Origin of the sequence: Acidaminobacter hydrogenoformans DSM 2784 (assembly GCF_900103005.1) — a bacterium.
GTDB lineage: Bacteria > Bacillota > Clostridia > Peptostreptococcales > Acidaminobacteraceae > Acidaminobacter > Acidaminobacter hydrogenoformans.
In genome coordinates, this window is record NZ_FMWL01000003.1 from 173,015 (window position 1) to 228,949 (window position 55,935).

The window sequence follows — 55,935 nt, forward strand, 5'->3', positions numbered from 1 at the left end:
CGACATTAGCCGCGGGACTCATGACTTCAAAAAGTAACGACCTTAAAGCCGGTAGAACGCTTTAAGGTCGTTTGCTTTTTTTGAAGATGTGTCTTGAAGATGCATTTGCGAATTGCAGTCTTTAAGAATTTAATTTTTTATCACGCAATCTGTTTCAGCGCAGAGGCCAGCGTTGGATAAAAATGATCTGCCCCAATTTTTTCTATAACGCCTGCTTTCTCAAGCACGGATCTGGGCTGCTCATTGATGCCAACAATGTAGAGCTCCACATGATGGCGATTGCACATTTGTTTGAAGGATCTGAAGGCAAACAGCGCTGTCGCGTCCATAGCCGGCACCTTGTCCATTATTAAAAGGACCGCTTTCGCGTGGTCATCCAAAGCCCCCAGGTTATCTATAAACTTATCTGCGGCGCCAAAGAAGAACGGCCCGCTGATTTCATAGGCAATGACACCCTTTGGCAGCACAAGACCCTGACGAATGCCCATGCCAGCGCCTTCTCCTCCCTGAGATGGCTGGTCCCCCTCTTCTCCGGCATCCAGAACGACATAGCTGACATCCGCCACGTCACTCATACGTTTCATAAAGAGAAAGGCTGCCATGACCATGCCAACTTCAATGGCCAGCACCAGATCAAAGATCACCGTGATGAAGAAGGTGGTCAAGAGGACCAGCATATCGCTTTTTGGCGCGTGGAAGTATTCTGCGAACTCTCTCCAGTTGCTCATATTGTATGCCACAATGATCAAGATTGCCGCAAGGGCGGATAGTGGTATCATTTTAGCCAGCGGCATGAACAGAAGCATAATCAGAAGGAGGACCACGGCATGGATCATGCCCGCAACAGGCGTCGATCCGCCGTTCTTGATATTCGCCACAGTTCTCGCGATTGCGCCAGTCGCCGGAATGCCTCCAAACAAGCCGGAAGCTATGTTGGCGACGCCTTGAGCGACGAGCTCCATGTTGGAACGGTGCTTGGACCCTATGATCCCGTCTGCGACGACGGCGGAGAGCAAGGATTCAATGGATCCCAGGATCGCGATCGTAAACGCCGGTCCTATAAGCAGCCTGAGGTCCGCCAGCGTGACCGTAGGAATTTGAGGCCTTGGGATCGCTGAGGAGAGCTCCCCAAATTGTGAGCCAATCGTCGCTACGTCCATCCCCGTCAACTTAACCACTGCAGTAGCTGCGATCAAGGCAATGAGGCTGCCCGGAATTTTTCGGCTGACCTTTGGCCAAAAAATCAGGATGCCCAGGGACAAGACCCCAATCAGCACGCTGCCCCAGCTCATAGTATCTATATGTTCAGCGTAGACGCTAACTTTCTCGAGAAACTCCGCAGGATTGTGCTCTAACTGAAGCCCAAGAAAATCCTTGATCTGCGAAGTGAAAATTGTCACTGCGATGCCTGTCGTAAAGCCTGTCGTTATTGGATAAGGTATAAATTTGATAATACTGCCCAGCTTGAACAGACCCATGGCCATCATGATAAAGCCCGCCATAATCGTTGCGATAATCAGGCCATTCATGCCAAATTCCATTACAATGCCATAAACTATGACCATAAACGCGCCCGTTGGCCCACCAATCTGAACCCGGCTTCCGCCAAGGAAGGAGATCAGGAAACCCGCAATGATCGCCGTGAATAGTCCCTGTTCCGGGGTGACCCCTGAGGCGATCCCCAGAGCTATGGAGAGCGGCAGGGCAATGATGGCGACAATGATCCCGGCTGCCAGGTCTTTGAAGAACATTTCTTTTGTGTAGCCTTTCAAAGTTGTGAATAACTTAGGTGTAAACGCGGACATTTAAGGCACCTTCTTCTTTTATAATAGCGGGACGGCCGTACCGGCAGAGGTCTGACCCCGGCCTTACAAAAGCCTCCTGCACCCGCCTGTATTGCCGGCAAATGAAAATGCGGCTGAAACGCTCAAGTGAGCTTTCAACCGCATTCCTTTAAGCCGCTGAAAAGCCGCTTTCTCACTATTTTGACGAAAAGCCAAATGATTTTTGCGTCATGAATTCTATATCTTGTATACATATAATTGCTTTTTAAAAATTATGTTTTAAAAACTATTATAAGACCACGTCTTATCTTCAGCTATGCTTTTGGCCCGCCAAACCTGACTGGTTTACCAACAGGCAGCACCTGACGCTTGAACTGATGGTTGATTACATTGGCAGCAACACCATAAAACGAAATCAAAGATATAATAATTTCAGAATAAGCCGCAAGGGTGTGCATGCCATGCTCTGCGATGCCAAGGGTACTGAAGCCAAGTCCAATGAAAAGCAGGTCAATAAAGATAAAGTCTAACAAAAGAACCTTATTCGTCTGTGTTGCGCCAATTGTCATGATGACAGAAAAAATCAGATAACCGAAGAACGCGAAGCCAAGCTGATGCGGATCAACAGCGCCTTTCAGTGTCTCTCCAAATACGCCGAGGTTAATCAACCAGCTGGAAGCAACAGCAAGCCAGAAGAATCCATAAGCGCAGAATGCCGTGCCGCCAAAGAGGTTTTCTTTCTTGTAGTCAAAAACACCCGCCATCAACTGCGCGAACGCACCGAGAAAGATTGCCCAAGGAATGACGTAAGATAATCCTGTTGTCACACCCAATTTCTGAGTAGACGCTACCAAAGTTACCATGGCCAGACCAAAAAGACCTAATGCACTTGGATCTGCAACCTTAACCACTACTGACTGTACTTCTTGTTTGCTCACTCATTTCCGTTTCATACGGTACCCGACCGAATGAAGACGTTCCCTCCTTCGTCCTTTAAACTTTGGCAGAAAAATACGCTTCTCAGATTCAAGAAGCGCTAAGATTTCTGCTTTCCTATCATCTCACAATGTTTAAGAAATAACAAGTAAAAACTTTTTATATAATCTCGTAAATTTTGAATAGTTTTGCACACCCTTTCGTGTGCAATTTCCAAATATTTTGGTTACAAATAATAATATTATGTTTCAACTTCCTATATTTGTCGTAAGAATAAAACAAATACATTTTGGAGGTGTAGTTATGGCATCACTCAGCACCATTGAAGGCGTTGGAGAAGCTTTTGAAAAGAAGTTAAAGGAAGCAGGCGTCAGCTCAACCTCAGCACTGATGGAAAAAGGTGCTACAAAGAAAGGTCGTGCCGCACTCGCAGCAGAATGTGATATTTCCGAAAAGCTCATTCTAAAGTGGATCAATCACGTGGATCTCATGCGGATCAAGGGTATTGGCGGCGAGTACGCAGAGCTCCTTGAAGCAGCAGGCGTTGACACCGTCCCTGAGCTCGCTCATAGAAAGCCTGATAATCTCCTCGCTAAAATGACCGAGGTCAACGAAGCCAAGAATTTGGTCAGAAAGCTCCCGGTGCTCAAGCAGGTTGAGGACTGGGTGGATCAAGCGAAGGCGCTTCCAAAAGTCGTTTCTCACTGATTGGCGACCTCAAAACTGATAATTTATACAGAAAAGGCAGGAAAGCTTCTTCAAGTGAAGTCTTCCCTGTCTTTTTTTGCATGGGCAGGTTATCTGCTGCCGCTGCTGAGGGCGGCTTTGCGTGAAAAAGACCATCGGCAAATGCCCTGAAGCTTTTGGAAACAAAGCTCTACAGAATTTGCCGATGGTCATGTAATTCACCCTATCTTCACCGCCGCCAAAGGCACGGATCATCCAATCCAGGACACTTTGCCCGGCTCCCTTGGGGCAGCCTTGGGCTCCTGGCCCAAAGTGTATCCCAAAGCGACGGCGTACAGGGGCATGTGTCCTTCCGGCAGCTGCAGGGCTGCCTTCAGCGCCTCCCCTTGCCCGGACTCAAAAGCAGGCCGGAAAGAAGCGATATAGCAGGACCCAAGACCCAGGGCAGTCGCCGCCAGGCTGGCATAAACAGCGGCGTTGGCGCAATCCGCAAGGGCGTGCTTCGCTTCAGGTGCCGAAATAAAGATCACCGCAGGGGCGTGGTAAAAATTGCTGAAGCCGGGTTTTTCCGCGTTGGCTTTCAGGGCGTCATCTCCGGAAGCTAATGCAATCTCGCGATTGACATCACTGATTTGCTGCAGGAGCAACGCATCCGTCACGACACTGAAATGCCACGGCTGTCTGCCACGGCTGGACGGCGCGTACGCAACGGTTTCCATGATGCGCTCAAGGACGCTTTGCGGCACCGGATCCGGCTTAAAGCTTCTAACAGAGCGTCGGTTCATCAGAATCTGAAAGGCGTAATTCATACAATTCCTCCTTATTTCCCTTCAAAACAACAACAAGGTACGTCACTATTCGCTCTTTATTAATACCCGGAGGATAGCGTCCTCAACCACACCGCAAAATCGCAGTGCTGAAAATTCCGTTACCGGTCTATTCAATCTCATCCAAATTGTACGGCGTTTCCTGATAGACGAAGTAATTCAGCCAATTCGAGAAGAACAGGTGTGCATGGCTCCTCCAGCGTACCACCGGGGGCTTGGAAGGATCATCCCCCGGAAAATAATGTGCGGGCGGCTTGATGTCCATCCCCTTGTCCGCGTCCCTGAAATATTCCAGCGCCAAGGTCTCAGGGTCGTATTCCAAATGCCCCGTAGCGTAGATCTCTCTCCCGTTTTTGGAGACAATCAGGCCAATGCCGGATTCCTCAGATACAGCCACAATTTCAAGGTCTTCAACGCGTTTTACATCCGCTTCGCTCACGGTGGTGTGCCTGGACTGAGGGATATAAAACACGTCGTCAAAGCCCCGCATCAGCTTGCAGTTCTGTACCACTGCCTTATGCTCAAAGACACCAAAACATTTTTCAGGAAGCGGAAGCTTTGGAATGCCATAATGCTGGTACAGCGCAGCCTGAGCCCCCCAGCAAATGTGGAGTGTGGCAAAGCCGTGATGGCGGCTCCAGTCCAGAATTTTCGCAAGCTCAGGCCAATAGTTCACCTCTTCGAAAGCGAGGTTTTCAACCGGGGCGCCTGTGATAATCAAGCCGTCAAACTTTTGATGCTCAATCTCGGAAAACGACACATAGAATCTATCCAGATACTCTGAGGAAGTGTTGCGGTATTCGTGGGTGTCCAGGCGAACCAGGACGACTTCAGTCTGGATTGGCGAATTGCCCAAAACTCTGAGAAGCTGAGTTTCCGTAGTCTCCCGGGTCGGCATCAGGTTCAGGATCGCGATTCTCAGGGGGCGAATGTCCTGGTGGGTCGCACGGAACTCTGTCATGGTGAATATATTTTCGGCCGCAAGCGTACTCGCAGCAGGTAAATCATTTGGAATGATGACTGGCATATGATCGACTCCTTAAATTCTTTACGGCAGTTTCTATTCGGCGCTTTTTACAGCTGCTTTGAGCGCCTGATCCAGATCTTCAATCAAATCCTCGGCGTTCTCTATACCAATGGAAATTCTGAACAGATCCGGCGTGACACCAGCTGCCTTTTGAGATTCAGGGTCGAGCTGCGCATGGGTTGTGCTGGCTGGATGGATAATCAGCGACTTGGCGTCTGCGACGTTTGCAAGCAGTGAGAACAGCTTCAGGCTTTCAATGAAGGTGACGCCCGCATCCAGGCCACCCTTGATAGCGAATGTGAAGATCGAGCCACAGCCCCTTGGAAAATACTTTTTCGCCAGTTCATGATAGGGACTGCTCTCCAGATCCGGGTGGCTGACCCAGCTCACCAATGGATGCTTTTCAAGGAAATTGGCAATCTTCCTGGCATTTTCAACATGGCGCTCCACGCGTAAAGAGAGCGTCTCCAAGCCCTGAATCAGCATGAAAGCGTTAAAAGGACTGATGCAAGCTCCTGTATCACGAAGCAGCTGCACTCTGGCTTTTACAATAAATGCTGCAGCGCCCACGTCCTGAGCATAGCGAATCCCGTTGTAGCTTGGATCCGGCTCTGTCATGCCCGGAAACTTTCCGGAAGCTGCCCAGTCGAATTTCCCTGAGTCCACAATAAGTCCGCCAATCGTCGTCCCATGACCCCCAATAAATTTCGTCGCCGAATGAACAATGATGTCTGCCCCATGATCAAATGGCCTGAAAAGATAAGGTGTCGCAAAGGTGTTGTCCACAATCAGCGGCAAACCGTGCTCGTGGGCGATCTTGGCAACCGCTTCGAAGTCGATCAGATTGATCCCGGGATTACCGATGGACTCAATATAAATCGCTTTGGTCTTCTCGTTGATCGCCGCCCTGAAATTTTCCGGGTTATCAGGCTGCACAAACCGCGTTACTATGCCGTATTTTGGGAAGGTCAGCTTGAAAAGGTTATAGGTGCCGCCGTAGAGCGTCGCCGCTGAAACGATCTCATCCCCTGACTGGGCTATGTTCATGATGGCATAGGTCACCGCCGCGGAGCCTGAAGCGACAGCGAGGGCACCTACGCCGCCCTCAAGGGCAGCGATCCGCTTTTCGAGGACATCTGTCGTTGGGTTCATAATGCGCGTATAGATGTTGCCTGGTTCCTTCAAAGCAAAGAGATCTGCTGCGTGATTCACGTCCCTGAAGACGTAAGAGGATGTCTGGTAAATAGGTACGGCCCGGGCGCCCGTCGTTGGGTCCGGTTCCTGTCCTGCGTGGATCTGAAGGGTTTCGAATCTGTAAGCTGTGTCTGACATGTGCACTACTCCTCTTTTTGTTTTTTCCAAATAAAAAGACCCCTTTGATGAAAGAGGTCGATAATTTAAAAGTCGGTTCCTCACTCATCTGTCAGCGCGCATAATCCGCGCTGCAGGAATTAGCACCATACATGTCTGCTGGTTGCCGGGCTTCACAGGGCCTGTCCCTCCGCCGCTCTTGATAAGAGTGTCTCGCTATTTGGTTGAAATGAATCTTAGCACATCAGGTCGCTCAGCGTCAACCGCTTTTCTATAATTTTCAGTTAATTTGAATTTTGTTTATTTTGTTTTCGAAAATATCCCGAAAATATTTCGAAATTCCCTCGAACTTCTCTCGATATGCCTTGGCGCCGTTATAACTCCGCCGCCTTTTCGTAGATCCCAAACTTCTCTTCTGCACTCAGCATACGGTCGACCACCGCCGTGATGATGAAAATGCCCACCAGGCTGGCGACCAAGCGCGTCAAAGCGAATTTAGCGCCAAGAGAGGTGACTTCAAAGAGCACCATTGGGATCTTGGTTGTCGACCAGGCACCCAAAAAGATCATTACATTCTTAAAGCTGGCCCCCTTTTTCATCAGGACCGCCGCAACCGGGAACGCGCCATACAATGGCCCTGCCGCCGCGGAACCAATCAGGATCCCAAGGAACACACCCCTGATGCCCGAGCCGGGCCCCATGTGGCGAATCAGCATTTCCCTTGGCACCCAGACATCCAAAAGGCCTAAAAGGAGGAATATTGGCGGAATAATGGTCAGCATCTCAATAAGACTCTTTCCGGTAATGACCGCCGCGACTTCACCCTGAGCCGGATTGATGAGGTTCAGTGTTATGAGCAGCGCTGCAGTCACAAGAAAGAATCTGTATCTTTTAAGCAAGGGCTCCTGCTTTTTCGAACCAGGACCCTGCTTCATTTTTTGTTCCATGCCCTGCGCCCCCTGCTGATCAGGCGTCTGGTTCTGCTTGTTTTTCATTTGATCTTCCATCTAAAATTCACCCATGACCTTTCCTATGACGACCGCCACCAGAAATGAAAAGACAAAGGCAGACATGTTCCGGATTAAAGCCGCTTTTTTGCTGAAATATTTGCTTTCAATCGAGAACGTCATGACCCCTACCATCATCAGCGATGAAATGAAAGCCGCGATCTGCATGTAGCCGGCACCGCGCTCCAGGAGCATTGCTGCTGTTGGGAACGCAATAAAGCCCGGAATCAGCGTGATGCCGCCCACCAGCGCTGCGGCCATGACGCCCAGCCATCCGGAATCTCCACCTATAAGCCGGCTGATGACGTCAGGATTCAGAATTGCCAGCATAACGCCCACCAAAGTTATAACCCCCAGGATCTGGGGCAAAATGTTGTCAAAGGATTTCATGGCTTTTTTGAGCGCCATTTTGGTTTTCTTTTTGTCTTTCTGCCAGGACAGCGCCAAAAGGCCTATCGAGGTCAAATATAGCAACCAGGTTTGCATGGGATTACCTGCCTTTCTTATTTTTGGGCTTTCCGCCGGAGGATTTCAGAAGATGGCTGACCTTTGCCTTTGCCGCTTTCCTTCTGGCGACAGAGAACCCAAAGGTGCCTATGGACTTTCCGCCCAGACCGTAATAAGTCCCGTGGAGATAAGTGATGGGACTACCCTTCTCCATGTGGATCTTGCCGTCTTTGTCCATCAGGCTGGAGTCCACCTTGTTGCTCAGCACTTCGACCAGAAAGAGGTCATGGGTCCCCAGCGGCGTCACGCTGCGCACCACGCACTCCAGCGCTATGGGACAAGCCTTGATCGACGGTACGCTGACCGCTGTACCCGGCTCAAGCTCAAAGCCGCAGTGGGCAATTTTGTCGACCTGAGACGCGCTGCGACACCCGCAGAAGTCCACGTCCTGCACCATGTCCCGGGTTGGCAGGTTGACCACGCACTCCGGGTGCAGCGTCAGGTTCTCGTGGGAAACCCGTTCCTTTCGCACCGCTATGGACAGCATGGGCGGTTTGGTGCACGCCACGCCAATCCAGCCCACGGTAAACACATTAGGAACCCCGTCTTTGCCGATGGTCGTCACAAGCGCCACCGGTACCGGTCCAAAGAGGATGCTCCCCTTTAAAACTTCTTTTTGCATAACGTGCCTCCCGAAATCTATACTTTCGTAACATTACGTTACATTTTGCCGCGTCACAATAATATACCATTTTTTTCACTGCAGTTGTTAGCCTATTTCAAAAATTGCCTCATTTTTGCGCCTGGGATTGTCGCCTGGCAACGGTTGAATCCATTTACAAAGGTGTATAATGGAAATAGCAAATTGGAATAGGAGGCATGGTGGTTTTGATGAATGAAAAGGTGTTTTTGGAAGCGACCATCGGCAATCTTCATGAGGCTATGAAGCGGGGAGAGCTGACTTGTGCGGACCTGGTCCAAAGGTACCTCGCGCGGATTGAGCGCTATGACCAGCAACTGAATGCGGTCATTCGGGTGAACCCATATGCGCTTGAACAGGCCCGGGCACTGGACGAAGCGTTTGGTCGCTCCGGTTTGACAGGGCCTCTCCATGGGATTCCCGTGTTGCTTAAGGATAATGTGGACACGAGCTTCATGCCAACCACAGCAGGGTCGTCAGCACTGGCACAGGTAACCCCTGACGAAGACGGATGGATCGTGAAGCGGCTGCAGGCGGCAGGTGCTGTGATCCTCGCCAAGATGAACCTTCATGAATTTGCGGTGTGGGGGGAGACGGTGAGCTCGGTGCTGGGACAGACCCTGAACCCTTACGACTTGACGCGGACGCCCGGGGGCTCCAGCGGCGGCACGGGCGCAGGGATTGCAGCGGACTTCGGCGTCATTGGGATAGGGACAGATACAGTAAATTCGGTGCGTTCTCCGGCCAGCGCATGCTGCCTGGTGGGGCTCAGGCCGACCCTGGGCCTGATCAGCCGCAGCGGTATCGTGCCCTATTCGCTGACTCAGGACACCGCAGGGCCTATAACCCGGACGGTTGAGGACGCTGTGAAAACCCTGGATGCCTTGGTGGGCTACGATCCGCTGGATCCCCTGACGGCCTGGTCAGTTGGGCATTTGCCGGAGACCTATACCGCATTTCTAAAGCCAGACGGGCTGACGGGTAAGAACATAGGGGTTTTGAGAAGCTTCTTTGGCAAGGATGCGGTGCACGAACCGGTGAATCGTGTCATGGCTCAGGCGCTGAAGGCCCTCGAAGCCGGCGGGGCGCAGCTTGTAGACCTCACTGATGGTCTTGCCGCGCAGCTGGACTCCGGGCGTCTGATCTCAGAGGTCAGTGTTCACCTTTATGATTTGAAGCGGGATCTGGGGGGCTACCTTGAAAGCCTTGGCGACAAGGTACCGTACCACTGCCTTGAGGCACTGCTGGCCAGCGGACTGTATCACCCTGGCATTGAGGAAAATTTGAAGACGGCCGCCAGCCTTGATACGGACAGCGAGGCCTATCAACAGCGGCTGTTGCTTCAAAAGCAGCTGCGGGAGGATCTGATGGTCCTCATGGCTGAGCGGGGACTGGACCTGTTGGTCTTTCCTCACCAGAAACGACTTGTTGTGCCTGTGGGCGGTTCCCAGGTGGACCGCAACGGCGTACTTGGTGCTGTGACGGGCTTCCCTTCCATTGTGGTGCCCGCGGGCTTTTCAGAGCCCACTGAGACGGCGCCCATTGGCGTTCCGGTTGGCATGGAGCTCCTGGGGCGGCCATGGTGCGAAAGCGTCTTGATTGAGGCCTCGTACGCCTTTGAACAGGAGACAAGGATCAGAAAACCCCCGGTACTATAAACCATTGTTTGGTTGGGGACAGGGGCGCATGGTTGGGGACAGGCACGCGTGGCGCGTGCCTGTCCCCAACCGCGCGCCCCTGTCCCCCACTGAATGAATGTTGGAAATGAAAAGACCATTGGTAAAAAACGCCCTTTGGCTTCACTGGAAATTGAAGCTCAGGGAGAATTTTGCCGATGGTCTTTTTTCATCATGAAGTTTAAGCTGCTTCAGTCCACATCTTCCACAATAGCATCCAGCGAGGTTTCGAGCAGCGTCAGATCTTCGAGGTACTTTTTAGCAAGCTTCAACGTGTTGGCAAAATAAAGGCCGTCGCACAAACGCTCATCCAGGACGTAGCCAATATCACAGACCGCTTTCTCGACCACTGAGCCGTTCTCTGCCACTGGCATTTTCTTAACTTTGCCTAAAGCGACGAAAACGCCCGTGGTACCAAAATCATAGAGATGATGATAGATGTAGTCGAGCTTGATCGACTTTAGATAGGTGAAGAACAGACTCGTGTGAAAGGGGCTGGCCTTTATGATCCCTGCAGGCATATGGTTGTGGCGGTCGAGCCATTTTACGGTTCTAACCGCGGCTTTTACAAAAGGCCCAGGCAGTGACATAAACTTGGCCGCCAGCTGGTCTGTCTCATTTTGCGTATTTTCTCCAATATTTTCATGGATCACCGCATCCACAGTTTGAGCGACTTCAAAGATGGATTCTTTGCCGGTGAACATAAATTTAATGGTGGTCTCTTCCCCGTCATCATGAAGCGAGCGCTTGATGGCCATGGAAATGGCTATATGATTCCTGGCATAGTAGCGGCCGTTCATGACGAACCGGTTGATCTGGGGGCGCTGTGCCAGCACTCTGACAAATACCGCAATAAAAACGTGCATGTAATTCATCTTAATGCCGCTTTCGCGCTTGGCATGTATGTAGGCATCAATATGATCCACAATCACAGTTTGATGATGATGAATCAAGGCGTCACTTCTGCGCTCCATGATGTAAGGCATAATTTTTACGAAAGGGCTGAGATTTTTGATGTGGCGGCCATCGGAACGCGGCATGGCGATTCCTCCTTGAAAGCATGATCAGCATAGAGTCCAAAAGCAGCTGTCGTCAATAATGTTTAGAATGGTTTTATTCGACAGTTGTGGCGATAATTCCTTTAGGAAGCGCAAATAAATAGTATCATACCATTGAATAGAAATAGTCGAACATTGACTTGATCAAAATGGGCGTTTGGTTGGGGACTGTCCCCAACCAAACGCCCATTTTTCATTGTTTATTATTAAATATTTTACTTTTTTCAATATTTATATATTGTTATTCGATAAATCTCTGCTACAATAAAACTATAAAACCCCAGTGAGGTGACTTTCATGAAACGTTATTCAACCCTATATCTCAGGATCGCCGTCATCCTGATTGGCCTGCCTGTCCTTGCCATCTGCGTGTTCTGGCTGCCAAATGCAGTGGACTATCTGCACGTGCCGGTGACCCTTGGTGTCTACGCGTCCGCAGCTCTATTCTTTACCATTCTGTATAAAGCCATGAAGCTGCTGAGCTACATTGAAAAGAACAAAGCCTTCTCAGAACTATCCGTAAACGTCCTGAAACACATCAAGCTCTGCGCTTTTGCTATCAGCGTCATCTATGTGGCGCTGATCCCTTTGATTGTGCCCATAGCGGACGCGGACGACGCACCTGGGCTCATGGGGCTGCCGCTGATCTTTATCTTTGCCTCTTCCGTTGTCGGCGTTTTCGCGGCGGTGCTCCAGAGGCTGCTGCAGGACGCCATTGCCCTCAAAGAAGAAATTGACTTGACCGTGTGAGGTGGAGAATATGGCTATTATTGTTAATATTGACGTCATGCTGGCAAAGCGAAAGATGAGTGTGACCGAGCTGACGGAAAAAGTCGGCATCACCATGGCCAACCTTTCCATTCTGAAGAACGGCAAGGCAAAGGCCATCCGTTTTTCCACGCTGGAGGCCATCTGCAGGGCGCTGGACTGCCAGCCCGGGGATATTCTTGAGTACAGTGCGGGGGCTGCCGATGGTGGGGAGACGTAACCATCGGCAAAAGCCCTGGATTTGGGCCAAGAGAGGAGGCGCGCCATGAAAATCAAACTGATTCAACCCGCCATGCTGCCAAGGCCCATGGACACCCAGCTGAAGACGAGAATGGCGCCTTCCCTGGCCCTCCTGACCCTGGCGGCGCTGACACCCGCGACCCACGAGGTCATCATTGAAAACGAAAATGTCGAAGCCATCAATTTCAGCGACGCCGTGGACTTGGTGGCAATCACCGTCACCGTGGATGTCATGGACAGAGCTGTTGAAATTTCAAAGTTCTTCCGGGCCCAAGGCACAAAAGTCATCGCCGGCGGAATTCACATTACGGCAGATCCAGCGGGCGCCCTCGAGCACTTCGACGCCATCTGCGTGGGCATGGCGGAGCGGGTCTGGCCCCGGATGCTGAAGGACTCTGAAAACAATACGCTGCGCAGTATCTACCGGGACATGGACCACATGACCGGCAGTGAAATCGCGCCGCCAAGCTATGGCAGCATTGATGCCGGCAAATACCTCTATACCAACATTATCAGCGCCAGCCGGGGCTGCCCATTCAAATGCGATTTCTGCTACAACAGCTGCGAAAATGCTCAGAAGGTCTTTATCACCAGGCCTGTCGAGGATGTCCTGGAAAGTATCCGCGCCCTGAGGACCAGGCATGTCATGTTCATTGACGACAACTTTATTGGCGACCCGGACTGGACGAAACGATTTCTCGAAGCCATTAAACCCCTGAAGCTCAAGTGGAGCGCGGCGGTCTCCTCCAATATTGTAGACATGGCGGCGCTGCTGGATTTAATGAAGGAAACGGGCTGCCAAAGTCTTTTCATTGGCTTCGAGAGTCTCAACAGCGCCTCTATCAACAGTGTCCACAAAACCCAGAACTGCGTCTCAAAATACGACCGTTTGGTGAGGGCCCTTCACGACCGTGGTATCATGGTCAACGCCAGCTTTGTCTTTGGCCTGGATGAAGATGACCCTGCGGTTTTTGACAACACCTTGAAATGGATCGTGGACAACAAAATTGAAACCGTCACGTCCCACATCCTGACGCCTTATCCCGGTACTAAGCTCTACGAAAGATTTTTGAACGAAGGCCGGATTACGGACTTCAATTTGTCCCGCTACAATACGGCCCATGTGGTCTTCAGGCCAAGGGGCATGACGGCGGAGGCGCTGTACGGCGGGTATCTCAGCCTTTACGAGGAGATCTACAGCTTCAGGAATATCTTTAAGCGGCTGCCGAGGCACAAAAGACAATGGATTGCCTATTTGGCGTTCAACTTGTTTTACAGGAAGTTTGGCAAACTGACGGAGCGCGTGTGCCTGGGTGTGTCTTTTAATACCATCGGCAAATTCTTCAGGCGGTTGGCTTATTTAGTCAGATGAGTCAGGCGGGTGCCCAAATGGGTGCCAGGGCTGCTTACAAATCTCTGGTTCAGCTGTCTGAAACGCCTTCAGTTGCAGCGTCCATCCCGGCCTCCGCTTCTGCGTCCGGTGCAGCCGCTGCCGCTATGCTGCCCGTGGACAGAAAATCTGCCAGCAGCAGGTCCACCATGCGGCCGTAGCTCTTGACGCCGTCCTGCTGCCTATTTGTTTTCAAATAAGTATCGTTGATCTGATCCGCGGTATCGTTAACTTTGCCTTGGTAAGGCTTCCAAAAAGCACTATAGGCGGCCAGGTCCCTTTTCAGGTCTTCCGAATAGCGGGCGCGCAGCTCAAAATACAGCTCCGGCGCCTCCCGGTACAGGGCGTTGGTGGTGTGGATCAGCGCGAGCACCGTCCCCGAATACTGAAAATCCAGGTCGGGATGGCTCATGCAGGCAAGATAGGCGGCGTAATTCGCCTCATCCTCTCGGGCAATCCCCATTTGGTGGGCTTTTTCGTGCATGGCAATGGCAGGCAGCAGAAGATCCGGCACCCGGACGTTGATATTGGCTTCACCGGTAAACGGCATGAAGACGCCGGTGATGCCAGTGTAGAGCATAGCCTCGGAAAGGACAACCGCTTTGGGCGGCCCCCAGATGCCCTGGAAAATTGGGTTGAGCGCCTCAATAGCTTGATAGCCAATGGCTGTTCTGGAAAACATGTCTGCGGTATTCACCGGGAGCCTCATGACGCCATTTGGGTCTGTTGCCTGATAGACTCTCAGCTGATTGGCCTGGTCTATGAGAAGCTCAGACAGCGCATAGAGCTCTTCTATGGCGTAAGGCCTGACGTCATAGCCAAGTGTGGCTGCAAGGGGCTGGCGGCTGTAGTTGAGGCCCCAGGCCAGCATGAAGAGGACATAGAGCATGGCGGTGTAAGCCAGGATCTGGTACACCAGCTTAATAGCGCCACCCCGGAAAAGTTTTATTATGAGCATGATGAGCAGGACAGGGATCGCGAGCAAATGCGTCAGGAACAGCAGCTCAGCAAGCGAAAATGGCAGGACGCCGCTTGCGCTGCTGATGAGCTGCATCCAGGATTTCTGGATTGAACCTGCATAGTAAGCCTCCAGCATTTCAGGATGGCGCTCCAGCCAGTGGCCAAGGCCATAGAAAGCTGGTGCCAGAGCAATCCACAGTGCGCTCTTTGGCAGCTTCTTTATACGAAAAAGGACGTCTCCCATTTGGTTTCATCTCCTTGAAACCATTGTAAGAGACGTCCTTTTCCGCGTCAAGGAAATAGAAGTCAGGAGGCTGCCGGATCATTCATAACGCCCATGAAGAGCGGCGTGCCCGTGTCCGTATCCAGGATCACATAGACAAACGGACGGTCGAAGCGAAGGGCTTCGTCAACCATAGGCATGGAGGTCAGAGAAACCTCAACTGAAGTCACCGCAGCTGCTTCTGTGCCCTTTTCATCCGCGCGGATGAAGGTTTTGTGCTGCACCGCGCTGATGAACAAGTCCTTGGCCCGGCTTGGCTGCATCAGTGAAAAATCAGCTTCGCCCGGCATGAAAGCCTTACCCATGCCCAGCTGCTCGAGTTCGTCGACCAGACTGTCCTCGTAGCGGGCTTCAAACTTAGGGAATGCCAGGTCAATGGCTTTAGAAGTCCCTGTCCCCAGCAGAGCGTTGAATTTTTCTGCGTCCATGGACTGGATCCAGGCCTCCGGTGTCATGCCCGCCTCTGGAAGCACCGCCAGCATGGCCATTCGCGGATTGACGTATGGCATCAGAATACCTTTGCTCAGGCCATCCTGAACGACGTCAAGCGTCATAAGCTTATGCATGAAGTCCACCTCTTTGCTGCCGGCTGGCGTCTCGAAAGGTTCAGGATACGTATTTTCAGCGGAAAACTGCGTCTCCCAGTCTGCCTTGAAATAGATCGCGTTGATGAGATACATGACCACGGCTGGATCAATTTCTTCGACAATTTTGTCTATAGTCTCCCTGGTGGCTTCGCTCACCCAGCCGTTAATGGCCTCGACGGCTTGTGGCGAATTGAAGTCAAGACTTCGAACCGCGGCGCCAAAATAATCCGCATTCTTCTGAAGGAACTCCGGATCTGCCTCAAAGCCTTCCCTGAGCCATACGCTGTTGGCTATGCTGAGGGTAAACGCGTCGCTGTCTGCGCTGACGTGCTTCAGATAGGTGCCAGCGAAGGTATTGATGTCTTCCGGCGTCAGATCAGATGCGGAGAGCGTCTCGAGCATGGCGTCACGCGTCTCGCCATCCGCGCCGTTCAAGGTCATGGCGAGAGCCAGGTAGACGGAGACCGGCGACAGCATTTTGTTGCTTTGATCTTGAGGCGCGGCCTTCATGAGCTTCCATGTAAAATCGTTCAGACTCTTCAGGATGGCTTGATCCAGTTCCTGGTTCGTAGACTCTCCGGCGGACGCGCTTGGCGCAACGCCTTCCATCAGGTCCTGTGCTGGCGGCGCGCAGCCCGTCGCAAGCAGTGCAGTGATCAAGAGCAGCGCGGTCAGTTGTAATAATTTAGAGATCAGCGGCTTAAACATGAGATGTCCCCTCCTTTTGTGACAGTCTCTGTGGGTTTGTTTTACTCATACCCATTAGACGTCACGCCAGTGAAAAGAGTTCCGTTGGTCACGTTCAGCCATCATCCGTGCCAGCCTACAAAATCTCATTCACCATCTGCATCATCTCATCACCGCTGCTGACAGATTTCGCGCTGAGCTGGTAAGCCCTCTGGGTCATCAACAGCTGGGTCATTTCCTCCAGCAAATTGACATTGGAGCGTTCAAGACTTGAGGCTTTCACCGCGCCAAAAGCACCCGGCTGCTCCAGGTTGGTATAAAGCGCGCCTTCGTCAAGTGGCCTGAAGCTGCTCTCTCCCGCGCTTATCAGTCCCTGAGCGTGGTTTGACGCGTCATAGAGGATCAGCTGTCCCAAAGTTCTGGTTTTACCCGTCGACGGATCCATTTCCATCAGTTCACCAGTGCCTGACAGTGTCAACTGTTCAAGCTTCAAAGTCTCAGGCGTCAGTGAAGCCCCCGGCTTCAGCGCGAGCTCTGCAATTCTTCCAGACGCGTCCACCAGCCGTCCGTCCTCCTGTAAGCTGAAGCCACCCTGTCGCGTCAGGAACAGCTCTCCCGCTTCATCTCGCACACCAAAAAAACCGGTGCCTTCTATCGCGAAATCAAAAAAGTCAGGCGATGCTGTGAGCATCCCCTGTTTCAGATCTGTAAAATCCCGCAGGGCACGCACGCCGCCGCCACCCCTCAGCCGGTCTTCCGGGACCTCTGCCACCGCGACAGAATCTGACTGCATGGCCATACGCACCTCAGCGGAGAACGAGACTTGAGACCGCTTATAGCCGGCCGTCTCCACGTTCGCAAGATTGCCTGAGATCCTGTTCAGGCGGCTTTGCTGGGACAGCATGCCGCTTCTTCCTATTTCCAGCGTCTTATTCAAGCTGCGTATTCCCCTTTCTTCCTTCAAGCACAGTTCACGGTTCACGATTCACTTGGCATGCTGCATGCGGCGTGCTTCACGCCTTTAGCCACGCCTACACTTTTCCAATTTCGTTAACCGCCCGGTTCAAGGTTTCGTCCAGCGTGCTCAAAACCCTCTGCTGCGTCTGCAGCAGCCGCCCTGTCGACATCATGTCAATCATGGTTGACGTACTGTTGACATTTGAGCTTTCCATCATCCCCTGCCTCAAGCGCGTACCCTCCAGCTCAATAAGGCCGTCCGGCGCAATTCTGACATAGCCCCCGTCCAGAAGTTCAAGTCCGGCCCCAAGACCCGCCTCAGCGCCGCCTAAAGCACCATAAACCGGCAAATGTCCCAGCACCGTGCCATCCTCACCAAACAGTTCTCCGGAGGCGCTGAACGTCAAAGCTTCACCTGGCAAGGACCTGACAGCTTTAAGATCCCCCTCAGAGGCGCTGGCCATCAGTCGAAAGCCGGACGGATCCACCCACTCCCCTGCCTGATTTTGATGAAGCGCGCCATTTCTTGAATAAACAATCCCCTGAGGGGATTCAAAGGCTAAAAACCCCGGTCCCTCAAGGGCAAGATCCATGTCCCTGCCAGTCTCAACCAGCATTCCCTGTGTCCAGTCCGTCTCCGTGCCCGCGACGCGAACGCCCATGGGCATGCTGCCCAGAATCACCGCCCCTGCCCCATTTCCAGAGGCATGGTTGACAAACACCTCAGAAAAAGCCGCTTCGGACACCAGCGCCTGTGACTTATAACCCGCCGTCTCCACGTTGGCCAGGTTATTGGCGTGGGCTTCTTGCTTTTTTTGCTGAACCAGCATGCTCATGGATGTCTGATATACGGATCGAATCACGCCAAAGTCCCCCTATCTCATTAATACCGCGCCCAGGATCATGCCCAGTCCAAACGTCAGGACCGGAAGTCCGGGGATCAGCTTGATTTTCTTGATAAGTTCAGCAGTAATTGGACTTCCCCCTTATGCATGTTCATTTTTTTCGCAATGGCTTCCACCGCCGTACCACGCTCTGACAGCTTAACAATTTGGTCCAGCTGAGTCAGATATTGATCTGACACGGGCTTATCACGCTCTCTGCTGCCGCTGCCAGCGCCAGTCCCAGCTACACCGCCAGCCGCACCGTTTGCCCCACTGCCCACTGCCGCCATCACTGCGTCCAGCTTTTCTTCCATTCCCGCCATACGCCGTTCCAGACGCCTGAGCATAATGCTTTCCAGCGTCTCCGGCGTCTCGTTCCCGCAGACGTTCTCAACCGGCACCGCACCAGCACTATCAGCCGCTTTCCCCTGCGCCGCCATCCTCCAGGCGCCAAGGGCTGCAATACCTATCCCGCTGCCAAAAATCCACCAAAACATAGTCTACCTCCAACCGTCTAAAGCCGCTCTGAGAGCCATCAAAGCCCGCGTGTGCAGCTGCGAAACCCTCGGCACCGACACTTCCAAAACAGCCGCGATTTCTTTGAAAGCCAAGCCTTCGACATAGTAAAGCTGCAGGAGCAGCTGATCCCGTTCTTCCAGTGCAGTCAGCGCGGACTTCAGCGCTCCGCTGAGCGCCTCTTTCATGACGGCTTCTTCCGGGCCATCAGTATCCTCTGACACCAGCCGTTCCTGAAGGCTGGAGCTTGACGCGTCATCAAACAAAATTTCTTCCAGGGATGCCGATGGTAACGCCGCCATCGTCTGAAAAATCCCTCTCTGTTCTTTCTGCGTCATCTCAAGATGGTCAAACAGCTCATCATCAGTGACCGACCGCATGAGCTGCTGCTCCAGCGCCGCCTTCTCACGGTAAAAGAGGGACAGGGCCGCCAGCTTTTCTTTGGACAAATGGCCGGCTTTCCTAAGGGTATCCGTAATAGTGCCCCTGATCCGGATCCCGGCATAATAATCAAAAGGTACGCCCAACTGGGGCTGAAAGCGGTCAATGGCGTCCATAAGGCCAATAACGCCTACCTGAATCAAATCTTCCCGCTCAAAGGCCGTGCCTTTGTAATGCATTTTGCTCACCGTTCTATGTACAAGGGGCAGATGGCTTAAAATCAGCTGCTGTCGCTGTAAATCATTCATGGCTTCCAATTTTCTGCGCGCTCCCCTTTCCTCATAGTTCCAGCTTGCGATTCTGTCTGAGTCTTTCAAATACAAATCGGGCAATTTTATCTTCCAGCCGGACCGGCAGTGCTTCAAACTGAATGCCATAACAGTAGGCCTGTCCGCCTGGTGGTTCGCTTGCTGCATGATGCTTAACGGTCCCTGCAACATTTAGTGTCTCGTCACCCAAACGGAAGCTGAGTAAAATCGACTGTCCTTTCGTCAGTTTGGAAGATGTGACGAGCTTCAGGCCGCCGGCACTGAGGTCAGAGAGGTAGCCCTCGACCATCGGCAAGCCCTTGACGAAATCCTTGCTGCTGAGCCTGGACTGTTTCAAAACTTCTTGAAAGCGCACCGGAAGACTGACGACAATCCGCACATTCTGCCTGCGCTGAAGCTCGCCGAGAAGGCCAAGAACCTCGAGGCTGTACAGAGGCACTTCATCCGAAAAGCACCGGCCCACCGCCACCCGCAGGGCGTAGATGCGTTCCCCCCCATAAATCAGCACCTCCTGTGGCACTGCAACCTCCAGCAAACGCTCTTTGCCGTTTTGAACCGGCACACTGACGCGAAATCTCACCGGTTCAACTGACAGGCTTTCTACATCAAAGCCTTCAGCATCAAGGCCGCAAAGATCCTGAACCATGCTGCTGGCGACCGAGTGATCCGGCAGTATGAATTCAACCTTCTGATTGAGTTTAAGCCTAAGTTTCCTTTTTCCTTTCAACGCGCCCACCTTCTCAATTCCCAAAAATTCTGACAAACCGGTGGACTACGTCGCTCAGGCTTCCATAGGATGCCGGCGCCGAGCCGCTCGTCATCCGCTCGCCAATATCACGGAGGTTCCGGGCTGCAAAAGCATTGGGGTAAGCCAGCATGACAGGCACCTGCTGATTGACAGCCGCCCTCACCTTCGCATCCGAAACGACGTAGCCCAGAAGCTCCAGCTCAATGTTCAGAAAAGCCCCTATGACTTTGTTCAGATGGTCATAGGTCTCCTGGGCTTCCCTGCGTCCACTGACCTGATTGACGATCAACTGGATCCGCGGCTTGATTTCATGGACCGCAAGGATCTTGACGAGACTGTAAGCGTCCACCATGGCTGTTGGCTCAGGGACAGTCACCAGCAGCACCTCATTGGCCACCGAGATAAAAGACAGCAATTTGGCGTCAATGCCGGCGCCAGCGTCTATAAAGACGTAGTCGTAGCGTCCGGAGCCAATTAAAAGGCTGACAAATTCCTTGAGCTCGTCTTCCCCGTGAGCCCCAAGACCCATAAATCCGCTGCCCCCCGGCAATATTTCCAGACCCGGCCGGTAGGTCACGAGAATCTCCTCGAGCCGCCTTCGATCATCAAAATAGTCCATCATAGTATTTCTGCTGATGACCCCAGCTAAAATATCCAAATTGGCCATACCAAGATCCCCATCAATCAGCAGCACCCGTTTACCGGTCTGGTGGAGGGCAATCCCCAAATTCAGGGTAATATTGGACTTTCCAACGCCGCCCTTGCCGCTGACCACCGCGTACACGCACACTCTCGGCGCCTGCTTCATCAGTCTCTCCTTGAGCTCATGGGCCTGATCCTTCATACATAATCACGCTCCTCATGGAGGTAGGACAGGATGGCACCCGCACTGGCCCGCAGCAGATCATCCGGGACATTTTGGCCTGTGGTGACATAGGCAAGAGGTTCTTCAAGGCGCCGGACATAGGAGAACAGCCTGGACTGGCTGTCCATTTCGTCCAGCTTTGTCAGGATGGTCCGGTCAATGCCTAAAGCCCGGTAGGCCTCCAGGGTCTTTTCAAAGATTTCAAGCTCCAGGGTCGCTGGCAGAACCACCACCTTGCAGAGGTCTTCAATTTCATTCAAATAGCGCCGGATATCCTCAATCTGCGCCTGGTTCCGGTAGCTTGTGCCCAAGGTGTCGATCAGAACCAAATCGCAGCTCTTTTTGAGCTTTTGGTAAGCCGGCTTCATTTCCGCTGGGGTCATGACCGTCATCATGGGCAGATCCATAATGTCCGCGTATTTCTTCAGCTGCTCCACCGCGCCAATCCTGTAAGTATCCATAGTGATCAGACCAACGCGTCTCAGCTCGTTCAGCTTGGCCTGGGCCGCAATTTTTGCTATGGTCGTCGTCTTGCCTACGCCCGTGGATCCTAAAAACGCGACTGCGGTGCACGCCGTCAGACCGGAATAATCAATAGTCTCCAAGATTTCCCGGATGAAGTGGTTAACCATCAGTTCCTTCAGCTTGGAATCCGTCATTTGGTCCAATCGGTTGACGACGCAGTAGCGCCTGTAATGCTCTATGGTTTCGAGTTCTTTGACCAGACCGGCGTCCATTCCCGGATCTGTCCCTGCACCCATTCCAGCTTCCCGCTGCAGCGCGAGCTTTTGAGGCAGAACACTTTCCTGGCCGCCACCTGTCATGCTTTGCACTTCTTTCAGCGACATTTGATCCTGCTTCTGTCCCTGACGCTGAAGCAGCTGCCGCCTCTGCGCTTCTCGCTGTGGGGGTCTGTTTTCCACCGCCATGGTCACTTCCAGTCGCTTGGGGACAAAAAAGCCTTTGATGCCCCTTTGCCTGACCAGCTTCTGCGTCAGAAGAATGGCGTCCTCCCCAAGGGAGGCCTTGCCTTTCTCAAAAGCTTCCGCCATATCCTGTACAATGTATTTTTCAATAATCATGCTGATCCACCATCCCTACGGCCACTAATTCCACTCTGTGATGAATCTCACCCAGAGACAGGACAGGCACCTTTGGCAGGCTGCCTGAGATAAGATTTTTAAGCGCTGCGCGAATTCTTGGCGATGTTAAAATGACCACCTGATCCGCAGACAGACTCCCCAGCTCCAGCTGTGCCTGAAGATCCCCTATGAGCTGATTTGAAACCTCAGGGGCCAGGGCTGGAAAAGAGCCTTGTAGCGATTTTTGGATATGGCTGTGAATCAGATCCTCCAGACGTTGACTCAGGGTGATCACATGCAGTTTGCCGTCAGAGGCCAGCCATTTTCCAACGATGGCCCGGCTTTGCCCGTGGCGCACATATTCTGTCAAAACCTCGGTGTCCTTGGTCATAGAGCCGTAGTCCGCCAAAGTTTCGAGCACCGTTCCAAGGTCGTTGATCGCCACGCCTTCTCTGAGCAGACTTTGAAGGACCTTTTGCACCTCCCCCAGGGTCATGACTGCCGGAATCAGCTCATCAATGACGACGCTGTACTGCTCCCTGACCTCTTCCAGCAGCTTTTGGACTTCCTGACGGCCTATGAGCTCGTCGGCATGGGTCATGACCGTTTCTTTCAAATGCGTGACCATCACCGTAGTGGGATCCACGACGGTGTAGCCGTGGAGCTCGGCGCTGGTCTTCTCAGAGGCTTCAATCCACAGAGCTTTGATGCCAAAGGTAGGCTCCACCGTCTCAATGCCATCCACCATAAACGTGCCATTCCCTGGATCCATCACCATAAAGCGATTGGGGTAGATCTCCCCTTCGGCAATGACACTTCCTCTGAGGAGGATCTGATAGGCACTTGAATGCAGCATCAAGTTATCCCGGATGCGTATAGGCGCCACCACAAAGCCCATTTCCGCCGCGCACTGCCTGCGCACCATCAGTATGCGTTCAAGGAGGTCGCCGCCCTCAGTCGTGGTATCCACCAGAGGCAGCAGGCCATAGCCTATTTCAATGGCCAGCAGGTCTTTTTGCTTCGCTGTCACCTGCGTATCCATAGCCGGCTGTGACGGGGTCTGTGAAGCTGCCGCCGCCTCTGAGGCCAGTGCTGCCGCAGTCCCATCGTCACTTTTCATCAGCTGCCAGCCTGTGAGCGCGCTGAGACCTGCCATGATAAAAAACGGCAATGTTGGAAACGCAGGGACCAAGCCAAAGGCAAACAGGACTGCCGCTGCCACCAGCAGGACTTTGGACTTCGAAAAGAGCTGACGGCCGAGGTCGTCACCCAGCCCGTCTATGCTGGCAGACCGGGTGACCAGGATGCCCGCCGCCACGGACACCAGCACTGCCGGTACCTGAGAGACGAGACCGTCCCCTATGGTCAGCCGCCCGAAACGGTCTATGGCTTCTCCAAAGGGCAGTCCCTTCTGTCCGACAAAGATCGCCACACCACCCACCAAATTGATCAGCGTGATAATGATGCCGGCCATGGCGTCCCCTTTGACAAACTTGGAAGAACCGTCCATAGCCCCGTAAAAGTCCGCTTCTCTCTGGAGGTTGAGCCGCCGTTTTCTGGCTTCCTCTTCCTGGATCATGCCGGCGTTCAGGTCCGCGTCAATGGCCATCTGATTGCCTGGCATAGCATCCAGGGTAAACCTGGCGCCTACTTCCGCGACTCGGGTAGCACCGCTGGTGATGACCACCAGCTGGATGATGATGATAATGACAAAGACCACCGCGCCCACAATATAGCTGTCACCGGTGACAAAGCCCGCGAAGGCCTGTATGACCTGTCCCGCGTCACCTTGACCCAGGATCAGCTTGGTGCTTGAGAGGTTGAGGCCAAGCCTGAACAGCGTCAGTAAGAGCAGCAGGGTGGGAAACGCTGAAAACTCCAGAACATCTTTCGTAAATAGGGTCAGCAGAAGCACGGTTACGGAAAGTGAAATGTTGATGACCAGCAGAAAGTCCAGCACCCCCGGCGGTACCGGGAGCAGAATGATACTGATGATCCCCACGACGGCAAAGGCCAGCAGCACATCCATGTGCCGTCCAAGTCGTCCGCCCAGGCGCTGCGTCAATGCTTCCATAGTCTCTCACCTCACTTGCGTTTATTTTTATCTCTGTCGCTATCCTTGTAGACCATGGCCAGGATCTCCGCCATTGCCTGATAAAGCACCGCGGGTACCTCCTGACCTATGTCGATCTGCTTGTACATCTGCCGGGCCAGGGGTTTATTTTCAATCAGCGGGATGTCATGGCTTCGCGCGATTTCCTTGATCTTTTCCGCCACAAGATCCAGACCCTTGGCTATGACCACCGGCGCCTTGTCACGCGTTTCGTCGTAGCGGACGGCAATGGCAAAATGCGTTGGGTTCGTGATGATGACCGTCGCCTCCGGCACCTGCTGCATCATGCGCTGCTGGGCCAGCTGTTTTTGCTTTTGCCGTCTGAAGGACTTGAACAGCGGATCGCCCTCCATGGATTTATTTTCTTCCTTGGTTTCCTGTTTGGTCATTCTCATGGACTTTCGGAAGTCATAGCGCTGATAAATATAATCCGCAAGTCCCAGAATCAACATGAGAATGGCCACATTGACCAGAAGCTTTCCCAATAGGGACTGAAACAGCGCGAACAGCTTTCCCGTCTCCATGGCCGAGGCTCTGAGTATGGTTTTCAGCTGCCCCGTCAAGGTGCTCCACATAACCCAGCCTACCAACGCAAGCTTGGCCAGGTTCTTGATGAGTCCTACAAAGGTCTTTTGTGAAAACATATTTTTGAGGCCCTGTATGGGATTAAGCCGCTTAAAATCTGCCTTTAATGGCTCAAAGGTCATCAAAAGCCTGGACTGAAAAAGCCCTGTGGCAAGCCCCACCGCCATCATAGTCAGCGCGATGGGCGCTGCCATAAGCGCCCCTTCTGCCAAATAGGACTTCAGGAGCGTGCCCGCAGCGGGACCGACCAGGTCAGGGTGCAGGCGGAATTCAAAAGCATTTCTGAAGAGGGACAGGGACTGCCTGTAAAGCAGCGTCAGGAACACCATGAGCAGTATGGCCACCACACCAAGGGAAATGGCGGCGTTCAGGTCCTGACTTTTGACGATTTGCCCTTTCCTGCGGGCATCCTCAAGCTTTTTTTGGGTCGGGGCCTCGGTTTTGCTGTCTTTGTCCGCGGCCTCTGACATGAGCATCAGGTTTGGAAGCCCGGGATTGAAGCCACCGGTGAAAGCGGGCTGCCACGTGACCATCGGCAGCCTCACCTGGAAAGAGGGGGGACTATGAAACTGTTTAAGGCACCAAATCCAGTCGTACAAGGTCATGCTCCTTTAATCTGAGATAAGGACCGCCTGAACCAGAGCCTGTGCCTCAGTCCTTTATGAAATCCGCTGAATCCACAGCTCAAGATAAACGCTCATGTCGCCAATCACCTTGAACAAGCTGCTCATCAGCACCGGCAGCCCCATCATGGAAAACACGAGGCCAATCAGCGTCTTCAGGGGCATCCCCAGCATCAGGACGTTGAGGGACGGAATCGTCCGGGACACCAGGCCCATGACCAGGTCCGTCATCAGCAGCACCAGCAGGACCGGCACCGCGATCTGAAAGGCAATCGCGAAGAACACCGAGAACGTCTTCAAAAGCCAGCCTGTGCCGATGGTCACTGAAAACCCCACCCCCAGCGGCAACACTTCAAAGGATTTGTAAAAGGCCCCCAAAATAAGGTGATGGGCATCCGTCACGAAGATCAGCACCAGCGCTGTCATGGAATAAAGCCGCCCCATGATGGCCTGAGTGATGCCGGACATAGGATTGTAGACCGCGCTTATGGAAAAGCCAATCTGAAAGTCGACCAGCTGGCCGGCCATCAGAACGGCTGAATAGACAATTTGAACGACGAAGCCCATGGTCAGGCCCATGAGGATTTCTCTAAGGACGTACAGCAAATAAAGGTCATCCGTAAGAGGGGGCAGCACCACGCCTGTAAAGGAAAACGCGTAAATACTCAGACTCAGGATCACCGTCAGCAGCACTTTAAGCGCCATAGGAACGCCCCGGCTTGAAAAAAGCGGGGCCGCCGCCACAAAGCCGCCGGTCCTCAACAGGATCAGCAGCAGGATCTGGAGGTCCGGAAACAGCATCATTTGACCTCCGCGACAATAGCCAGGATCCACTGTGTAAAGCTGACGAGGGTGCTGAGCATGAAGCTCCCAAAGACGACGAGGCTTAAGAAGACCGCCGCCAGCTTTGGCACAAAGCTGAGGGTCTGCTCCTGGATTTGGGTGGTGGCCTGCAGGACGCTGATGACAAGGCCTACCACCAGGGAGACGGTGAGTACCGGCAGAGAGACCTTAAGGATGGTCATCAGCGCGGTGTTAAAAACGTCGAGTACAAGGGCTTCATTCATGGCCGCCTCCTATAGGAATCCTTCGACAATGGACGTCACCACCAGATGCCAGCCATCCACCATCACAAACAAAAGGAGCTTGAATGGCAGCGAGATCATCACCGGCGGGAGCATGAACATGCCCATGGACATCAGAATACTGGAGACGACCATATCGATCACAATAAATGGTATAAAGAGCAGAAATCCAATCTGGAAGGCAACTCTCAGCTCGCTGATGACAAAAGCCGGTGTGACGGTGGTCAGAGGCACGGCTTCAGGGGACTCGGGCTCAGCGCCGGATAGCCGAATGAAGAGCGCCAGATCCTTTTCCCTGGTATGCTCAAGCATAAAGCGCTTCAGGGGTGCCGCGGCGTTGTCAAGCGCCTCTGCTTGAGTGATTTCACCCGCAGTCAGGGGCTTCAGCGCCTGCTCGTTGATCTCCGTGTAGACGGGGGCCATGATGAAAAACGTCAGAAAGAGCGCCAGGCCTATGATGATCTGATTGGGTGGTGCCTGCTGGGTGCCCAGGGCGCTCCTGAGAAAGGAGAGCACCACGACAATGCGCGTGAACGCACTGGTGAGGATCAGAAAGGAGGGTGCAAGGCTGAGCAGGGTCAGCATCAGCATCAGACCCAGCACACCGGTTGGACCGCTGCCCCCCTCTATGCGAAGGGCATTTCCCAGATCCACTTCCAGGGAGGAGGCAAAGCCAGCTTGCAGCGAGGCGATTGATGCGAGGAGGACCAGGGCCGTCAGAGCCGGCCTTTTGAGCTTCAAAAGACGTCTCATGCACTGCGCCCCAGTTTGGCGGCAGCGGCTGTCAGGATCCCTTTAAACTTGTCTGAGTCCAGGGCCTTAAGCTCCGGGATCTTGACTTCTTCCGGGTCAAGGGTTCGGATCAGCGTCATGCTGTGCTCCGTACCCGCCATGAGGTGAAAAGCCTGACCTGCTTTCACTATGTATAGGAACTGGTTCTTGTGGAGTACTTTTTTTTCCAGGACTTCTATATTGCTGCCTTTCCCTGACCGCTCAGAAACGGAAGCGGTCATTCTCAGGCTCAGGTAGGCGAGCAGCACCACCACCGGCAGCGCCAGGATCAATTTGGCCACGCTGGCCCAAAACGTCAAATCCGACATGATTTATTCCCTCACATTACTTTTTCTTTTGTTGGGGCATTACTGAATCAGAAAGTCCGAAAAGTAGAGGCTGTACACTATATCCCGGCCAAAGATCAAATTGATCCGGTCCAGCAGGTCCAGACGCAGGACTTCCAATCTGTCAGCGCCCGCGAGGTCATTTTTCGACAGGCCTCTGAGATGCTGTATCACGATATCCCGGATCTGGGGCATGCTCTGCTCTATAACTTCCCTGTCCCCGCTGTCCATGTAGGACAGCACAATGGAGGTCTTGAGATAATGCATGGCTCTGTCATCCTTCAGATTGACCAGAAAGCTGTCCAGGGGTAAGGTCAGCTCGACCTGTGGCTTTTCAAGGAAGCTCTGAAGGCCAAAAGGCAGGGCGCCAGTGTTCCTGTAATAGACCCCCAGTGCAGCGGCGCCTGCGGCCAAAATAACGATCAGCAAAATGAGCATGAATTTTTGGAGCCAACTGAACCGCTTTTTTGTGGGTGCGGTGTCCATCGGCAGCTCCTGGGCTTTAAGTCGTGCCTCCATAAGTCTGGTTCCCTCCCGTCTCCTGTTCAAGAATAATCAGCAGATTGACTCTGCGGTTGAGCGCCCTGTTTTCCGGCGTGTCGTTGGGTGCCAGGGGCTGAAACTCAGCAAAGCCCGCGGCTTTCAGGCGCTGGGGCGCTATGCCCCGCTGCTGGATAAAATAGCGGGCCACCTGTACAGCCCGGTCCACGGACAGTTCCCAGTTCGTAGGATATTTGCTGGTACGGATAGGCTGATTGTCCGTATGGCCCTGAACCTCAATATCCTTGTCAATGGTGTCGAGCAGAAGGGACATGGTGTCGAGGAGGGTCTGACCCTCCGACTTGATGACTGCGCTGCCGGACTCAAAGAGGACCGCTTCGCTGATGTTGACCAGCACCCCCTTGGCACTGTAGGTCACCTCAATCTCCGCATTCAGCCCGTGGTCTTCAATGAAATTGACTATGGTCTTGTACATCTCAATGATTTCGGCGTTGAAGTCCGGCTGCGGGGCGGGATTGGGGATGGGCTGAGGGACAACCGGATCAAAGGGCATACTGTCAGCCCCTGAAGGCGTTTCGCTGAAGATCATGGTGGAGGGATTTCCCGAGAGCACAGATTGCAGTGAGGCGGCCGCCTGCCTGAACTTGGCCTCACTGACGGTGGAGATGGAGTAGAGGAGGATGAAAAAGGTCAGCAGCAAGGTCATGAGGTCTGAAAAGGTGACAATCCATCCCCCGGAACCTTTTGGGCTGTCTTCGGTGTTTTGTGTTCGCCGTCTGCCCATCCCAGCTACGCCGCCTCCGTCTGGAGCTTCATCTGGGCGTAGGCTTTTCGCTCTTTGGGATTGAGATAGGTCAATATGATTTCTTCAAGGACCCTTGGATTGGTGCCTGCCTGAATTTCAAGGACACCTACGACAATCATTTCCCTGCGGTAAATTTCTGTCCTCGTCTTGATTTTTAGATTGGTGGCAATTGGGATCAGCACCAGATTCGCGAAGAAAGCGCCGTAAAAGGTTGTAATAAGGGCTACGGCCATGCCTGAGCCTATGGCGGAGGCGTCCTCAAGCTTTGCCAGCATGACAATGAGGCCAATCAGGGTGCCAATCATGCCAAAGGCCGGCGCGAGCTCCCCCCAGGTTTGAAAGATATCCTGGGCGACCTTGTGGCGGTCCTGGGTGGTCTCGATTTCGATTTCCATAACATTTCGTATCACTTCAGGTTCCATCCCGTCGATCACCATTCGAACGCAGCGGACAATAAATTCATCTTCTATGTCCTCGAGCTGGTCTTCCAGGGCCAAAAGTCCATCCTTTCGCGCCCTTCTGGACAGCTCCGTAAAAAGCTCCACAAGGTTCAGGAGATTGGCTTCTGAGTCCTCCGTGATCTTTCTGAGCGCCGCCGGAATGGTTTTTAAATCCTCCAGGGGATAGCTGATCGACAGCGCGCAGAGTGAGCCGACCAGGGTAATGATCAGCGAGGAGAGACTCCAGAAGCTCATCAAATTACCGGACATGGCAATGGAGATCAGGACCAGGGTAAATCCCGCGAACATGGCGACCAGCGGAAACAGGTTTTTCTTCATGGCGCTTGCTCCCCTCTGATAACTCTGAATATGGCACCTATGGATTTTTGATAGTCCCGGATCTTCTCGACGACCACGTCTGGGGTTTCGCTGACGCGCAGCTTGTTGCCGTCTGTAAGCGTAATCATGGTGTCCGGAATCTGATCAATTCTATAGATGAGGATTTCATTCAAATAGAAGGCGTCCCCTTTCAGGGAGGTCAGCTGGATCATTAGGAATCACTACCTTTTCAGATTGAGGAGCTCCTGCAGCATTTCGTCAGACGTGGTGATGGTTCTTGAGTTCGCCTGATAGGAGCGGCTCGTGATGATCATTTCAGTAAATTCGTTTGCCAGGTCCACGTTGGACATTTCAAGATAGCCTTTTCGGATGATGCCGAACCCGTCGATCCCTGAGGTGCCAAAGGCTGCTTCGCCAGAGTTTTGGGACGCGGCGTAGGTGTTGCCGCCCATTTTCTCGAGGCCACCGGGATTGACGAATCTTGCGACGGCAACTTGTCCAATTTCAAGGTCTTCCCCCGCTTCGCTGTAGCGGGCTTTGATCTTGCCAGTACCGTCTATGGTAAAGGAGACGAGCTCGCCTTGCGGATCCAGTTTGTCAGGAATGATGATGGCGGAAAACTTCTCGGCATCCGCTATAGAGCTTAGACCACCGGTGTCATGGACAGCTTCTGCCGGATCCCCTTCCAGGGTAATACTGCTGATGCCCATGACGCTGAGCCCGCCGCCCATGGTCAAGGTTCCGTTGCTGTCTCTCTGGAACGATCCATCTCTGGTGTACTTGTACTCGAACGCGCCGTCTGGTTTTGGATTATCAGAGACTATGAAAAAACCGCTGCCTTCAAGGGCGAAGTCCAAGTCTCGTCCGGTAGGCTGGAGGGCTCCATTGCTCATAATGGTGGAGATTTTTCCCACGCTGACTCCAAGGCCCACCTGCTTGGCATTAATGCCGCCAAGACCGTCCTCAATAGGCGCCTGAGCCGTGCTCAGGGTTTCGCTGAGCAGGTCCTGAAACTGCGCGGCGCTGGATTTAAACGCGGTTGTACCAACGTTGGCTATGTTGTTGCCTATGACGTCCATTTTTGTCTGATAGCTTCTCATCCCGCTGACGCCGGAATACATGGATCTTAACATGGCTATGACCTCCTGTTTTTTGTGATCGCCGTAAATACGCTATTTGCTTTGGGCTTCGCCGCTTCCAACGCTGAGCAAAGCGGGATACATGTAAGTTTGACCGTCAACGACATAATTGATGCCTTTACTGCTGATTTCAACGCGGTCGACGATCCCCCTGACTTCACCTGCCTCCATGGTATCAAGGACAACTTCTTTGCCAATCACCTCCAGGGCGTTTTGCGCTGAATTGAGATTGTAGAGCGCGTTGATCTGGTCTGAGAGGTTTTCAAGCTTTTCAATCATGGCGAACTGGGACATTTGCGCAATGTATTCACTGTTGTCGCCGCCCGCCATGGGATCCTGATACTTGAGCTGTGCTGCGAGGATGTTGAAAAAGTCATTTTTGCCTACAAAGCTGTTGGATTCTGTGATGCCCTGGGACTTCAGCTGCGCGGAGGTGCCTGCTGCATTTTTGAAGATATTGAAGTTGCTGATTTCCATTAGATCCCTGCCTTTACTCATTTGACCTGCCATATGAATGGGGTGACATGGTTGCATCCGAACGCCATAGCTTGGCTTATGCCATGCCTTGACCTGGGTGGCTGAGGTTTTCCCATTGCTACAAAACAGGGTTTAAGCCAACAAATCGAGCCTCTTGTGTGCAGCCTGCTCAACAGAGGTCTGCGCACTATACGTCTGGTTCGTTTCTGCCTCTGTCACAGGATAAGCGCTTTGGCGCTCCTCGCTTCCCTGATCTGCATGATTCGAAAACCCGCTGTTTTCACCATGATAATGCATTTCAAACGTACCGGTGGAAATCTGTTTGCTGTCGAGTGTCGACAGAAACTGTGGAAGATGCTTTTGGAACAGCTCATGGGCGAGCTCTGTTTCAACGCTTATGGCCCCCGTCAAAACACCATTCTTTAAGCTCAATTCTATTTCCAGCGACCCAAGATGTTCAGGATTCAGCATAAGCCTCAGGGATTTCGTTTCCCCGGCCTTCATGAGCTGCGCTTGCTGAGCTATAAGCTCAGGAAATTCTGGTATGCGCGCTGTTCTTATAGGCGCTTGAGGTGCCACCTCATTTTCGCTTAGCGGACCTGACAGGTGGGACACAATGGCCGCAGCTTCAGTCTGGGAGGCCTTGATTTCGGAAGCAAAGTCTGTCTGAACCGTCTCTTTTGCTGCCAAACTATGAAGAAAGGGCTCTGCTTGGTGCTGCGCTTCGAACGCGGGCTGCGAATTCAGTGTCATTTCCCCAAGCTGAGTTCTTACTGGATCTGAAGCTACGCTGCTTAGACCTTTTCCATTTTGTACGGGTGTTTCCGTCTCCAGAGGCTTCTGCCCCTTCGCTTCCAAAGGCTTCAGACGGCTGGTTGCGTCTGCTATGGGGCTTGCTTCGAGGCTATGAGGTGCCGCTGCGTCATTTTGAAATTTCTTAAGAGTTTCAATTTCCAATTTGCTGTGGCCCGTGACTGATGATGGATTGGCTTTTTCAGCAAGCAGACTTTCTGCCTGGTAATTTTTTTCTGCTTCTTTCCCCGTTTTCATGGCCTGCAGAAAATCTGTGCCTGCAGTTTCTCCTTCAGATGTAAGCGTTCCAGCTTCGGAAGTACGTCCCAACATTAAGTCCGTGGCAGTCTGTGATCCAAGTGTCAGTGCGGAGGTTGTCGAGGGGATCGCTGCGGACATCTGTGCGGATCCAGGTATTTGTGCTGTCGTTGTCACACTGCCCTGAAAGTAACCTTCTTTTACCTGTCTATGTAATGCTGCTGCGCTCTGCTGAGCGGTCTTATCGCCTGAGCCCGCAATACCCAAAGCCCCCGCATGGATGACATCACTAAGGGCTGCACCGGAGCCTGAATTCCTGTCCTCCAGGGCGTCGCTTAAACCTGAATCGTTTTCCTGCGGATTTGCCAAGCACTGTTTAAGAACCCCTGAAAATATCATGGACTCTTGTCCGGTAGCTTCAATGGACTTATGCGCACTGGATTTCCACTGCTTTTCAGTTTGATGCGTAGTTGACCCGCGTGGTACGGCTGCTGTGTTCAAGGGCTGCCCCCCTCCTTGTCCTATAGTGACTGGCGCCGCCTGAAAAACTGATTGACCGCCATTTCATCCAGCAGCTGCTGCGCGAGCCTGTCCTGAGCTTTATTAAAGACCTTTTCCTCCCTGTCCTTGTGGTTTTCGAGGACTTGAACTTCACGCCTGGCTTCCAGCCAGCGCTGTTTGGTTTTTTCAAGCTCAGCTTTCGCCCGCTCCTCCAGCTTAACCTGCTGCCTGATGCGTTCTCTCAAATAGTCTGAGTGGGCAGCTGCCATTCTAATCGTTTCAAGTTGCATGACACCCTTCTGGTCTGACTTCTCAAGGTGACTTTCATAGCACTGCTGACGGGATTCACGTTCTGACCTGACCTGCTGCACTTGATCATTCGCCGCGGATAACGCCATTTGCAGCTTTTCATATTCCTCATTCTTATGGTTCAATACTTTTCCAAGGCTGTGCTGATACGCTTTCATACTTTAGTCTATGTCCCCCTTACCGCGGGTCATACCCGCTAGTGTGTCTGACATAATGCTTCAATTCTTGAGCGCGTTTCATTATAGCTGCTGATTTCATCGATTTCCTGCCTAAGGAACTCATCCAGGGACGGCTTCAGGGCAATGGCGCGGTCGACAATGGGACTGCTGCCCGTTTTATAAGCGCCAATTTGAATCAGATCCTCGGACTCCCTGTAAGCGCCCATTAGCTGTCTGAGGGAGGAAATCTGTCTGACTTGATGCTTTTCCAGGAGGTCGTTAAACAATCGGCTGACGCTTTGAGGGATGTCTATTGCCGGATAATGGCTCTGGGCCGCCAGCTCACGGCTGAGGACAATATGGCCGTCCAGGATGCCGCGAACGGCGTCTGCAATAGGCTCGTTCATGTCATCCCCCTCCACGAGGACCGTATAAAAGGCGGTGATGCTGCCAAGCGGTGCGGTACCACTGCGTTCGAGCAGTTTGGGCAAAAGCGCGAACACAGACGGCGTGTAGCCCTTGGTCGCCGGTGCTTCGCCCGCTGCCAGGGAAACCTCCCTCTGAGCCATGGCAAAACGTGTCACAGAGTCCATCATCAGCATGACCTTTTTCCCCTGGTCCCTGAAATACTCCGCGACAGCTGTCGCTAAAAACGCGCCTTTCAACCGAACCAAGGGTGGCTGGTCTGAGGTCGCGCAGATGACCACGGACTTTTTTAGACCCTCCGGCCCGAGATCTTTGTCCAGGAAGGCTTTCACCTCTCTGCCCCGCTCGCCAATCAAGGCTATGACGTTGATATCCGCGTCACTGTAACGGCTGATCATCCCAAGAAGTGTACTTTTACCAACGCCGCTGCCCGCGAAGACGCCCAAGCGCTGGCCCTGACCGCAGGTCAGAAAAGCGTCTATAGCCCTGACCCCCGTGTGCATGATTTCCTTGATGGGGGGACGCGTCAGCGGATTGGGCGGGCTTCTGTAAAGCTGCACTTCATGGTCGAAGCGACCCTCTGGCGCGGTTTCTGAGAGTGGATTCCCAAGACCGTCCAATATTTGCCCCAGCATCTCACTGCTGACCTTTACACTTAACGCCTTTCCAGTAGGTACGACCGGGCAGCCCGTCATAATCCCGTCCAGATCCCCAAGAGGCATCAAGATGACGCAGTCCCCCTGAAAGCCGACGACTTCCGCAGTAATTTCCCCGCCGGCAGGCAGTAGAATTTTACAGATTTCGCCGACGAAAGCATAAAGACTTTTTACGCGAACCGTCAGCCCAACCACTTGATCCACTTTGCCTGAATATCTGTAGGGGCTTGAGCTTTCGACAATTTCGTGCAGTCTGTCAAAGTGAATCATAGGTTGCTCAGCTCCTGCTGCCTGTAATAGACCCCAAGCATATCCCCCAGCAAGGCTTCAATGTGACGTCCCGGATCAAATTCCACCCTTCTGGAATCCGTTTCGCACTGAAGGATCCCACTGCTCAGAGCTGCGTCCTCCACCATCACCAGCCGGCTGTCCGGACACGCGTCCTGGAAGTAATCCCTCGCCCCTGACAAAGTTTGAAAATCCTGAGGGTTCATTCTGACAACGATTTTTGCTGAGAGCGAAAGCTCATGCAGCATTTCTTTAAGGGGGCCCATCATCTGCTCCGGTGTCATGTGAGACTTTATAAATACCGAGGCCACTTGAACCGAGAGTTTGAGCAGATGCCCTTCATAATCCCTGGTCAAGGCTTCCAGTTTATTCACGGCGGCGGCAAGCAGATCCCCCATCTGACGGTCTGCCAGGTCAAGGGCTTTGTTTTTTTCGATGGCTGCCTGCTCCAGGCCTCTTGAATAGCCTTCACTGTAGCCTGCCTCATAGCCTTCGCTCAGAGCCTGCTCTTTTGCAAGACATGCCTCATCTATAATTTTCCTGGCTTCCAGTCTCGCTCGCTCCAGGATCATAGCTTCTCTGAGTTTTAGCGCCTTGGCGCTCTCAGAAGCTGATGCCGCTACTGACTCCGTCTGTGGCTTGTCAGCAAATGTCTGACGCGTTTCTACGGCGACCCAGTCCATCCTGGCAACTTGGTTCTGCTTGATGATGTTAGAGTATGATTGCATCCTCCTCAGACCTCCCCAAGATAATTTCGCCTGCTTCCTCAAGGCGTCTTATATGACCAACTATGCGCTTTTGAGCATCTTCAACCGCGGAAAGTCTGACAGGCCCCAGAAACTCAATGTCATCCTTCAGCGTCTCAGCAGCACGCTTTGAAATATTGGTGAAAATCATGGCAGATACCTTCGCAGACGCGCCTTTCAGTGCCAGGGTAAGATCTTCCGTGCTGATCTCCCTGAGGACGCGCTGGATCGCCGCCCGGTCGAGGGCCACAATGTCTTCAAAGACAAAGAGGCTGGATCTGACCTGCTCTGCAAGATCCGGATTTTCCTGATCCAGATCATCCAAAATTTTCTTCTCAGTCCCGCGGTCTACAGCATTTAGGATTTCAACCAGGGACCTGACACCGCCTATGGCTTCCAGGGAATTGTCTATGACGCTTTCCAACTTGCTTTCGAGGACTTTTTCGATTCTCTGAACCACGGAAGGTGACGTGCTGTGTATGGTGGCAATGCGCTGCGCAACGTCACTTCTGACCTGCTCAGGCATCTCCGCGAGCACCTGGGCGGATTTGTCCGGCTGAAGATAGCAAAGCACCAACGCAATGGTTTGAGGGTGTTCATTCATGAGCAGCAGTGACAGCTGATGAGGCTCCGCTTTTCTCGCCAGGGCGAAGGGCTGCTCCGTCTGGGAAAGCAGGCTCAGCGTGTCAATGATGCTCTTAGCCTTTTGGGATCCCAAGGCTTTGTTCAGGAGGTTTCTGGCATAATCCAGTCCGCCGTCCAGGACATATTTCCTCGAAGTCACCAGCTCCATGAATTCCTGGGTCACCCGTTCGCTGACCGCCGGCTCCACGTAATCCAAATTGGCAATCTCAAGGCTTATTTTTTGGATCGTGCTTTCTGGCAAATAACGAATCACCGAGGAGGAAACGTCCTGTCCAAGACTCATCAGCAAAATTGCCGCTTTTTTTATACCATTCTGGCTATCTTTATAGACCTTTGCCAACGCTTCCACCTCTTGATTCTTTATACTTACAGCTCTATTGTTCTTTGATCCAGGCTCTTATTAAATCCGCGATTTCCTGAGGATGCTCAGAAGCGTATTTTTTTAGTGAAGAATCTTTTTTGTCAACCGTACCAAATAAGTCGTCGAGGGTTGGCTCCTGCGGTGCAGCGCCTTCATCCGTAACGTTCAGCAGGCTGCCTTTGCCCAGTACATTTGCCGGTCCACCTTCAAAGGCTGGTGTCATCACCGACTGCCCACCTTGTCGTGTTTTCCTCATAAGCATGGCCAGCAGCAGAACCCCTGCGGCAAGACCGAGTACCCACTTCACCAATGTCATGAGCAGCGCTTTATCCATCCCCATAATCTTGCCGGCAGCTTCCTCAAGACGCCTCGCTTCTTCAAGCTCCTCGGCGAGCGCAGTTTCGTAGCTGCGGTCAAAAGTCATGCCTTCAATGTTGATCTGATCTCCCCGCTGCGGGTCGATCCCCGCTGCCGCTGAAACCATGTCCTGAATGGAAGCCTTCATCTCAGGACTCAGCTTCCCGTCATAGACCACGGAGACGTTCAGCCGGCTAAGCACGCCCACGGCTTTTATCGATGCAATTTCCGTCCTGTCCACCTCATATTCCGTGTAGGCGTCATAAGTTTGAATAGCCCCGGTGTCGTCCTGCATGATCAGATTTTGCGTGTTGTTGTCAATGGGCCCTTCAGAAATAAAGGCTTTGATCCCTTCTCCACTGAAGCTTTCCTGCCGGTTTTTCACCACGGGGGCCTCCCCGTAGATCACTTTGCTGATCTGCTCCTGGTCAAAGTTGACCTCCGCGAGTACCGTGACGATGACTTTTTCACGCCCCAGCGCCTTTTCGAGAAGCTCCGTCAGATTGCCAGCTATTTTGGATTCTATGCGGTCAATGATCTCGCTTTGCTCCGCAGAGGCATTCAGCGCCCCGGCTTCCTCACCTTCTTGAAAGGGTGCGCTTAACAGATTCGCGTTTGTGTCCAGCACCGTGACATTTTCTTTTGGAAGGTTTTTTACAGCGCCGCTGACCAGGGACAAAATTCCCTCGACCTGTGGCACAGTCAAGCTTTTTCCGGGGGCGAGCTCAAGCACTACAGTTGCCGATGATTGCTCTACCTCCTTCTCAAACAAGGTGCTCTCCGCCAGATTTAAATGCACTCTTGCGTACTTGACCTCCTCCAGTGCCCGGATGGTTCTCTCAAGCTCGCCCTGAGTGGCGCGTTGAAACATGATCTTTCTATCCTGATCCGTCACCATCAGGCCCTGATTGTCAAAGAGCTCAAAGCCAATGGTATTGTCCGGGAGGCTGCCATTCATGGCCAGTTTGAGCCGGAGGTCACTGACGACTTCTTCATCCACAAGTATTGTGGCGCCGCCATCCTCAAGCTTATATTTCACCGTACCAAGACGATCCATTTCTTCAACAATAGCCGCCGCGCTGTTGAGCTCCAGCCCGCTGAAGAGAACGACATAGTTGACCTTGCCCAGAATCAGTACATAGAGGGCAAAAAACAAAACCAGAGTTATGGCGACACCCGCCATCAGTCGCCGGGAGGTAAGACTCATCTTATTCAGCTTTTCTATGGCCGTATTCCAGGCTGCTTTCAACTTTGACATTGTCGTTTCTCCTCTTTAGATCTGCATTGACATCATTTCTTTGTAGGCTTCGACGACTTTATTTCTGACCTGCATCGTCATCTCAAGCATCAGCTTGGCTTCCTGAGTCGCGATCAACACCTCGTGGAGCTCGACACTGCCGCCGCTGACCAGCTGCTGTGTCATCAAATCTGCTTTGCCTTGAGACTCAGCCACTTTTTCAAGCTGACTGCTCAGCATCTCCCCAAAGGATGGCGCACCAGCGGCTGCCTGAGTTTGCTGTGTGAGCTCGTTTAAGGGCATCAGTTGCGTCATAACGGGATTAAGTTTCAAATGGCTTCGCTCCTCACAAACTTAATTTTTAGCCAACTGTTATCTTCCAATTTCCAGTGTTTTCACCAGGATTGCTTTACTGGTGTTGAGCGCGGTCAAATTTGCCTCATAAGCCCGTCTTGAAACCATCATGTCGATCATTTCCGTCATGAGGTTGACATTGGGCATTTGTACGTAGCCATTTTCATCTGCATCCGGATGCTCCGGCCGGTAGACCAGTGGCGTCTCCTCTTCAGAATCCACCACCGCGACGGCTTTAATTCCGGCACTGACGCGCTGAGGCTGACCCTTCTTATCCAGTTCGGTTTTCAGCTGTTCCTGAAAAACCGCGATTTTTCTTATGTAAGGACCACCCTCTTCTGTCCTGGTGGTTTCGGCATTCGCTATGTTGGTTGATATTGTGTCCATTCGAAAACGCTCTGCGGTCAAACCGCTGGTGTGGATGTTAAGTGCGCTGAACATGCCCATAGTCAACGTCTCCCTTCGTGGATGACATAGCTCATAGTCTGATACTTCTGATTGAGCTGCTGAATCAAGCCTTGATATAAAATTTGATTGGCTGCCATCAGGCTCATCTCCTGATCCAGGTCGACATTGTTGCCGTCATTGTTCATCCGGCTGTCCTGGTCCTTAACCGTCCTTGGCTCAATCTGCTGAATTTTTTTAATGCTCTCGCTACGGTCAATAGCTTTTCCGGCACTTTCTATTGCTTTTTTCAGCTCACCTTCAAAAGACACACGGTTGGCTTTGTAATTTTTGGTATTGAGGTTGGCGAGATTGGAAGCTATGGCCTCCTGCCTCTTTTGGGTACCTTCAATAGCTTTGGTGAGCAGATGATACGTCATATCGTTTTGAATCAAAGTCTTCACCACCTTTACGGATTAAGAGTGTGAATAAAAATTAAGAAGTTGTCAGGTTTACATAAGTATATTTCTTTTTATTAACATATATGGTATTTTTTTCTTTTGTAGGGTACAGAAAAAACTTCCCTACTGGCACACGGCTGCCATATAGACAGTTTTGTCTACTTAGGCCCGTTCTTTTGCGTCCCAGGCTTTCGCCTGGTTTGCCTTTTTCTGAAAAGTTTTCGGGAAGGAATGCCAGTCTAACGCTGATTTTGAAGTATTTTCTGCTGAGTTTGGCCTATGCCGTGGCTGCGATCACTATGCAATCCGTGCGTTGGTTCAGACATTCGAGTTAGATTTTAAACATGATTAAACGCGTATAAACATTTATATTTTAAACCTTGAGAAAACACATAACATTGACATCATAGCACAGGAAAAGTAACAAATAAACAACAAAATTCAAAAAAAACCAAAAAATTCGACAGAATGATTACATTTGTCAAATAATGATTGAGAGATTTTATTTCTTGTTGATCAAGCCTTTGTGTCCAGACTCGAAAACACGTCTTCCCTGCCTGATAAGACGTGACCGGTAAAGGCTTTTGCTTTCCTGACGTCTCTCATGCTTTTACTCAGGCTTTCCATTGAGCTTTTGAGGGCGACTTGATAATCATTATGCTTTGCACTGATTTTTTCCAGCTGATCCCGAATATGATCCCTCAGATCCCGCAGGTCTGAACTGTCATTTATTTCCTCTGCATGCCAGGAAAATTTCACAGTATCGTCCAAAGTCTCCACTTGATCCTTCCACTTCTCAATAGTGACTGCAAGTTCAGGGTCCCCCGGTTCATATTCGGCGTAACTGTCTTTCCACGCTTCGAGAAGTCTGAGGCGAGCTGTCAGATAAGCCTGAATGCCTTCACGTCCCATTGTTTCACTCCCTTTTCTGCAGTTCTTCACTGCTGCAACTCACAGCTGATGCCAGCTTTCTCTGAGTTCTTCGAGATACTGCTGCACACCTGCAACCTGATCTTTATCTTTTTTGATGTTGGCTTGTACCAGGGACCAATGAAAGTACTCGTATAGCTTGTACAAATCCTGGGCAATGTCGCCGCCTGCTTCGAAATTCAGCGTCACCATTAATTCCTCAATGATCAGCTGCCCCTTGAGGATCTTCTGATGCGCCGTCTGGAGATCTTTGATCTCAAGCGCGCGCTGTGCGCTCATCAGATTTTGTATTGCACCGTCATAGAGCATAAGGATTAATTTTTTTTGTGGCGCCGTGCTGACTTGTGCCCCGCCATAAGCTTGGCTGGCCTGTCTGAGGGCTGCATTATAGGTGCTCATGCTTTTAACCTCCTTTTATTCCTGATTTTGCATGCCGCCCAGCTGCGCCGCCAGCCAGTTTGACTGGGTTTCAGCCTTTTGCATGGCGACATCCAGCTTTGAAAACATGTTAATATAATACGCTTCACGCTTTGTCATTTTATCTTCAAAATCAGTGATTCTTCGGTTCAAATCCTTGAGCGTTCGCTCGAGGCTTGAGCTTTTTACCTGGATCATACCGTTTGACTTATCTGTCAATCCCTCAATGAGACCTTCCAGCCGTCCTGACATGCCCGTCTGCAGTTCGTCTCCGGCAAGAAGCTTCTGCACCTCATTTGGAGTTTCTTTGAGTGCGGTTTTCAGCTTTTCAGCATCCAGCATCAAAGTTCCCTCTTTATCAATGGTCGTTATCCCTATTTCGGAGAGATTCTTAAAAATAGAAGCACTTTCGGGCAGATCTGATGTCAGCCCCTGTCTCAAGCTGTTTTGGAATCTGACGAGACTGCTTTCACCGTAAAGCTTGCCCTGACTTCCTGGCACCTCTCTTGTCCCTGCCGCTGTTTGCGCTTTCAAAAACGACATGGTGCTGTTATATTGATCCACGAATTCCTGAAAGGCTTTGATTGTTTTTTCTGAGTCCTCTGAGACAGTGATGACGACGGGTGCAGCTATATCCGTTTCTTGCTTCAACTGAAGACTCATCCCCAGGACGGCGTCGCTGACCGTATTGCTGTCCCTTGTCATTTCAATGCCATTGACTGAGAATATTGAGCCTTGTCCGAGGACTTCCTCCACAGTATTCAAACCAAGCGCTTCCAGCACAGCGGGCTGTTCGCTGCTTACGGTCATGGGATCAGCCCCATAGCTGCTGGATTTCAACACCATTCTTCCGTCCACCACCGTTGCTGTCACACCGGTGTTTGTGCTCTCCAAATTGATATTGCGGACAACCGTTCTCAAAGACTGTGATGCTTCTATTGTGATCTGGGCCGTTTTATCTCCAGCGCCAAGTGTCAAATTCCCAGTAAGGTTAAGTGCCGTATCAAAATCCGTTTGCGCCACTTTCGATCCAGTCATTTTTGTCTGAGTCGCCAGTTGCTTCACCAGTACCTCGTACTGCCCTGAAACTGCGTCTCTGGTTCCGCTGGCACTGACGATTGCCTCTTCTGAGGACGCGGTTGTCTTTGAATAAAGCGTCTCCGTTTTGGACAAGGCTTTAATTTTATCCAGAAGGTTCTTGAGTCGTGTAGCTACATCCTTCCAGGCGCCCTGTCTGGCTTCAAGATCCGTCTTCTTTTCCGCGAAAGTTATGAGGGGCCGCTTTTCGACGGCCATAAGCTTGTCAATAACCCCCTGATCCATTCCGGAATAGGAGCCTATAAAATTTATGCCTGCCATAAGTCACCGCCTTAAGCTTTAAATTTTTTGATCGACGCACAGTCCAACCAGCTCTTGCAGATTGGATATTATTTCAACCAGCTTCTCTGAAGGAATTTCGCGAATCACTTGATTCGTCTCATCCTCGATCAGCTTGACTATGATCTCACCGGATTTTTCATGAATTTTGAATTCAAAATGCGTGGCGCTGCCCTGCATCATGTCGTTGGCATCCCTCAGCACCTTTTCCATCAAGGCCTTTGCATTTTCCTTTGCCTCACTTTGACCCAAAGCGCCTTGCTTCTGATCTTCCGGCCATTTACCAAAATGCTGATCTATTCTGTCTTTAAGCTGTTCCAGTGGGATCCTCTGACCTTGCTTCTCAATAACTCTCAAGGACGGATTGGCATGATGGATCCGTTCGATTTTATAATCCAAGGGGCATGGCCTCCAATCTAAGGATTTCTGACCTTAAGTAATGCTTTCGCGGCCAGCGCGGCTGACTGATTTTCCTCCCGGACGGCCTCCAGGATCTCTTTTCTGTAAATTTTTACATCCTCGGGTGCATTTATTCCGAGCTTGACCTTGCCGTCCTCCGCTTCAAGGATTACAATTTCTATTTTGCCGTCAATGATCAGGGATTCTTCTTTTTTTCTAGCCAAGACCAACACTGGCGGCCACCCCCTCTCCCTTCAGAGGCACCCGCGTAGACCATTCAGGGCTGGTCAGAACAACCTGCGCGGCTTGTCTGCGCTTCAGACTGACGGCCACCGGTGCTGCAAGGTTCATGGTTGAAGCATCAAGGGGATCGCGTACAGTCACTATAGCCAGAACTTCGGCTTCTTCAGGGGAAGTAATTCCAATTTTTTCACAGACATCATCCGGCAGCTCCACTTCAAAGCCCTGAATCCAGAACCAGGGGCTCGTCACAATGAAACCCACGGCTTCATTCTCTTCGCAGATCATGCTGTAAAATGGCATGTCTTCAACCGGCTGCAGCTTATAATGCCTGCAGTCTTCAAACCCCGGCAGCCCTTCAGGAAAATAGAGTTCTCCCGGCAGCTCTGTTTGATTTATCAGTTCATCTGGCACTAATGTCATAAGGTCGTTCCTCCCGCTTCAACTTAGAGGTAATCGAGCAGCGTTGGCTGCAGTATTTTCGCGCCTGTTGAGAGAGATGCTTTATAGGCATTTTCCATCATGGCAAATTGCATGACTTTTTCCGCGAAGTCTATGTCCTCCGCCTTGGACAGGAGCTCAGTGAGGTTCAGGGCTTCTGAATCGTTCAGCGACAACATGGCTTCCAGACGGTTGGATGTCGCGCCATTTTTGGCGCGAATAGACAACACCGCTTCAATGTTCTCATCCAGCTGTTTAAGGATCTCTCCGCCAATGGCTTTTCGCTCTTCTGAAGTGCCATCCGAAAGGCCTGTTTTGAATTTTTCGAGCACATCAGACAGGCTGATCCGGGGGTCGTCAGACGCTTCAAAGATCTCATGGCCCGTTGTGTTGATCTGAATTTCCACGCCGGGGAGCACCTCGTGATGAATTCTTTCACTGTTTCCATTGTAAGTGATCCGGCCAGTGCTTTCGTTCGCCGCTAAGGGTGAATTCATGGTGTCCGTTCCACCAAATAAAAATCTGCCATCATATTTTGAATTTCCAATTTGCGCAAGGCTTTCGATCAGCTGGCCCACCTCAGTATCATAGGCCTTATACTCCGCCTCGCTGTTGGTGCCGTTGGCCGCAGCTATTGCCAGCTCCCTCAGCCTGTTTAGTGAAGCCCCTATTTCATTCAGCGCGCCGTCCGTGGTTTCCACCCAGCCGGACGCGTCCTCAATATTTCTCTTATACTGGGCGTTGCGCGCCACTTCGGTTTCGAGGGAGAGCGCCCGGGACACCATCACCGGATTGTCCGAAGGCCTTGAGAATGCCTTGCCCGTAGCGAGCTGATTCTGGGTTTTGTGCATTTGATTCAGGTTTCGGCGCAGATGAATCAGAAAATCTTCTCCCATCATCCTGTTTGTCACTCTCATGAACGTTCCTCCATTATCTGACCATGTTGATCAGGGTGTCGAGCATATTGGTCAAGGTTGTCATCACCCGAGCATTGGCCTGGTAGCCGTTTTGGAACTTCACCAGGGCACTGATTTCTTCGTCTATGGAAACCCCCATGACCGACTCCCGCCGCTGGTGGAGCTGATTAAGCAGCGAGGTTTCGTTCTCCGCCATAGTTCGGCTGTAAGCTGCATCGACCCCCAGTCCCGCGACGGTGGCGCGGTAGCGGGCATCTGAAGTGTCACCCGTCGCCGTCTCAAACCGCATGGTGTCCGGGTTAAAGTCAGACGCTTTGAGGCTGACATCCCGAAGGCTTGCAATTGCCAGCGCGCGGGAACCGTCACCATCGGGCCCAGTCCCAGCCTGAAGCTTGCCGGCGGCAATCAGCTCCGGGGCCCCTTTCAGGGTTGAATTCACCTGAATGGACGCGGCGGTGATGATTTCGTCTCCTTTACGACTGGTAAAGAAATCTGTGCCCGTTCCGCCATTGCTGTGCACGGTGTTGATCAAGGCGGCCATTCCGGAGGCCAGTGCATCTATTTTCTCTGTGTATTGGTCGAGCTCGGACAGCATGGACTGCAGTCCGGAGACTTTGCCTTCGCCGGCCTTTACAACAGTGAAGTCTGTCAGCGCTTCAGGTAGCGCGGCCTTTGAAGCCACGACCGTTCCGGGTCTCCAGGCACTCAGGTCACCGGCCTCCGCTTGAGGAACTTCAATAAACTGTATGTTATTTGAATCGCCGCTCTGGGCAATGCCAATTCTTTTCATGGTTATGACGCCGGTCTCACTGTCCGTGACATCTTCAACAGATTGTACGACGCTGAAGCGCGGGGCCGGGGATTGCTCCAGCATGGGCTGACTGTCTATGGTGATTTGAATGCCGCCATCGGCAAAATCCTCGGTGGAAAAGGTGAGATAGGACGATAGCTGATCCAGCAGCAAATCCCGCTGATCCAGCAAATCGTTTGGCACCATCTCGCGGTTCACGGCGGACTGAATCTGGGTGTCCACGGCGGACAGCTGCTCCAGCTTAGCGTTGATTTCAAAGGTGCTCTGGTTGACCTGAAAGAGGGTCTCGGCCTTCAGGCTGTCAAGCTGGGATGCCGTGTGGTTGAAGCGATCCGCCATGGTCGTGGACTGTTCCAGGACAATAGTCCTCGCCGTCACGCTCTCCGGTGTCTTGCTGAGCTCCTGCCAGGCGTTCCACATTTCCTGCATGGCGTCGCTGATGCCGGTGTCCGAGGGCTCGTTGAAAATAATTTCCAGCTGGTCATAGACATCGTTTTGGGCTTCAAAGCTGTTCAGGCGGGCGTTTTCCGTGCGTACCTGACGGTCCGTAAAGACATCCCGGATGCGGGTGACGCCATCTATCCGCACGCCGGTGCTGATTTCGCCAATCCCCGCCAAGTGCTGAGGCGTGTTGGTCACGAGGTTGACGCGTTTCCTGGAGTAGCCCTCTGTCTGGGCGTTCGAAATGTTGTTGGAGGTGGTGTTGACAGCGGACTGCATGGCCTGAAGGCCGCTGTTGGCTATATTCATGGTTCCGAAAATTCCAGACATGGCTGTACCTCATTTCAGAATGATCTTTGTTCTTTGGGGGATCCTTTGGTTCAGATGATGTCATGAAAGGTTATACGGATTGGTCGAGCCAGCCTGTCTTTGCACTTTGGCCATACTGAACTTCCCCGCTCCTCGCGTAGAGGCTGGTGCTCTGTGATGATTTTTGAGGCTTCAGCGCTTCTTTCAGGGCCCCAAGGTAGACCAGGGTTTGCCGGGCGAGCAGCGTGTTGGTCTCCTGGAGAGCTCTGATCTCTTGAACGGCGTCACGTATCCGCGTCTTCGCTTTCTCTTCCTGGGGAGGTTCAGACTTGTATTTTTCAAGAAGCCCGTTTAGAATCATGGTGGCTTCGGCTTTGGATCTGGCAATGGACTCCAGGGCTTCGCCGTTTTGTGTCATTAAAGCCCGCTGCTCCGTTTCCATGAGAGATTTCATGTCGTCGAGACAGTCAAGGAGGCTGTTCGTTAAAGGCTTCATGGCTTTTCTTTCCTTTCCTGAATGAGGCGCTCTGTCAAAGCCTCGGCCAGCTTGTCGACATTTGGTTTATAAGTACCTTGCTTCAACTGAGCCTTTATTTCCAAAGCTCTCTGGGAGATTTCCGCCTCGTCTGTGCCGTCTTTCATCAAGCTGGACAAAGCTTTAGCCGCGCCGGAAAGCTCCAGCTCATCCCGCTTTGGGGCAGTGCCTGCTGGCTTTGTCTCACGAGGCTTCACCTCTTGCTGCTGGTAGGTTTTCAGCGCGGATCGCTGCAGACTGGATGATTGTATTTTCACGATGATCCCTCCTCGGTTCGTCGTTCACTATTTTTCTCTATAGGTGACCTATCGTCTCAATCATAAAATAGTTAAGGGATATTTACAAATTTCTTCAGGAGGGGACAGGGACACGTGGTGCGGGACTGGGACACATGGTGCGGGACTGGGACAGACTGCACGACAACGGAAAACGGAGCGCTGTGCCAGGGGGTAGGTCTAATCGCCCCCCTGCACCGCGCTCCGTTTTTCTAAGAAAAGAAATCTGGCACCCTTTTCCCCCATGCCTTGCCCACAAGCTGCTTTTCGCCTATGCCGCGTCTTGATCTTTTCGCATTTTCTTTTCGCGTTTCTTAAAGAGTCCACCGACAGCCCTTGCGGCTGCGGCAATGCCCCCTAATGGTATTTTGATGCGCTTACGTTGAGGCTTTAAAGCTTTCTCAGCATAGTCACCAGAGGACCCGCGGCCTCGCTCCCGGTATGAAAGCTCAGCTTCATAGCCAGCCCCTGAATCAGCCTCCGCACTGTCGTCCTTCAGCACAAACCGCCCCACCGAAACTTTCAGCATTTCCGCCTGACTGGACAGTTCTTCACTGGCCGCCGCCGCTTCCTCTGAAGTTGCGGAATTCGTTTGTGTGACCTGCGACACTTGAGCAATCGCCCGGTTCACCTGATCAATCCCCACGGACTGTTCACCAGATGCCTCCGCAATTTCTCCCGCCAAACGGGCTGCCTTTGAAATCTCAGATTCTATTTTCTGCAGCGCTTTTGCCGTCTCTTCAGCCAAGCGACTGCCTGCATCCGCTTTTCGAATGGAACCTTCTATCATTTCCGCAGTTTCCTTGGCAGCTTCAGCGCTGCGGGCAGCGAGGCGCCTGACCTCATCCGCCACCACCGCGAAGCCCTTGCCGTGCTGCCCGGCCCTGGCGGCTTCCACCGCCGCGTTCAAAGCCAGAATATTGGTCTGGAAGGCTATGTCGTCTATGACTTTGATAATCTTCGAAATTTGTCCGGAGGCTTCATTGATCTCCGCCATGGAAGACAGCATGTCCTGCATGCGCTGATTGCCCTTTTGGACATCCAAGGCCGCCTGACTCGTGATGCTGCTGGCACCAGAAGCATTCGCGGCATTATGGCTGGTTTTGGCCGATAGTTCCTCAAGGGAAGCCGTGATTTGTTCCACGGCACTGGCTTGTTCAGTAGCCCCTTGTGAGAGAAGCTGGCTTGAATCCGCCATTTGGTGCGCACCGGAAGACACCTGGGCCGCCGCAATGTCTATCTCGCTCAAGACGTGACTGACCTTGTCTGCCATGTGGGCGAACGCCTCCGAAAGCCTGCCTATCTCATCTTTTGAAGTGGCGGCGAGGGTGATGTTGAGGTTGCCATCGGCCATTTGCTCTGAGGCTTTGAGGAGGTTATGAAGCGGGCGCTTGATGGCCCTGCTGATGGCGAGCCCCAACAGAATCGAAAGCGCCGCGGCACCCAAGGTGAACGCCAGCATCCAGAGGACAGACTTGCCCACCTCCGCAGTCACCGCCTTCTGATTGGCTTCGACCATCTGATCCATCAAAGCTATCGCGCTCTCAAAATTAACGTTGTTGACGTCGAGCGCTTGTCTCAGCATTTCTTCCTGAACCGAGAAGGACGTGCCCACTGAGCGCTCCATCCGGATCAAGAAGTCCAGAGTCATCTTCATGTTGGGCACAGCTTCCTCGTTATACACCGCCCAGGCCTGCGCCTCCCAGTTCGGGCCTTTTGCCAGCATAAGCTCGTTGATCCGCGCGCCCGCCTCATGGACCTTTTCGTGAGGCTCGGCAATGCCAATCATAAGCTGACGCAGCTGAGGACTGCGGGTCTCATAATGATCCAGCCACCCGCCTAACGCGCAGAGATTCGCGTCCAATTGCCCAACAAAGGTCTGGCCTTTCGAAAGGCTGTCTGACAGAGACCAGATCCAGCTGTAGTGGTCCTTCTGGCGTAGGGCGATCTCATACTGGACCATAGCCGGATCTTCCACCCCAAGGTTGTCAAGCTCTATGGATTTCCCAATAAACTTGTCATGGCCTGTCCACCATTCATTTATGAAAGGCTCTGCCTCTGTCCAAAGGGCTTTGACCTCTGCAGACATGGGCATGGCGACAAACCTGGCCCATTCTCTGGATAGGTTGTCCGTATGGGTCTGAATGTCCTTATAGATCGCTTGTTTCTGATCAAAGCTGAGCTTTGGTGACATCAGCAGGTTATCAAGGCCTGAAATCATAGCCATTTCCACATGAATCTGCATCAAGGACTCGACACTTGGCATCTTGTTGTCACTGAGATCCCTGATTCCCCAAAATCCTGCCAATCCCACCAGCCCTGCGATCAGCGCGACTGCGACAAAGCCCGCAATCAGCTTGGTCCCTATTTTCATCTCCGTCCGTTTCTTAAAAAAATTCACGAGTCCACCTCCCATTGTCAGCCGCCGCGTCGGACCAACCCAGCCCCGCGTCAGCTGCTTTACAGCCACAGCTTCCTAAAAGTCTTTTAGCACAGCTATACCACAATTCTCTGATAATGAATGGTCATGGCGTCCGACTCAAGATCCAGCACCACCGTCCGGCTCACCGTCCCCCTGAGTTCTTCGCCGCTTACCCTCAGACCATTCGCCCTCAAAATCTCGTGGATTTTCTCAATATTCCGGTCCCCAATTTTAAACGCATCCCGTTTCCGTACCGAATCCGCCCCGCCTACCATATGTATTTTCATGGTTTCAAGACGGCATCCATACTGCTGTCTCAGCCGTTTCATCAGCAGGGGCAGCCCCGTCGTCGCGTAATAGCCAGGTTTTTCCGGTGCCAGCTGCCCCTCGGGAGGCTCCGGCAGCGCTATGTGAACCATGGCCGCGACCTTTGGCGTCTGACTGAAAAACGTCACGGCCACGCAGGACGCCAGCGCATGTGTCACGAGCCGGTCTCCCGGCTGGTCAATAATCCCATAGTCACCAATGCCTATGATCATGTCCATGGGTCCTTCACCTCACCATTCTTGAGAGCGCGGCCGGCATCTGCGAAAGTGGCAGCTGCCGCTCCACAGCACCCACTTCAAAAGCCGCTTTGGGCATGCCATACACCACACTGGAAGCCTCGTCCTGGCCGATGGTGACCGCCCCCCGGCGACGCATCCCCAGCAGCCCCTTCGCCCCATCATACCCCATGCCCGTGAGAATCACACCCAGGGCCTGGGCCCCGCAGCTCTTCGCGACGGATTCAAACAGGACGTCTACCGACGGGCAGTGGCCATTGACCTTCTCCCCCTTGTAAACCTCTACCTTGAACCGCTCGCCCATCCGCTTCACAATCATGTGATGGTCCCCCGGCGCAATAATCACCTTACCAGGCGCCACCAGATCACCGGATTTTCCCTCCACCACTTCAAACTGCGTCTGAGCATTGAGCCGCTCCGCAAACAGTCTTGAAAAGCTCGGTGGTATATGCTGTACAATCACAATGCCCGGCATCTCGGGCGGCAGCTGCTTCAACAGCTGATAAATGGACTCCGTCCCGCCTGTGGAAGCCCCTATGGCGATCAGATTCAGATTGAAATTTGAATTCATGACCGTACTCATATCCGCAAGTGGCTTCAGCGGCTGGGCTGCCGCCGCCCCACGATCCGACCTGATGCCACGCTCTGAACAGTCCTGGCGTTCATCTCCGCCCATCCCCGACCCTCCAGCCCGGACCACCTTGGCTCTGGAAACCTCTTTCACCTTCTGAACCAGCGTCCGCATAAACACCTCTATACGGTCTCCGGACACGAGATCTGGTTTTGTCACAAAATCCACCGCTCCGGCGCTCAAGGCGTCGAACACCGCCCTGCCTACCGAGCTCACCACAATAATGGGCACTGGATGCTGAGGCAGGAGCTGCCGGACGAATTCAATACCGTCCATCTTTGGCATTTCAATATCACAGGTAATGACATCCGGCTGAAACCTTTCAATTTTATCCACCGCGTCGTAAGGGTTCTCCGCCCGCGCCACCACCTGAAGCTCAGGATCTGCAGAGAGACCCCTGGCCAGGAATTCCCTGAACACCGCGCTGTCGTCTATCACCAACACTTTTATTTTTCTATTCATAATGTCTGCTCCCGCTCTAAGGCAGCTTACGGTACACGGCCGGCCTTATGTATTTGAAACGCGTCGCGTCCCGGTTCAGGGACTCTGAGTGGCCAATGAACAAATACCCCCCCTCCTCGAGGAGGTCATAAAACTTCTCAACCAGGCGGTCCTTTGTCTTCTGATCAAAATAAATCATGACATTCCGGCAAAAAATGACGTGCATCTTCTGCCTGAACGGAAACACCTCTTCCATGAGGTTAAACCGCCTGAAAATCACTTCCTGCTTCAGGGCGTCACTCACCATGACACTCTGATCGTCCAGCTTTCTGAAGTATTTCAGCGCCCAGGCCCTGGGCAGCGGCGCGACACGTTCCTGACTGTAAATGCCTTGCCTCGCCACCTCCAGAGCTGCCTGGGAAATGTCTGTGGCCAGCACCGCCGTCTCCCAGGGCGGCTGAAACCCGCCAAAGTAATCCCTCAGGATCATGGCCAGGGTATAGGGCTCTTCCCCCGTTGAGCTTGCAGCGCACCAAACGCGCAGATCCCTGCTTTTTACGCTGGCTTTCAGAAAGGGCAGCACCGTCTCCCTGAAGTACTCAAAATGGTCCGGCTCCCGCATGAAAAACGTATGGTTCGTCGAAATCTTATCTATAAGCACGGCCACAGCTTTGCCCGTCGTATCCCTCATAAGGTAGTCATAATACTCGGAAAAAGACCCCATTCCCAGGTCACTCAACAGTTTATGAAGCCTTCCCGTCAACAGCGTATGCTTTTCCTTTTTCAACTGGATCCCGTAGTGCCTGTGGATGAAGCCAGCCAGCTTTTCAAATTCCGGTTCCGTAATCTGTATCACAAGCGATCACCCTCAATTGGCGAAAGGGGGAGACGGCACTGACCCCCTCCCCGCTCGCCGAATCAAAACAAAAACAATTTCTTTTTTTTTGCCGATGGTCTCAATCACCAAAACATCATGCCTAACCATTATCCCCGGCGCGCGCCAAATTCTTTAAGCGTACTTGCCAAATTCCTTTTCGCTGAGCACAATCTTTTTCGCCGTTGGAAGATCAGAAACCACGTGCTCCCTATCCTTGATCGCCTGCCTGTTCTGGGCCTTCATGGACTCTATTTTCCTCAGAACCTCTGGATTGTAGGCCTCACTGTGGGCCGCATGACTGGCGCCGCCCTGATTTCTCAGCTTGAACTTGGTGACCTGCTCCTTCAGCATTTCCGCCTGACTTGAGAGCTCCTCGCTGGCAGCCGCCGTCTCCTCAGACGTCGCGGAGGTCGTCTGAACGACGCTGGCAATCTGGGACACGCCTTGGTTGACCTGCTCGACACCCGTTGCCTGCTCGTTGGAGGCTACTGCAATATTGCCCACGAGCTCAGACACCTTCTCGACGCTGCCCACGATCTCCGCAAGGGCCATAGCCGTCTCATTCGCAATTTTCGTGCCGCCGGCAACCTTGTTTATGGAGCCCTCGATCAGGGAAGTTGTCTCTTTTGCAGCGTTGGCAGAGCGCGCCGCCAGGTTTCTCACCTCTTCGGCGACCACAGCGAAGCCCTTGCCGTGCTGACCTGCCCGGGCAGCCTCCACGGCGGCGTTGAGGGCGAGGATGTTCGTCTGGAACGCGATTTCGTCAATGACCTTGATGATCTTGGAAATGTTGTTGGACGCCTCGTTGATCTCATCCATGGACTTCAGCATATGCTGCATTTGGGTATTGCCCTGGACAGCGCTGACCTTGGTCAGGTCCGCCAGCTCGTTGGCTTGATTTGCGTTTTGAGCGTTCAGTCTCGTCTGGGCCGCGATCTCCTCAATGGAAGCCGTCAGCTGCTCAATAGAGCTGGCCTGCTCCGTCGCACCCTGGGACAGGGACATACTGGATTCTGATACCTGTCTGGAGCCGGAAGCCACCTGTTCAGAGGCTTCCTGGATATTGGACATGATTTCGTTCAGGTTGTCGGAAACCTCATTAAAGGAAGAGGCCAGGTCGCCTATGCTGTCCTTTGTGTAGACGGTGAGGGAGAAGTCGAGGTCACCATCGGCAAGTTTTTTGGCGGTGGCTGCCATGGTGTTGATGGACTTCTGGATAGTATTGTAGATGTAGGCGCATACGGCAAGCGCAACGAGGATCCCGGCAATTAGCATTGTGATGACCAAGAGGGTTGCGGATCTTGTTGTCGCTGCGTTCGACGCGGCTGTATCGTTGGCGATGGTCACTTTCTGAGTGTTAAGCTGCTGTATCTTCGCTTCAAGATCCTTGCGGATCATGTCACCTTCGCCCCGGTTCAGGCTTAAGGCTTCATTTACATTCCCCGCTTTTGACAGAGAAATTATCTTTTGCGCAATCGCGTCATATTTCACTTTATCTTGACGAATCGAATCGACGAGGGCATGACCCTCTTCCGTCATCAGCGTTGCTTCAATGAGTTCCAAATTATTATCGAAGTCCGTATTGCGCTGGTTTATAATCATTTCGTATTGAGAGATCTCAGCGGCAGAAGAGGACAGCATGACATCTTTGATGTTGCCTCTCATTCTCTGAAACGCATCAATGACATTGACCATTTGGCCAAGGGGTACAGTGGCTTTTTCATGCATTTCCTCGTTAAGGGATTCGATTTTAATTAAGTTCAATATACCAACAGCGCCAACTGTTACTGCAACAAGGATAATGATCAAATAACTGACAATCAGCCGCGTGCCAAGCTTTCGCCTTGAAAACCATTTCATATAAACATCCTCCGTTTATCCAATATTTGAGATGAGCTCTGATTCGTGATGGCTGAGCAGCGCGTCGCAGTCCAGCAGCATTTTCACATCGCTGCCCACTTTGCCTATGCGTTTAATGTAGCGGTTTGAGGTGCCGGCGCTCAGCATAGGCTGGTCCACAATGTCCTCGTCCGCAATATTGATGACCTCCGAAACCCGGTCCACAATGAGACCCACGGAGTTGTCGCCAATTTCCACGACAATGATGCAGGTACGCTCGTCGTAGTCCACAAAGGCTTTGCGAAAGCGCAGCCGCATGTCCATGACCGGGATGATCCTGCCCCGCAGGTTCATGATCCCTTTGATGTAATCCGGAAGCTCCGGCACTACGGTGATGGGGAGCAGGCCTATGATCTCAATGACGTGCTCAATGCCAATGCCGTAGGATTCCTCTCCGAGGATGAACGTCAGGTATTTGCCCTTCTGGGTATCTTCCTCGAGCTCTATTTCAGTAACTCTCTTCGCCATATGCGCGAACCTCCTGTTTCCGTTATCTGATTCTTAGTCCGGCGAGACCCCCAACGTCGAGGATCAGGCTGATGCTGCCGTCGCCCAGCAGGGTGCAGCCGGCGAGGCCCAAGATTTTTTTCATGGATTTGATATAGTTTGGCAGTGCCTTAACCACCACCTGCTGCTGACCCATCAGCTCGTCGGCGAAGAGACAGATTTCCTTGTGCTCGTCTTCGACCATGATGAGAATACCATCGGCTAAAACCGTCTCTGTGTTTTTGAGACCGAAGTGCTTATGCATGCGCAGGATGGGGTAGCTGCGGCCCCGGACCATGACCATCTCGTTGCCGTCCGGATCCGTGTGGCAGTCTTTTGAAGATGGCTTGAAGGACTCTTTGATGCTGGTGATGGGCAGAGTGAAGCGGGACGCGCCCACGCGGATGTTCATGCCCTCAATGATGGCTAAGGTCAGCGGAATTTTGAGGGTCATGGTGGTGCCGTGGCCCTCCTGGCTTTCTATGTGAACCGCGCCGCCCACCGCTTCGAGGTTCTTGGCGACGACGTCCATGCCCACGCCCCGGCCGGAGAATTCCGTGACCTGCTCTTTGGTGGAGAAGCCTGGTCTCAGGATGAGGCTGTAGATTTCGCGGTCGGACATGTCCTGCTCTGGCTTGGTCAGAAGACCGTTTTGCCGGGCCTTTTCCATTATTTTGGCTTTGTTCAAGCCCCGGCCGTCATCCTTCAGGACAATCAGGACGTCACTGCCGGCATTTTTCGCCTCGAGGCTGATACGTCCAACTTTGTCCTTGCCCCTTTCCAGCCGCTCCGCTTCGTCTTCTATGCCGTGGTCTATGGCGTTGCGGATCAGGTGCATGAGGGGGTCGGAGATGCGTTCAATGATGTTCTTGTCGACTTCCGTTTCCTCGCCGGCCAGGTCGAGCACCACCTGTTTGTCGAGCTTTTTCGACATGTCCCTGACAATGCGATGCATCTTCACAAAAGTGGTGGACAATGGGACCATGCGGATGGACATGACCATGTCCTGCAGGTCGCCGGTGATCTTGTGGAGCTGCCGGGCGGCCTTGTGGAAGTGGTCGGACTCAAGGGCCAGGACGTCCGGGCTCTGGGTGACCATGGCCTCAGCTATGACGAGCTCACCCACGAGGTTCATCAGGCCGTCGAGTTTGTCGACGCTGACACTGATCATGGTGGCGCTTTGGTTTTGGGTTTGGGATTGGGTTTGTTTTTGGTTTTGGGGTTGGCCCACCTTTTGGGCAGGGGCGCCAGTTGTCTGGTTGGGGACAGGGACAGACCGGGCGGCAACCTCAAGGTTTATGGCTGAGGCATTTTGTGGGGGGTGATTCATCTGGGGCTGATCCGACAATATCCGGTCTGTCCCTGTCCCCTCCTGAAGCTCCGCCTCTTTCGCCAGCAAGTCCCCCGGAGGCTTCAGCCAGTGGATGTCATCCTGGTGCATGCAGTGTGTTTCAAAATTGGGTTCCTCTGCGTAACCTAAAATTAGCTGCTCGAGAAATACCGTCTTTTCGAGACGGGCTTTCAAAGCCGCCATATCCGCTTTCGTACGGATAAAGAGCTCAAAGCCCTGCTTGCGGATCACCTCCGCCGCCTCAGCGGATTCAAGAAGCGCCTGAGGGCAGTGAAACAGCTCTTCCGCCAGCTCTGTCAGCTCATGGATCACACCATAGGCTCTGATATGTTCCATCCCGCAGTCTTCCTGAAAGTAGAGCTTGGCTTTGTAGGCATACAGACCTTCAGCCTCAGCGACTTCCCTTTCAACTGATGGCTCCTGCTCTGGCGCTGCTTCAAGGATTTCGTCTGTCGGCGTCTTCACTTCAGTATCTTGAACCTCAGTGTCTTGAGCCACAGTGTCCCGAGACACAGCGACCGTGCCCTTGCCCCCTGACCTGAGCTCTTCCAAAGCCGCTTCAAGCCTTTTCACCAACTGCCCAGGGTCGCCGTCCGGCGCGTCGTGATTTTTGATTTTGTTGACCTCAACCTTGATAAAATCCACACAGTCCAGCACCAGGTCTGACAAAGTCGAATGATCCACATTTTCAGGCTTATGCTCCCTGAGGAAGAAAAAGATATCCTCCATGGTGTGTGCAATCGTTGTGATGTTATGGAACATCATCATGGCCGAGGCGCCCTTTACCGTATGCATGCACCTGAAAATTTCATTCACTGCGTCTTCGCCAAAGGTTCCCTCCCGCTCACTGTGCATAATGGTCTGTTCCAACTGATCCA

General features: G+C 52.5%; 61 protein-coding genes and 2 riboswitches (1 of these 63 running past the window's edge). Of the genes, 5 read left to right on the plus strand and 56 right to left on the minus strand.

Translation table 11 applies throughout. The features are described 5' to 3' along the window. Nucleotides 1–140 precede the first annotated feature (140 nt). Together BLP63_RS04545 and BLP63_RS04550 are read right to left on the minus strand one after the other, a co-directional pair. Nucleotides 141–1,805: a SulP family inorganic anion transporter gene (locus BLP63_RS04545; protein ID WP_092589706.1), complete on the minus strand. Its 1,665-nt coding sequence runs from the start codon at nt 1,803–1,805 to the stop codon at nt 141–143. Between the two features lie 293 nt (nt 1,806–2,098). Then, nucleotides 2,099–2,722, minus strand: coding sequence for an acetate uptake transporter (locus tag BLP63_RS04550; protein WP_092589707.1), 624 nt, complete (start codon nt 2,720–2,722; stop codon nt 2,099–2,101). Between the two features lie 301 nt (nt 2,723–3,023). On the opposite strand from BLP63_RS04550, the gene BLP63_RS04555 reads away from it, so the two are divergent. After that, nucleotides 3,024–3,428, plus strand: a complete 405-nt coding sequence (locus tag BLP63_RS04555; protein ID WP_092589708.1) for a DUF4332 domain-containing protein — start codon at nt 3,024–3,026, stop codon at nt 3,426–3,428. 230 nt (nt 3,429–3,658) lie between these two features. Here BLP63_RS04555 and BLP63_RS04560 read toward each other — a convergent pair whose 3' ends face one another. The 6 genes from BLP63_RS04560 to BLP63_RS04585 form a co-directional block, all read right to left on the minus strand. Next, nucleotides 3,659–4,216, minus strand: a complete 558-nt coding sequence (locus BLP63_RS04560; protein WP_092589709.1) for a nitroreductase family protein — start codon at nt 4,214–4,216, stop codon at nt 3,659–3,661. Between the two features lie 127 nt (nt 4,217–4,343). Further along, complete coding sequence (metA, locus tag BLP63_RS04565; protein ID WP_092589710.1) at nt 4,344–5,261, minus strand: homoserine O-acetyltransferase MetA; 918 nt, start codon at nt 5,259–5,261, stop codon at nt 4,344–4,346. A gap of 33 nt (nt 5,262–5,294) precedes the next feature. After that, complete coding sequence (locus BLP63_RS04570) at nt 5,295–6,593, minus strand: homocysteine synthase (protein WP_092589711.1); 1,299 nt, start codon at nt 6,591–6,593, stop codon at nt 5,295–5,297. Between the two features lie 81 nt (nt 6,594–6,674). Beyond that, a riboswitch (SAM riboswitch) is annotated at nt 6,675–6,781 on the minus strand. Between the two features lie 165 nt (nt 6,782–6,946). Continuing rightward, entirely contained in the window at nt 6,947–7,579 is a 633-nt protein-coding gene (locus BLP63_RS04575; RefSeq protein WP_242870792.1) for a permease, read from the minus strand. Further along, the gene (locus tag BLP63_RS04580) at nt 7,580–8,065 is read right to left on the minus strand and encodes a permease (RefSeq protein ID WP_092589712.1); all 486 of its coding nucleotides are present in this window, start codon (nt 8,063–8,065) and stop codon (nt 7,580–7,582) included. It abuts the gene before it with no gap. A 4-nt stretch (nt 8,066–8,069) separates the two neighbouring features. Further along, nucleotides 8,070–8,708, minus strand: a complete 639-nt coding sequence (locus BLP63_RS04585; protein ID WP_092589713.1) for a flavin reductase family protein — start codon at nt 8,706–8,708, stop codon at nt 8,070–8,072. 209 nt (nt 8,709–8,917) lie between these two features. Here BLP63_RS04585 and BLP63_RS04590 point away from each other — a divergent pair, with 209 nt between their 5' ends. After that, nucleotides 8,918–10,384: an amidase family protein gene (locus BLP63_RS04590; protein WP_092589842.1), complete on the plus strand. Its 1,467-nt coding sequence runs from the start codon at nt 8,918–8,920 to the stop codon at nt 10,382–10,384. Between the two features lie 209 nt (nt 10,385–10,593). Here the strand turns inward: BLP63_RS04590 and BLP63_RS04595 are convergent, their stop codons facing one another. Beyond that, nucleotides 10,594–11,442 carry a 2-oxo acid dehydrogenase subunit E2 gene (locus BLP63_RS04595; RefSeq protein WP_092589714.1) on the minus strand — a complete coding sequence of 283 codons (849 nt, stop codon included), beginning with the start codon at nt 11,440–11,442 and terminating at the stop codon, nt 10,594–10,596. 315 nt (nt 11,443–11,757) lie between these two features. Between BLP63_RS04595 and BLP63_RS04600 the strand changes: the two genes are divergently transcribed. From BLP63_RS04600 to BLP63_RS04610, 3 genes are read left to right on the plus strand one after another with little or no spacing between them, the layout of a single operon-like run. Then, nucleotides 11,758–12,210: a DUF2975 domain-containing protein gene (locus BLP63_RS04600; protein ID WP_092589715.1), complete on the plus strand. Its 453-nt coding sequence runs from the start codon at nt 11,758–11,760 to the stop codon at nt 12,208–12,210. 10 nt (nt 12,211–12,220) lie between these two features. Beyond that, the gene (locus BLP63_RS04605; protein WP_092589716.1) at nt 12,221–12,448 is read left to right on the plus strand and encodes a helix-turn-helix domain-containing protein; all 228 of its coding nucleotides are present in this window, start codon (nt 12,221–12,223) and stop codon (nt 12,446–12,448) included. A gap of 45 nt (nt 12,449–12,493) precedes the next feature. Further along, the gene (locus BLP63_RS04610) at nt 12,494–13,840 is read left to right on the plus strand and encodes a B12-binding domain-containing radical SAM protein (RefSeq protein ID WP_092589717.1); all 1,347 of its coding nucleotides are present in this window, start codon (nt 12,494–12,496) and stop codon (nt 13,838–13,840) included. Nucleotides 13,841–13,889: 49 nt separating this feature from the next. On the opposite strand, the gene BLP63_RS04615 is transcribed toward BLP63_RS04610, so the two are convergent. From BLP63_RS04615 to BLP63_RS04845, 47 genes are all read right to left on the minus strand, one after another. Then, nucleotides 13,890–15,062, minus strand: coding sequence for a DUF3810 domain-containing protein (locus BLP63_RS04615; RefSeq protein WP_092589718.1), 1,173 nt, complete (start codon nt 15,060–15,062; stop codon nt 13,890–13,892). 62 nt (nt 15,063–15,124) lie between these two features. Then, entirely contained in the window at nt 15,125–16,396 is a 1,272-nt protein-coding gene (locus BLP63_RS04620; RefSeq protein WP_092589719.1) for a serpin family protein, read from the minus strand. 115 nt (nt 16,397–16,511) lie between these two features. Further along, nucleotides 16,512–17,312, minus strand: a complete 801-nt coding sequence (locus BLP63_RS04625) for a flagellar hook-basal body protein (RefSeq protein WP_092589720.1) — start codon at nt 17,310–17,312, stop codon at nt 16,512–16,514. A gap of 94 nt (nt 17,313–17,406) precedes the next feature. After that, nucleotides 17,407–18,195, minus strand: a complete 789-nt coding sequence (locus BLP63_RS04630; RefSeq protein ID WP_092589721.1) for a flagellar hook-basal body protein — start codon at nt 18,193–18,195, stop codon at nt 17,407–17,409. Between the two features lie 77 nt (nt 18,196–18,272). Then, entirely contained in the window at nt 18,273–18,713 is a 441-nt protein-coding gene (locus BLP63_RS04635; protein ID WP_092589722.1) for a hypothetical protein, read from the minus strand. Nucleotides 18,714–18,716: 3 nt separating this feature from the next. Then, nucleotides 18,717–19,421: a sigma-70 family RNA polymerase sigma factor gene (locus BLP63_RS04640; RefSeq protein ID WP_242870800.1), complete on the minus strand. Its 705-nt coding sequence runs from the start codon at nt 19,419–19,421 to the stop codon at nt 18,717–18,719. 31 nt (nt 19,422–19,452) lie between these two features. Next, nucleotides 19,453–20,169 (minus strand): flagellar brake protein, encoded by a 717-nt coding sequence (locus BLP63_RS04645; RefSeq protein ID WP_092589724.1) that lies wholly within the window; start codon nt 20,167–20,169, stop codon nt 19,453–19,455. Nucleotides 20,170–20,182: 13 nt separating this feature from the next. Beyond that, a complete protein-coding gene (locus BLP63_RS04650) occupies nt 20,183–21,034 on the minus strand; it encodes a MinD/ParA family protein (protein ID WP_092589725.1) in 852 nt (283 codons plus the stop codon). After that, on the minus strand, nt 21,031–22,137 hold the full coding sequence (locus tag BLP63_RS04655; protein WP_092589726.1) for a flagellar biosynthesis protein FlhF: 1,107 nt from the start codon (nt 22,135–22,137) through the stop codon (nt 21,031–21,033). Before BLP63_RS04655 ends, BLP63_RS04650 begins: the two co-directional genes overlap by 4 nt. Then, nucleotides 22,127–24,211 carry a flagellar biosynthesis protein FlhA gene (gene flhA, locus BLP63_RS04660; protein WP_092589727.1) on the minus strand — a complete coding sequence of 695 codons (2,085 nt, stop codon included), beginning with the start codon at nt 24,209–24,211 and terminating at the stop codon, nt 22,127–22,129. Before flhA ends, BLP63_RS04655 begins: the two co-directional genes overlap by 11 nt. An 11-nt stretch (nt 24,212–24,222) precedes the next feature. After that, nucleotides 24,223–25,368, minus strand: coding sequence for a flagellar biosynthesis protein FlhB (flhB, locus tag BLP63_RS04665; RefSeq protein ID WP_170829290.1), 1,146 nt, complete (start codon nt 25,366–25,368; stop codon nt 24,223–24,225). A gap of 126 nt (nt 25,369–25,494) precedes the next feature. Further along, the gene (locus BLP63_RS04670) at nt 25,495–26,259 is read right to left on the minus strand and encodes a flagellar biosynthetic protein FliR (RefSeq protein ID WP_170829291.1); all 765 of its coding nucleotides are present in this window, start codon (nt 26,257–26,259) and stop codon (nt 25,495–25,497) included. Further along, nucleotides 26,259–26,525 carry a flagellar biosynthesis protein FliQ gene (gene fliQ / locus BLP63_RS04675; protein ID WP_092589730.1) on the minus strand — a complete coding sequence of 89 codons (267 nt, stop codon included), beginning with the start codon at nt 26,523–26,525 and terminating at the stop codon, nt 26,259–26,261. The genes BLP63_RS04670 and fliQ overlap by 1 nt, the downstream gene beginning before the upstream one ends. Nucleotides 26,526–26,534: 9 nt before the next feature. After that, on the minus strand, nt 26,535–27,296 hold the full coding sequence (fliP, locus tag BLP63_RS04680; RefSeq protein ID WP_092589731.1) for a flagellar type III secretion system pore protein FliP: 762 nt from the start codon (nt 27,294–27,296) through the stop codon (nt 26,535–26,537). Continuing rightward, nucleotides 27,293–27,643 (minus strand): flagellar biosynthetic protein FliO, encoded by a 351-nt coding sequence (locus tag BLP63_RS04685; protein ID WP_092589732.1) that lies wholly within the window; start codon nt 27,641–27,643, stop codon nt 27,293–27,295. Before BLP63_RS04685 ends, fliP begins: the two co-directional genes overlap by 4 nt. Before the next feature lie 39 nt (nt 27,644–27,682). Beyond that, on the minus strand, nt 27,683–28,180 hold the full coding sequence (locus tag BLP63_RS04690; protein ID WP_092589733.1) for a flagellar basal body-associated FliL family protein: 498 nt from the start codon (nt 28,178–28,180) through the stop codon (nt 27,683–27,685). Then, entirely contained in the window at nt 28,164–28,946 is a 783-nt protein-coding gene (locus BLP63_RS04695) for a flagellar motor protein MotB (protein ID WP_092589734.1), read from the minus strand. The genes BLP63_RS04690 and BLP63_RS04695 overlap by 17 nt, the downstream gene beginning before the upstream one ends. A gap of 5 nt (nt 28,947–28,951) precedes the next feature. Then, nucleotides 28,952–29,746, minus strand: a complete 795-nt coding sequence (locus BLP63_RS04700; protein ID WP_092589735.1) for a motility protein A — start codon at nt 29,744–29,746, stop codon at nt 28,952–28,954. After that, entirely contained in the window at nt 29,743–29,958 is a 216-nt protein-coding gene (locus BLP63_RS04705; protein WP_092589736.1) for a flagellar FlbD family protein, read from the minus strand. Before BLP63_RS04705 ends, BLP63_RS04700 begins: the two co-directional genes overlap by 4 nt. Nucleotides 29,959–29,967: 9 nt before the next feature. Further along, on the minus strand, nt 29,968–30,879 hold the full coding sequence (locus BLP63_RS04710) for a flagellar hook-basal body protein (RefSeq protein WP_092589737.1): 912 nt from the start codon (nt 30,877–30,879) through the stop codon (nt 29,968–29,970). 39 nt (nt 30,880–30,918) lie between these two features. After that, complete coding sequence (locus tag BLP63_RS04715) at nt 30,919–31,362, minus strand: flagellar hook capping FlgD N-terminal domain-containing protein (protein WP_170829292.1); 444 nt, start codon at nt 31,360–31,362, stop codon at nt 30,919–30,921. Nucleotides 31,363–31,494: 132 nt separating this feature from the next. Then, nucleotides 31,495–32,913 carry a flagellar hook-length control protein FliK gene (locus tag BLP63_RS04720; RefSeq protein WP_092589739.1) on the minus strand — a complete coding sequence of 473 codons (1,419 nt, stop codon included), beginning with the start codon at nt 32,911–32,913 and terminating at the stop codon, nt 31,495–31,497. A 20-nt stretch (nt 32,914–32,933) separates the two neighbouring features. Then, a complete protein-coding gene (locus BLP63_RS04725; protein ID WP_092589740.1) occupies nt 32,934–33,380 on the minus strand; it encodes a flagellar export protein FliJ in 447 nt (148 codons plus the stop codon). A gap of 38 nt (nt 33,381–33,418) precedes the next feature. Then, nucleotides 33,419–34,732, minus strand: coding sequence for a FliI/YscN family ATPase (locus BLP63_RS04730; RefSeq protein ID WP_092589741.1), 1,314 nt, complete (start codon nt 34,730–34,732; stop codon nt 33,419–33,421). Continuing rightward, the gene (locus tag BLP63_RS04735; RefSeq protein ID WP_092589742.1) at nt 34,729–35,478 is read right to left on the minus strand and encodes a FliH/SctL family protein; all 750 of its coding nucleotides are present in this window, start codon (nt 35,476–35,478) and stop codon (nt 34,729–34,731) included. Before BLP63_RS04735 ends, BLP63_RS04730 begins: the two co-directional genes overlap by 4 nt. Then, complete coding sequence (gene fliG, locus BLP63_RS04740) at nt 35,462–36,481, minus strand: flagellar motor switch protein FliG (protein ID WP_242870793.1); 1,020 nt, start codon at nt 36,479–36,481, stop codon at nt 35,462–35,464. The genes BLP63_RS04735 and fliG overlap by 17 nt, the downstream gene beginning before the upstream one ends. Nucleotides 36,482–36,515: 34 nt before the next feature. After that, nucleotides 36,516–38,117 carry a flagellar basal-body MS-ring/collar protein FliF gene (fliF, locus tag BLP63_RS04745; protein ID WP_092589743.1) on the minus strand — a complete coding sequence of 534 codons (1,602 nt, stop codon included), beginning with the start codon at nt 38,115–38,117 and terminating at the stop codon, nt 36,516–36,518. 15 nt (nt 38,118–38,132) lie between these two features. After that, a complete protein-coding gene (fliE, locus tag BLP63_RS04750) occupies nt 38,133–38,429 on the minus strand; it encodes a flagellar hook-basal body complex protein FliE (protein ID WP_092589744.1) in 297 nt (98 codons plus the stop codon). Between the two features lie 39 nt (nt 38,430–38,468). After that, on the minus strand, nt 38,469–38,897 hold the full coding sequence (gene flgC / locus BLP63_RS04755; protein WP_092589745.1) for a flagellar basal body rod protein FlgC: 429 nt from the start codon (nt 38,895–38,897) through the stop codon (nt 38,469–38,471). A 2-nt stretch (nt 38,898–38,899) separates the two neighbouring features. Further along, nucleotides 38,900–39,289 (minus strand): flagellar basal body rod protein FlgB, encoded by a 390-nt coding sequence (gene flgB / locus BLP63_RS04760; RefSeq protein ID WP_092589746.1) that lies wholly within the window; start codon nt 39,287–39,289, stop codon nt 38,900–38,902. Between the two features lie 131 nt (nt 39,290–39,420). Continuing rightward, a riboswitch (cyclic di-GMP riboswitch) is annotated at nt 39,421–39,510 on the minus strand. A 301-nt stretch (nt 39,511–39,811) separates the two neighbouring features. After that, nucleotides 39,812–40,207 (minus strand): hypothetical protein, encoded by a 396-nt coding sequence (locus tag BLP63_RS04765; protein ID WP_092589747.1) that lies wholly within the window; start codon nt 40,205–40,207, stop codon nt 39,812–39,814. A gap of 39 nt (nt 40,208–40,246) precedes the next feature. Then, entirely contained in the window at nt 40,247–40,624 is a 378-nt protein-coding gene (gene fliS, locus BLP63_RS04770; protein WP_092589748.1) for a flagellar export chaperone FliS, read from the minus strand. Nucleotides 40,625–40,639: 15 nt separating this feature from the next. Next, a complete protein-coding gene (fliD, locus tag BLP63_RS04775; RefSeq protein WP_092589749.1) occupies nt 40,640–42,001 on the minus strand; it encodes a flagellar filament capping protein FliD in 1,362 nt (453 codons plus the stop codon). Nucleotides 42,002–42,019: 18 nt separating this feature from the next. Continuing rightward, on the minus strand, nt 42,020–42,418 hold the full coding sequence (locus BLP63_RS04780; protein ID WP_242870794.1) for a flagellar protein FlaG: 399 nt from the start codon (nt 42,416–42,418) through the stop codon (nt 42,020–42,022). Between the two features lie 17 nt (nt 42,419–42,435). Then, nucleotides 42,436–42,651: a carbon storage regulator CsrA gene (gene csrA / locus BLP63_RS04785; protein ID WP_092589750.1), complete on the minus strand. Its 216-nt coding sequence runs from the start codon at nt 42,649–42,651 to the stop codon at nt 42,436–42,438. Next, nucleotides 42,635–43,081: a flagellar assembly protein FliW gene (fliW, locus tag BLP63_RS04790; RefSeq protein ID WP_092589751.1), complete on the minus strand. Its 447-nt coding sequence runs from the start codon at nt 43,079–43,081 to the stop codon at nt 42,635–42,637. Before fliW ends, csrA begins: the two co-directional genes overlap by 17 nt. A 23-nt stretch (nt 43,082–43,104) precedes the next feature. Continuing rightward, nucleotides 43,105–44,016, minus strand: coding sequence for a flagellar hook-associated protein FlgL (gene flgL, locus BLP63_RS04795; protein ID WP_092589752.1), 912 nt, complete (start codon nt 44,014–44,016; stop codon nt 43,105–43,107). 13 nt (nt 44,017–44,029) lie between these two features. Next, nucleotides 44,030–45,598: a flagellar hook-associated protein FlgK gene (flgK, locus tag BLP63_RS04800; RefSeq protein WP_092589753.1), complete on the minus strand. Its 1,569-nt coding sequence runs from the start codon at nt 45,596–45,598 to the stop codon at nt 44,030–44,032. 70 nt (nt 45,599–45,668) lie between these two features. Further along, entirely contained in the window at nt 45,669–46,073 is a 405-nt protein-coding gene (locus BLP63_RS04805; RefSeq protein ID WP_092589754.1) for a hypothetical protein, read from the minus strand. Next, the gene (locus BLP63_RS04810; protein ID WP_092589755.1) at nt 46,070–46,369 is read right to left on the minus strand and encodes a flagellar biosynthesis anti-sigma factor FlgM; all 300 of its coding nucleotides are present in this window, start codon (nt 46,367–46,369) and stop codon (nt 46,070–46,072) included. Before BLP63_RS04810 ends, BLP63_RS04805 begins: the two co-directional genes overlap by 4 nt. A 289-nt stretch (nt 46,370–46,658) precedes the next feature. After that, nucleotides 46,659–48,788, minus strand: a complete 2,130-nt coding sequence (locus BLP63_RS04815) for a methyl-accepting chemotaxis protein (protein ID WP_170829293.1) — start codon at nt 48,786–48,788, stop codon at nt 46,659–46,661. Nucleotides 48,789–48,883: 95 nt separating this feature from the next. Next, complete coding sequence (locus BLP63_RS04820) at nt 48,884–49,354, minus strand: chemotaxis protein CheD (RefSeq protein ID WP_092589757.1); 471 nt, start codon at nt 49,352–49,354, stop codon at nt 48,884–48,886. 7 nt (nt 49,355–49,361) lie between these two features. Beyond that, complete coding sequence (locus BLP63_RS04825) at nt 49,362–50,465, minus strand: protein-glutamate methylesterase/protein-glutamine glutaminase (RefSeq protein WP_092589758.1); 1,104 nt, start codon at nt 50,463–50,465, stop codon at nt 49,362–49,364. A gap of 16 nt (nt 50,466–50,481) precedes the next feature. Beyond that, the gene (locus BLP63_RS04830) at nt 50,482–51,300 is read right to left on the minus strand and encodes a CheR family methyltransferase (RefSeq protein ID WP_092589759.1); all 819 of its coding nucleotides are present in this window, start codon (nt 51,298–51,300) and stop codon (nt 50,482–50,484) included. 153 nt (nt 51,301–51,453) lie between these two features. Then, entirely contained in the window at nt 51,454–53,181 is a 1,728-nt protein-coding gene (locus BLP63_RS04835; RefSeq protein WP_092589760.1) for a methyl-accepting chemotaxis protein, read from the minus strand. Between the two features lie 15 nt (nt 53,182–53,196). Beyond that, nucleotides 53,197–53,688 (minus strand): chemotaxis protein CheW, encoded by a 492-nt coding sequence (locus tag BLP63_RS04840; RefSeq protein ID WP_092589761.1) that lies wholly within the window; start codon nt 53,686–53,688, stop codon nt 53,197–53,199. Nucleotides 53,689–53,710: 22 nt separating this feature from the next. Further along, nucleotides 53,711–55,935, minus strand: the 3' portion of a protein-coding gene (locus BLP63_RS04845; RefSeq protein ID WP_330387089.1) for a chemotaxis protein CheA. Its footprint extends 64 nt past the window's final position; only the last 2,225 of its 2,289 coding nucleotides appear in the window; its start codon lies off the right edge, out of view; its stop codon occupies nt 53,711–53,713.

Excerpts from the sequence above, each read along its gene's own strand:
- BLP63_RS04730 (WP_092589741.1), bottom strand. The coding sequence starts at position 34,732 with ATGATTCACTTTGACAGACTGCACGAAATTGTCGAAAGCTCAAGCCCC.
- BLP63_RS04640 (WP_242870800.1), bottom strand. The coding sequence starts at position 19,421 with ATGAATGATTTACAGCGACAGCAGCTGATTTTAAGCCATCTGCCCCTT.
- flhB (WP_170829290.1), bottom strand. The coding sequence starts at position 25,368 with ATGGTCACGTGGCAGCCCGCTTTCACCGGTGGCTTCAATCCCGGGCTT.
- flgC (WP_092589745.1), bottom strand. The coding sequence starts at position 38,897 with ATGGGCATGTTCAGCGCACTTAACATCCACACCAGCGGTTTGACCGCA.
- BLP63_RS04725 (WP_092589740.1), bottom strand. The coding sequence starts at position 33,380 with ATGAAAGCGTATCAGCACAGCCTTGGAAAAGTATTGAACCATAAGAAT.
- BLP63_RS04805 (WP_092589754.1), bottom strand. The coding sequence starts at position 46,073 with ATGAAGCCTTTAACGAACAGCCTCCTTGACTGTCTCGACGACATGAAA.
- BLP63_RS04560 (WP_092589709.1), bottom strand. The coding sequence starts at position 4,216 with ATGAATTACGCCTTTCAGATTCTGATGAACCGACGCTCTGTTAGAAGC.
- BLP63_RS04555 (WP_092589708.1), top strand. The coding sequence starts at position 3,024 with ATGGCATCACTCAGCACCATTGAAGGCGTTGGAGAAGCTTTTGAAAAG.
- BLP63_RS04655 (WP_092589726.1), bottom strand. The coding sequence starts at position 22,137 with ATGATTATTGAAAAATACATTGTACAGGATATGGCGGAAGCTTTTGAG.
- BLP63_RS04545 (WP_092589706.1), bottom strand. The coding sequence starts at position 1,805 with ATGTCCGCGTTTACACCTAAGTTATTCACAACTTTGAAAGGCTACACA.
- BLP63_RS04650 (WP_092589725.1), bottom strand. The coding sequence starts at position 21,034 with ATGAAGGATCAGGCCCATGAGCTCAAGGAGAGACTGATGAAGCAGGCG.
- BLP63_RS04605 (WP_092589716.1), top strand. The coding sequence starts at position 12,221 with ATGGCTATTATTGTTAATATTGACGTCATGCTGGCAAAGCGAAAGATG.
- BLP63_RS04620 (WP_092589719.1), bottom strand. The coding sequence starts at position 16,396 with ATGTTTAAGCCGCTGATCTCTAAATTATTACAACTGACCGCGCTGCTC.
- BLP63_RS04580 (WP_092589712.1), bottom strand. The coding sequence starts at position 8,065 with ATGCAAACCTGGTTGCTATATTTGACCTCGATAGGCCTTTTGGCGCTG.
- BLP63_RS04820 (WP_092589757.1), bottom strand. The coding sequence starts at position 49,354 with ATGGACATGATCATAGGCATTGGTGACTATGGGATTATTGACCAGCCG.
- metA (WP_092589710.1), bottom strand. The coding sequence starts at position 5,261 with ATGCCAGTCATCATTCCAAATGATTTACCTGCTGCGAGTACGCTTGCG.
- flgK (WP_092589753.1), bottom strand. The coding sequence starts at position 45,598 with ATGTCTGGAATTTTCGGAACCATGAATATAGCCAACAGCGGCCTTCAG.
- fliF (WP_092589743.1), bottom strand. The coding sequence starts at position 38,117 with ATGTCAAAGTTGAAAGCAGCCTGGAATACGGCCATAGAAAAGCTGAAT.
- fliP (WP_092589731.1), bottom strand. The coding sequence starts at position 27,296 with ATGAGACGTCTTTTGAAGCTCAAAAGGCCGGCTCTGACGGCCCTGGTC.
- BLP63_RS04615 (WP_092589718.1), bottom strand. The coding sequence starts at position 15,062 with ATGGGAGACGTCCTTTTTCGTATAAAGAAGCTGCCAAAGAGCGCACTG.
- flhA (WP_092589727.1), bottom strand. The coding sequence starts at position 24,211 with ATGGAAGCATTGACGCAGCGCCTGGGCGGACGACTTGGACGGCACATG.
- BLP63_RS04610 (WP_092589717.1), top strand. The coding sequence starts at position 12,494 with ATGAAAATCAAACTGATTCAACCCGCCATGCTGCCAAGGCCCATGGAC.
- BLP63_RS04595 (WP_092589714.1), bottom strand. The coding sequence starts at position 11,442 with ATGCCGCGTTCCGATGGCCGCCACATCAAAAATCTCAGCCCTTTCGTA.
- BLP63_RS04590 (WP_092589842.1), top strand. The coding sequence starts at position 8,918 with ATGAATGAAAAGGTGTTTTTGGAAGCGACCATCGGCAATCTTCATGAG.
- BLP63_RS04575 (WP_242870792.1), bottom strand. The coding sequence starts at position 7,579 with ATGGAAGATCAAATGAAAAACAAGCAGAACCAGACGCCTGATCAGCAG.
- BLP63_RS04600 (WP_092589715.1), top strand. The coding sequence starts at position 11,758 with ATGAAACGTTATTCAACCCTATATCTCAGGATCGCCGTCATCCTGATT.
- BLP63_RS04825 (WP_092589758.1), bottom strand. The coding sequence starts at position 50,465 with ATGAATAGAAAAATAAAAGTGTTGGTGATAGACGACAGCGCGGTGTTC.
- BLP63_RS04835 (WP_092589760.1), bottom strand. The coding sequence starts at position 53,181 with ATGAAATGGTTTTCAAGGCGAAAGCTTGGCACGCGGCTGATTGTCAGT.
- BLP63_RS04700 (WP_092589735.1), bottom strand. The coding sequence starts at position 29,746 with ATGAAGAAAAACCTGTTTCCGCTGGTCGCCATGTTCGCGGGATTTACC.
- BLP63_RS04735 (WP_092589742.1), bottom strand. The coding sequence starts at position 35,478 with ATGCAATCATACTCTAACATCATCAAGCAGAACCAAGTTGCCAGGATG.
- BLP63_RS04635 (WP_092589722.1), bottom strand. The coding sequence starts at position 18,713 with ATGTTTTGGTGGATTTTTGGCAGCGGGATAGGTATTGCAGCCCTTGGC.
- BLP63_RS04705 (WP_092589736.1), bottom strand. The coding sequence starts at position 29,958 with ATGATCCAGCTGACCTCCCTGAAAGGGGACGCCTTCTATTTGAATGAA.
- BLP63_RS04685 (WP_092589732.1), bottom strand. The coding sequence starts at position 27,643 with ATGTCGGATTTGACGTTTTGGGCCAGCGTGGCCAAATTGATCCTGGCG.
- fliQ (WP_092589730.1), bottom strand. The coding sequence starts at position 26,525 with ATGAATGAAGCCCTTGTACTCGACGTTTTTAACACCGCGCTGATGACC.
- fliW (WP_092589751.1), bottom strand. The coding sequence starts at position 43,081 with ATGACATTAGTGCCAGATGAACTGATAAATCAAACAGAGCTGCCGGGA.
- BLP63_RS04765 (WP_092589747.1), bottom strand. The coding sequence starts at position 40,207 with ATGGGACGTGAAGGCATTCAGGCTTATCTGACAGCTCGCCTCAGACTT.
- flgL (WP_092589752.1), bottom strand. The coding sequence starts at position 44,016 with ATGAGAGTGACAAACAGGATGATGGGAGAAGATTTTCTGATTCATCTG.
- BLP63_RS04695 (WP_092589734.1), bottom strand. The coding sequence starts at position 28,946 with ATGGGCAGACGGCGAACACAAAACACCGAAGACAGCCCAAAAGGTTCC.
- BLP63_RS04840 (WP_092589761.1), bottom strand. The coding sequence starts at position 53,688 with ATGGCGAAGAGAGTTACTGAAATAGAGCTCGAGGAAGATACCCAGAAG.
- fliD (WP_092589749.1), bottom strand. The coding sequence starts at position 42,001 with ATGGCAGGCATAAATTTTATAGGCTCCTATTCCGGAATGGATCAGGGG.
- fliS (WP_092589748.1), bottom strand. The coding sequence starts at position 40,624 with ATGAGCACCTATAATGCAGCCCTCAGACAGGCCAGCCAAGCTTATGGC.
- BLP63_RS04715 (WP_170829292.1), bottom strand. The coding sequence starts at position 31,362 with ATGGAAATCAGCAACTTCAATATCTTCAAAAATGCAGCAGGCACCTCC.
- BLP63_RS04570 (WP_092589711.1), bottom strand. The coding sequence starts at position 6,593 with ATGTCAGACACAGCTTACAGATTCGAAACCCTTCAGATCCACGCAGGA.
- BLP63_RS04670 (WP_170829291.1), bottom strand. The coding sequence starts at position 26,259 with ATGCTGTTTCCGGACCTCCAGATCCTGCTGCTGATCCTGTTGAGGACC.
- BLP63_RS04690 (WP_092589733.1), bottom strand. The coding sequence starts at position 28,180 with ATGGAGGCACGACTTAAAGCCCAGGAGCTGCCGATGGACACCGCACCC.
- BLP63_RS04710 (WP_092589737.1), bottom strand. The coding sequence starts at position 30,879 with ATGTTAAGATCCATGTATTCCGGCGTCAGCGGGATGAGAAGCTATCAG.
- BLP63_RS04585 (WP_092589713.1), bottom strand. The coding sequence starts at position 8,708 with ATGCAAAAAGAAGTTTTAAAGGGGAGCATCCTCTTTGGACCGGTACCG.